General features: G+C 63.7%; 53 protein-coding genes (1 of these 53 cut by a window edge). 27 read left to right on the top strand and 26 right to left on the bottom strand.

Translation table 11 applies throughout. The annotated features are described in order from the left end of the window. A protein-coding gene (locus QM685_RS13745) for a transglycosylase domain-containing protein (RefSeq protein WP_415116730.1) crosses the window boundary here: on the top strand, positions 1-580 show its final stretch. The gene continues 2531 nt to the left of window position 1, outside the view; 580 of the gene's 3111 nt are visible here — the last part of the coding sequence; its start codon lies beyond the left edge, outside the window; the stop codon is at positions 578-580. Between the two features lie 42 nt (positions 581-622). Here QM685_RS13745 and QM685_RS13750 read toward each other — a convergent pair whose 3' ends face one another. From QM685_RS13750 to QM685_RS13770, 5 genes are all read right to left on the bottom strand, one after another. Further along, the gene (locus QM685_RS13750; protein ID WP_415116732.1) at positions 623-1873 is read right to left on the bottom strand and encodes an ROK family transcriptional regulator; all 1251 of its coding nucleotides are present in this window, start codon (positions 1871-1873) and stop codon (positions 623-625) included. A gap of 65 nt (positions 1874-1938) precedes the next feature. Then, positions 1939-2736: an ATP-binding cassette domain-containing protein gene (locus tag QM685_RS13755; protein WP_415116734.1), complete on the bottom strand. Its 798-nt coding sequence runs from the start codon at positions 2734-2736 to the stop codon at positions 1939-1941. Positions 2737-2756: 20 nt separating this feature from the next. Next, positions 2757-3746: an ABC transporter permease gene (locus tag QM685_RS13760; RefSeq protein ID WP_415116736.1), complete on the bottom strand. Its 990-nt coding sequence runs from the start codon at positions 3744-3746 to the stop codon at positions 2757-2759. A gap of 115 nt (positions 3747-3861) precedes the next feature. Beyond that, positions 3862-4866, bottom strand: a complete 1005-nt coding sequence (locus QM685_RS13765; protein WP_415116738.1) for a sugar ABC transporter substrate-binding protein — start codon at positions 4864-4866, stop codon at positions 3862-3864. Positions 4867-5234: 368 nt separating this feature from the next. Continuing rightward, positions 5235-6263: a LacI family DNA-binding transcriptional regulator gene (locus tag QM685_RS13770; RefSeq protein ID WP_415116740.1), complete on the bottom strand. Its 1029-nt coding sequence runs from the start codon at positions 6261-6263 to the stop codon at positions 5235-5237. A 194-nt stretch (positions 6264-6457) separates the two neighbouring features. Between QM685_RS13770 and QM685_RS13775 the strand changes: the two genes are divergently transcribed. From QM685_RS13775 to QM685_RS13795, 5 genes are all read left to right on the top strand, one after another. Next, positions 6458-7624: an ABC transporter ATP-binding protein gene (locus QM685_RS13775; protein WP_415116742.1), complete on the top strand. Its 1167-nt coding sequence runs from the start codon at positions 6458-6460 to the stop codon at positions 7622-7624. A gap of 20 nt (positions 7625-7644) precedes the next feature. Further along, the gene (locus tag QM685_RS13780) at positions 7645-9654 is read left to right on the top strand and encodes a beta-galactosidase (protein ID WP_415116744.1); all 2010 of its coding nucleotides are present in this window, start codon (positions 7645-7647) and stop codon (positions 9652-9654) included. A gap of 54 nt (positions 9655-9708) precedes the next feature. Beyond that, positions 9709-10962, top strand: coding sequence for an ABC transporter substrate-binding protein (locus tag QM685_RS13785; protein ID WP_415116746.1), 1254 nt, complete (start codon positions 9709-9711; stop codon positions 10960-10962). Between the two features lie 72 nt (positions 10963-11034). Then, entirely contained in the window at positions 11035-12006 is a 972-nt protein-coding gene (locus QM685_RS13790; protein ID WP_415116748.1) for a carbohydrate ABC transporter permease, read from the top strand. 10 nt (positions 12007-12016) lie between these two features. Beyond that, the gene (locus QM685_RS13795) at positions 12017-12868 is read left to right on the top strand and encodes a carbohydrate ABC transporter permease (RefSeq protein WP_415116750.1); all 852 of its coding nucleotides are present in this window, start codon (positions 12017-12019) and stop codon (positions 12866-12868) included. Between the two features lie 108 nt (positions 12869-12976). On the opposite strand, the gene QM685_RS13800 is transcribed toward QM685_RS13795, so the two are convergent. Then, on the bottom strand, positions 12977-15175 hold the full coding sequence (locus QM685_RS13800; protein WP_415116752.1) for a hypothetical protein: 2199 nt from the start codon (positions 15173-15175) through the stop codon (positions 12977-12979). On the opposite strand from QM685_RS13800, the gene QM685_RS13805 reads away from it, so the two are divergent. The 7 genes from QM685_RS13805 (at position 15126) to QM685_RS13835 (ending at position 20306) form a co-directional block, all read left to right on the top strand. Then, positions 15126-15260 (top strand): hypothetical protein, encoded by a 135-nt coding sequence (locus tag QM685_RS13805; RefSeq protein WP_415117027.1) that lies wholly within the window; start codon positions 15126-15128, stop codon positions 15258-15260. The genes QM685_RS13800 and QM685_RS13805 overlap by 50 nt on opposite strands. A 683-nt stretch (positions 15261-15943) precedes the next feature. Beyond that, positions 15944-16273: a DUF2322 family protein gene (locus QM685_RS13810; RefSeq protein ID WP_415116754.1), complete on the top strand. Its 330-nt coding sequence runs from the start codon at positions 15944-15946 to the stop codon at positions 16271-16273. Positions 16274-16493: 220 nt separating this feature from the next. Next, positions 16494-16784: a hypothetical protein gene (locus QM685_RS13815; protein ID WP_415116756.1), complete on the top strand. Its 291-nt coding sequence runs from the start codon at positions 16494-16496 to the stop codon at positions 16782-16784. Positions 16785-16849: 65 nt separating this feature from the next. Then, positions 16850-16993 (top strand): hypothetical protein, encoded by a 144-nt coding sequence (locus QM685_RS13820; protein ID WP_415116758.1) that lies wholly within the window; start codon positions 16850-16852, stop codon positions 16991-16993. 84 nt (positions 16994-17077) lie between these two features. Beyond that, on the top strand, positions 17078-17305 hold the full coding sequence (locus QM685_RS13825; protein WP_415116760.1) for a hypothetical protein: 228 nt from the start codon (positions 17078-17080) through the stop codon (positions 17303-17305). Between the two features lie 378 nt (positions 17306-17683). Then, positions 17684-18649 carry a peptidoglycan DD-metalloendopeptidase family protein gene (locus tag QM685_RS13830; RefSeq protein ID WP_415116762.1) on the top strand — a complete coding sequence of 322 codons (966 nt, stop codon included), beginning with the start codon at positions 17684-17686 and terminating at the stop codon, positions 18647-18649. Between the two features lie 790 nt (positions 18650-19439). Then, positions 19440-20306: a sterol desaturase family protein gene (locus QM685_RS13835; RefSeq protein ID WP_415116764.1), complete on the top strand. Its 867-nt coding sequence runs from the start codon at positions 19440-19442 to the stop codon at positions 20304-20306. A gap of 43 nt (positions 20307-20349) precedes the next feature. Here QM685_RS13835 and QM685_RS13840 read toward each other — a convergent pair whose 3' ends face one another. From QM685_RS13840 to QM685_RS13870, 7 genes are all read right to left on the bottom strand, one after another. Beyond that, entirely contained in the window at positions 20350-21516 is a 1167-nt protein-coding gene (locus tag QM685_RS13840; RefSeq protein WP_415116766.1) for an MFS transporter, read from the bottom strand. Beyond that, positions 21513-22307 (bottom strand): DeoR/GlpR family DNA-binding transcription regulator, encoded by a 795-nt coding sequence (locus QM685_RS13845; RefSeq protein WP_415116768.1) that lies wholly within the window; start codon positions 22305-22307, stop codon positions 21513-21515. The genes QM685_RS13840 and QM685_RS13845 overlap by 4 nt, the downstream gene beginning before the upstream one ends. Positions 22308-22396: 89 nt before the next feature. Continuing rightward, entirely contained in the window at positions 22397-23914 is a 1518-nt protein-coding gene (locus tag QM685_RS13850) for a PepSY-associated TM helix domain-containing protein (RefSeq protein WP_415116770.1), read from the bottom strand. A 74-nt stretch (positions 23915-23988) separates the two neighbouring features. Next, positions 23989-26382: a TonB-dependent receptor gene (locus QM685_RS13855; protein WP_415116772.1), complete on the bottom strand. Its 2394-nt coding sequence runs from the start codon at positions 26380-26382 to the stop codon at positions 23989-23991. Between the two features lie 80 nt (positions 26383-26462). Further along, positions 26463-26873, bottom strand: a complete 411-nt coding sequence (locus QM685_RS13860; protein WP_415116774.1) for a DUF2946 domain-containing protein — start codon at positions 26871-26873, stop codon at positions 26463-26465. A 77-nt stretch (positions 26874-26950) separates the two neighbouring features. Continuing rightward, positions 26951-28288 (bottom strand): LysR family transcriptional regulator, encoded by a 1338-nt coding sequence (locus tag QM685_RS13865; RefSeq protein WP_415116776.1) that lies wholly within the window; start codon positions 28286-28288, stop codon positions 26951-26953. Then, the gene (locus tag QM685_RS13870) at positions 28285-28986 is read right to left on the bottom strand and encodes a GntR family transcriptional regulator (RefSeq protein ID WP_415116777.1); all 702 of its coding nucleotides are present in this window, start codon (positions 28984-28986) and stop codon (positions 28285-28287) included. Before QM685_RS13870 ends, QM685_RS13865 begins: the two co-directional genes overlap by 4 nt. A gap of 424 nt (positions 28987-29410) precedes the next feature. On the opposite strand from QM685_RS13870, the gene QM685_RS13875 reads away from it, so the two are divergent. Both QM685_RS13875 and QM685_RS13880 read left to right on the top strand, forming a co-directional pair. After that, complete coding sequence (locus tag QM685_RS13875) at positions 29411-30256, top strand: gallate dioxygenase (protein WP_415116778.1); 846 nt, start codon at positions 29411-29413, stop codon at positions 30254-30256. Then, on the top strand, positions 30253-30612 hold the full coding sequence (locus QM685_RS13880) for a protocatechuate 3,4-dioxygenase (RefSeq protein WP_415116780.1): 360 nt from the start codon (positions 30253-30255) through the stop codon (positions 30610-30612). The genes QM685_RS13875 and QM685_RS13880 overlap by 4 nt, the downstream gene beginning before the upstream one ends. Before the next feature lie 174 nt (positions 30613-30786). Here the strand turns inward: QM685_RS13880 and QM685_RS13885 are convergent, their stop codons facing one another. Then, positions 30787-31218 (bottom strand): BON domain-containing protein, encoded by a 432-nt coding sequence (locus QM685_RS13885; RefSeq protein WP_415116782.1) that lies wholly within the window; start codon positions 31216-31218, stop codon positions 30787-30789. Between the two features lie 23 nt (positions 31219-31241). Then, complete coding sequence (locus QM685_RS13890; RefSeq protein WP_415116784.1) at positions 31242-31442, bottom strand: hypothetical protein; 201 nt, start codon at positions 31440-31442, stop codon at positions 31242-31244. Between the two features lie 99 nt (positions 31443-31541). Here QM685_RS13890 and QM685_RS13895 point away from each other — a divergent pair, with 99 nt between their 5' ends. Further along, the gene (locus QM685_RS13895) at positions 31542-31862 is read left to right on the top strand and encodes a pyrimidine/purine nucleoside phosphorylase (RefSeq protein WP_415116786.1); all 321 of its coding nucleotides are present in this window, start codon (positions 31542-31544) and stop codon (positions 31860-31862) included. A gap of 11 nt (positions 31863-31873) precedes the next feature. On the opposite strand, the gene QM685_RS13900 is transcribed toward QM685_RS13895, so the two are convergent. Then, entirely contained in the window at positions 31874-32581 is a 708-nt protein-coding gene (locus QM685_RS13900) for an ArsR/SmtB family transcription factor (protein WP_415116788.1), read from the bottom strand. A 213-nt stretch (positions 32582-32794) separates the two neighbouring features. Next, on the bottom strand, positions 32795-33442 hold the full coding sequence (locus QM685_RS13905) for a DsbA family oxidoreductase (protein ID WP_415116790.1): 648 nt from the start codon (positions 33440-33442) through the stop codon (positions 32795-32797). Between the two features lie 208 nt (positions 33443-33650). Here QM685_RS13905 and QM685_RS13910 point away from each other — a divergent pair, with 208 nt between their 5' ends. From QM685_RS13910 to QM685_RS13925, 4 genes are all read left to right on the top strand, one after another. Then, entirely contained in the window at positions 33651-34406 is a 756-nt protein-coding gene (locus tag QM685_RS13910) for a 2OG-Fe(II) oxygenase (RefSeq protein WP_415116792.1), read from the top strand. Between the two features lie 102 nt (positions 34407-34508). After that, on the top strand, positions 34509-35411 hold the full coding sequence (locus QM685_RS13915; protein WP_415116794.1) for a LysR family transcriptional regulator: 903 nt from the start codon (positions 34509-34511) through the stop codon (positions 35409-35411). Between the two features lie 153 nt (positions 35412-35564). Continuing rightward, entirely contained in the window at positions 35565-37520 is a 1956-nt protein-coding gene (locus QM685_RS13920; protein WP_415116796.1) for an aconitase family protein, read from the top strand. Between the two features lie 158 nt (positions 37521-37678). Beyond that, a complete protein-coding gene (locus tag QM685_RS13925; protein ID WP_415116798.1) occupies positions 37679-39160 on the top strand; it encodes an MFS transporter in 1482 nt (493 codons plus the stop codon). A 7-nt stretch (positions 39161-39167) separates the two neighbouring features. Here QM685_RS13925 and QM685_RS13930 read toward each other — a convergent pair whose 3' ends face one another. The 3 genes from QM685_RS13930 to QM685_RS13940 form a co-directional block, all read right to left on the bottom strand. Further along, positions 39168-41543: a DNA polymerase II gene (locus QM685_RS13930; RefSeq protein ID WP_415116799.1), complete on the bottom strand. Its 2376-nt coding sequence runs from the start codon at positions 41541-41543 to the stop codon at positions 39168-39170. 176 nt (positions 41544-41719) lie between these two features. After that, positions 41720-42730 carry a DUF2891 domain-containing protein gene (locus tag QM685_RS13935; RefSeq protein ID WP_415116801.1) on the bottom strand — a complete coding sequence of 337 codons (1011 nt, stop codon included), beginning with the start codon at positions 42728-42730 and terminating at the stop codon, positions 41720-41722. Positions 42731-42833: 103 nt separating this feature from the next. After that, the gene (locus tag QM685_RS13940) at positions 42834-43763 is read right to left on the bottom strand and encodes a LysR family transcriptional regulator (protein WP_415116803.1); all 930 of its coding nucleotides are present in this window, start codon (positions 43761-43763) and stop codon (positions 42834-42836) included. 113 nt (positions 43764-43876) lie between these two features. Between QM685_RS13940 and mdlC the strand changes: the two genes are divergently transcribed. The 5 genes from mdlC (at position 43877) to QM685_RS13965 (ending at position 50940) form a co-directional block, all read left to right on the top strand. Then, positions 43877-45523, top strand: coding sequence for a benzoylformate decarboxylase (gene mdlC, locus QM685_RS13945; protein WP_415116805.1), 1647 nt, complete (start codon positions 43877-43879; stop codon positions 45521-45523). 88 nt (positions 45524-45611) lie between these two features. After that, a complete protein-coding gene (locus QM685_RS13950) occupies positions 45612-47063 on the top strand; it encodes an aldehyde dehydrogenase (protein WP_415116807.1) in 1452 nt (483 codons plus the stop codon). 14 nt (positions 47064-47077) lie between these two features. After that, on the top strand, positions 47078-48013 hold the full coding sequence (locus QM685_RS13955) for a ketopantoate reductase family protein (protein ID WP_415116809.1): 936 nt from the start codon (positions 47078-47080) through the stop codon (positions 48011-48013). Between the two features lie 177 nt (positions 48014-48190). Further along, entirely contained in the window at positions 48191-49603 is a 1413-nt protein-coding gene (locus QM685_RS13960) for an MFS transporter (RefSeq protein WP_415116811.1), read from the top strand. A 200-nt stretch (positions 49604-49803) separates the two neighbouring features. Beyond that, the gene (locus QM685_RS13965; RefSeq protein ID WP_415116813.1) at positions 49804-50940 is read left to right on the top strand and encodes a porin; all 1137 of its coding nucleotides are present in this window, start codon (positions 49804-49806) and stop codon (positions 50938-50940) included. A 226-nt stretch (positions 50941-51166) separates the two neighbouring features. Here QM685_RS13965 and QM685_RS13970 read toward each other — a convergent pair whose 3' ends face one another. Together QM685_RS13970 and QM685_RS13975 are read right to left on the bottom strand one after the other, a co-directional pair. After that, positions 51167-51394 (bottom strand): GntR family transcriptional regulator, encoded by a 228-nt coding sequence (locus QM685_RS13970; protein WP_415116815.1) that lies wholly within the window; start codon positions 51392-51394, stop codon positions 51167-51169. Between the two features lie 119 nt (positions 51395-51513). After that, the gene (locus QM685_RS13975) at positions 51514-52245 is read right to left on the bottom strand and encodes a DUF2278 family protein (protein WP_415116817.1); all 732 of its coding nucleotides are present in this window, start codon (positions 52243-52245) and stop codon (positions 51514-51516) included. A gap of 279 nt (positions 52246-52524) precedes the next feature. On the opposite strand from QM685_RS13975, the gene QM685_RS13980 reads away from it, so the two are divergent. Continuing rightward, positions 52525-52812 carry a hypothetical protein gene (locus QM685_RS13980; RefSeq protein WP_415116819.1) on the top strand — a complete coding sequence of 96 codons (288 nt, stop codon included), beginning with the start codon at positions 52525-52527 and terminating at the stop codon, positions 52810-52812. A 138-nt stretch (positions 52813-52950) separates the two neighbouring features. Then, positions 52951-53235, top strand: a complete 285-nt coding sequence (locus QM685_RS13985) for a hypothetical protein (protein WP_415116821.1) — start codon at positions 52951-52953, stop codon at positions 53233-53235. A gap of 61 nt (positions 53236-53296) precedes the next feature. On the opposite strand, the gene QM685_RS13990 is transcribed toward QM685_RS13985, so the two are convergent. The 4 genes from QM685_RS13990 to QM685_RS14005 form a co-directional block, all read right to left on the bottom strand. Continuing rightward, positions 53297-54748 carry an aspartate aminotransferase family protein gene (locus tag QM685_RS13990; RefSeq protein ID WP_415116823.1) on the bottom strand — a complete coding sequence of 484 codons (1452 nt, stop codon included), beginning with the start codon at positions 54746-54748 and terminating at the stop codon, positions 53297-53299. 42 nt (positions 54749-54790) lie between these two features. After that, positions 54791-56125, bottom strand: coding sequence for a glutamine synthetase family protein (locus QM685_RS13995; RefSeq protein ID WP_415116825.1), 1335 nt, complete (start codon positions 56123-56125; stop codon positions 54791-54793). After that, positions 56118-56906: a gamma-glutamyl-gamma-aminobutyrate hydrolase family protein gene (locus QM685_RS14000; protein WP_415116827.1), complete on the bottom strand. Its 789-nt coding sequence runs from the start codon at positions 56904-56906 to the stop codon at positions 56118-56120. The genes QM685_RS13995 and QM685_RS14000 overlap by 8 nt, the downstream gene beginning before the upstream one ends. 285 nt (positions 56907-57191) lie before the next feature. Further along, positions 57192-57359, bottom strand: coding sequence for a hypothetical protein (locus QM685_RS14005; RefSeq protein ID WP_415116829.1), 168 nt, complete (start codon positions 57357-57359; stop codon positions 57192-57194). Positions 57360-57364 lie beyond the last annotated feature (5 nt).

Consider the following 57364-nt stretch of genomic DNA (forward strand, 5'->3'; position numbering starts at 1 on the left):
GGGCGACCGGCCCGCGGCGCTCGCGCAACTGATCGGCGTGATCGGGAACGACGGCAACAAGGTGCCGACCGAAACGCTCACGCAAATCGACTTCGCGAAAGACACGCCGTATGAAACGCATTTCCGGCGCGCCGCGGTTGCGCCACAGCAGCAGGTATCGCCGGAGATCGCCAGCGAGGTCCGGATGCTGTTGCGCGACGTCGTGACGGGCGGCACCGCGCGGCGTCTCGCGCAAGGCATGACGTTTCCGAACGGCGAGACGCTCCAGGTCTACGGCAAGACCGGCACCGGCGACCAGCGGTTGAACGTGTACGCGAAGGGCGCGCGGCTCATCGAGTCGCGCAAGGTGAATCGCAGCGCGACCTTCGTGTTCGCGCTCGGCGACCGTTTCTACGGCACGCTGACCGCGTGGGTACACGAGCCGTATGCGGCGCGTTACGACTTCACGAGTGCGTTGGCGGTGCAATTGCTGAAGTCGATGGCGCCGGCGTTGCAGCCGTTGCTCGATGCGCCCGCCGATAAAACCGCGCCGGTGCAGGCGGAATCGAAGCCGGCTGTGACGAAGGTTGCCGCGCGGTAAACGACGCCGAGACCGGGGCGTGCGACGGAAAGACGCTCGCGCTCACCGTTTCTCATAACCCGCATCGGACGCCGCCGGCTTCAGAAACAGCTCATGCACCGGCGCGAAATGCGCATAGAGCGGCAGAATCGCGCCGCCCATCGCGCGTGCATCGGCGCCGATCGCGCCTTCGAGCAATTGCGGGCGCACCATTCCTTCCCATTCGAAACGATCGAGCACGCGTTCGGTGCGGCGAATGATTTCGCGCAGCAATTGCCGGTCGAGTTCGCCGTCGATCACGACCGCGTCGAGATCGAGCAATGCAGCCGCATTGGTCAGCGCGTTCGCGATCGCCGGGCACGCGCTGTCGAGCCATTGCCCGGTGTATCGCCATAGTTCGGGCGACAGCGCGCGATGATCGTGCGCGGCGGCGGCCGGCGCCCCGGCGTCGCTGAACAGCTTCTCGAGCACGAAGCCCGACGCCGCATGCAGCAATTGCCGCGCGGGCTTGCGCGCGCTGCCCTCGCGCAGCGGAATCGAGCCGACCGCGCCCGCGTTGTCGTGCGGGCCGCCATGCAGACGCCCGTCGATCACGAGACCGCCGCCGATAAACGTGCCGACGAACAGATACAGGAAGTTGTGAATGCCGCGCCCCTGGCCCATCACGAGTTCGGCGGCGCAGGCGGCCGTGGTGTCTTTCGCGAACTCGACGGGCAGGCCCGTCATCGTCGCGATGCGCGCGCGCAGATCGATGTCGTGCCATGCGTCGAGCGCGTCGGGCGGCGCGCCGAGAAAATCGCGCCAGCCGCCGAGCCATAGCGGTGCCGCGACGCCCACGCCGACCACCTTGGCCGCCTTCGCGCCGAGCGTCCGGTGCACGCGCGCGAGCCTGCTTTCGAGCGCGGGAAACAGCGCGCGCGGATCGGGATACGCATACTCGAACACGTCACGGCTCACGACGTGGCCGGCGAAATCCATCGCGAGCACGTCGAGGCTGCGGCGCCCCACCTTGATGCCGATCGTGTACGCGCCGTCCGCGCGCAACGCGATCGGCACCGACGGCTGACCGATCCGGCCGCGCACGCGCGCCTGCTTTTCGAGCAGACCGTCGTCGATCAGGCGGTCGACGATCATCGATACCGTCTGCATCGAAAGACGCGTGAGGCGGCCGACGTCGGCTTTCGGCAGCGGTCCGTGCAGACGGATCGTTTGCAGCACGATGCGCTCGTTGAACTGCCGCATGCCGACCTGATTCGAGCCGACCGTGCGCTTGGCGGGCGAGCGGGCTTTGGCACCGGTGCTGGTGGTATCCATCGTCGTGTGGGCGCTCAGCGGCGCATGGCTCATTGGCTCAGTGGCTCAGTGGCTCGGCGGGCGCGTCACGCGATGGCCTTGACGTCGGCTTCTTTCGCGCCGGTCATGATCGCGACCGCCTCCGACATATGCACGTCCTTCGTATTGACGAGCGCCGCGCGCCGGCCGAGCCGCTGGATATGAATGCGGTCCGCGACCTCGAACACGTGCGGCATGTTGTGGCTGATCAGGATCACCGGCAGACCGCGCTCGCGGACGCGCCGGATCAGCTCGAGCACCATGTTGCCTTCCTTCACGCCGAGCGCGGCAGTCGGTTCGTCGAGAATCACGACGTGCCGCGCAAACGCCGCGCTGCGCGCCACCGCGACGCCCTGGCGCTGGCCGCCGGACAAGGTTTCGACCGCCTGGCGCATCGAACGGATGCCGATCTGCAGGTCCTTCATATGCGAGGTTGCTTCCTCGAGCATGCGGCGCTTGTCGATCATCTTGAAGAGCGACCCGCGCCAGCCCGGCTTCAGCAATTCGCGCGCGAGAAACAGGTTCTCGGCGATGCTCATCGCCGGCGCGACCGCGAGTTCCTGGTACACGGTTTCGATGCCTTGCGCGCGCGCATCGAGCGGACTGCGGAATCTGACCGGCTTGCCGTCGAGCAGAATCTCGCCTTCATCGGGCACCGTCGCGCCCGAGAGCGCCTTGATCAGCGACGATTTGCCCGCGCCGTTGTCGCCGATCACCGCGAGAATTTCGCCAGGCAGCACTTCGAAATCGCAACCGTCGAGCGCGGTCACGTTGCCATAACGTTTGACGAGTCCGCGCGCCTGCAGAACCGGCATCGTGGATGGAGTGGAAGTTGGTGTCGACATGTCAGGGCTCCTGTGAGTGCTCAACGGCTGCGGTGCGAGAGTTTGTCGGCGGCGACCGCGAGAATCACCAGCATGCCGGTGATCAGTACCTGATACACCGACGACACGCCGATCAGCGTCAGGCCATTGCGGAACACGCCGACGATCAGCGCGCCGAGCAGCGTGCCGACGATCGAGCCGCGGCCGCCGAACAGACTCGTACCGCCGAGCACGACCGCGGTGATGCTGTCGAGGTTTTCGGTTTGCCCCGCCTGCGGATCGCCGACGCCGGTGCGCGACACCGACAGCAGCGCGGCAATGCCGTAGATCGCGCCGGCGAGCGTGTACACGGTCAGCAGGATCTTCTGCGACGACAGGCCCATCAGCCGCGCGGCCTCGGCGTTATTGCCGAGCGCATACAGATGCCGGCCCGGCACCGTGTCGCGCAGCACGAACCAGGTGGCCAGATACATCAGCAGCGTGAGCACGGTGCCGTACGTGACCTCGGCGGGCCCGAGCCTGAACGTGTTGCCGAAGAACATGATCGCGTCGGGCAGGTTCGACACGCTTTCCGCGTTCGAATAGATCTGCGTGAGCGCGAATGCGATGTTCAGCGTGCCGAGCGTGACGATGAACGCGGGCAGCTTGATGCGCGTAATCAGCAGGCCGTTCAATACGCCGAACAACGTGCTCGCGCCGATGCCGCACAGAATCGCGAGAATCGGCGGCACGCCGAGCGCGACCGCGAACTTGGTCATGATGATCGAGCCGAACGCCATCACCATGCCGCACGACAGATCGATGCCGCCCGTCAGCACGATCAGCGTCTGGCCGATCGCGATGACCGCGACGACCATCGTCTGCTGCAGGATCAGCGACAGATTCTGGAATGACAGAAAACGGCTGCTCTGCGAGATGAAGAATGCGCAGGCCAATACCAGCGCGATGAGCGGTCCGGCTTCGGCAAGCGACGGCAGGTGCTCGGTGAAAGACGAACGCGGGCGGCCGGCGGGCGCGGAAGGAGTCGACATGATGGCAGTCCTCGATACATGAGCGTGACCATCAGGGTGAGCGCGAAGGTCACGAGAAGGTCACGCGGCAGATCCGGTGGCGGCCCGGCAATGCGGGCCGCGCTTGCAGTGTGCGTTACTTGTTGCCCCAGCAGTTGTCGAGGCCGAACTTCGTGTCCTTGCTGTCGATGCCGGACATCGGCTTGTCGGTAATCAGCGTGACGCCGGTGTCCTGATAGCCGGACACTTTCTTGCCGGTCTTCGCGTAGTTGACGCCGGCGTTGACGCCGAGCGCGGCCATCTTCAGCGGATACTGCTGCGAGGTCGCGGCGATCGCGCCGGCCTTCACATTGCGCACGCCTTCGCAGCCGCCGTCGATCGACACGATCATCACGCTCTTGTCCTTGCCCGCCGCCTTGAGCGCGCGATACGCACCCGCCGCGGCCGGTTCGTTGATGGTGTACACGACGTTGATGTCCGGCGCTTTCTGCAGGCAGTTTTCCATCGCCGTCTGGCCCTTCGCCTGATCGCCGCGCGTGTCCTGGCTGCAAACGATCGACGGGTCGCCTTCCTTCACGCCGAAGCCCTGGAGAAAGCCGTTGTGGCGCAGCACGCCGACCGACACGCCGGGCGCGAGATCGAGCGTCGCGATCTTCGCGGGCTTGCCGTTCAACGCGGCCTTCGCGTATTGACCGATCAGCACGCCGGCCTTGAAGTTGTCGGTGGCGAAGAGGGCGTCGGTGGCGTCCTGCGGCTCGGTCGGCGTGTCGAGCGCGACGACCATCACGCCGGCCGCGCGCGCCTTTTTGATGCTCGGCACGATCGCCTTGGTGTCGCTCGGCGTGATCAGAATCGCTTTCGCGCCGGCCGTCATCATGTTTTCGATCGCGGTGACCTGGCTTGCGTTGTCGCCGTCGAACTTGCCGGCGGCGGTCATCAGCTTCGCGCCGTCTTTCGAGGCCTCGGCTTCGGCGCCCTGGCGCATCTTCACGAAGAACGGGTTCGTGTCGGTTTTCGTGATGAGGCCGACGACAGGCTGATCAGCCGCCTGAGTCGCGCTCGCGCACCATGCCGCGGATGCCGCGACGCACATCGACACGATTTTCCTGGCGACGGGATGCCTGCGGGAATTCAGATTCATGGGACGCTCCTCCTGTTATGGGCAATGACGTGATGAACTGCATGGCAACGGCATGCGCGGACACATGCGAACAAACCTGCTGGTTGGACTGAATCGCGCCACCTAAATCACTTTGGTTGATTTAGTACAGCAGGCGCGCCGGTAATCGTCAAGGAAGCGCGAGGAGCGGAAATTGACGCACACGAACTCGCACGCGGACGGCGAGGCTTGCCACACAAGGCTCGTGCGCTCTGATGCGGTGCAAGGCGATGAAGCCGGACTTCGGGAAAGTCCTGACTCGATTGAAATTGTTTTGAAAGGATAACGAGGCGTTATCGGCGTTGCGTCGGTCTACGCAATGTGCGCGATCAGCGTTTGTTCCGTGAGTTTTATCGCCGCGGAGCGGCGGTCGATGCCCGCACGACCAGGCGGGGCTCGGACGAAATCCGCATAGGCACCTCGCGCGTGCCACGCCCTCCCTGCCCATACGATGATTCGATCAGCTCGCGCAACAGTTCCACCGCGAGTCCGGCGACCTCCACCGTCGGCACGGCCACCGTCGTCAGCGCGGGACGCGACTCGCGCGCGAGCTGAATGTCGGTGATGCCGATCACCGACAGATCGTCCGGCACGCGCAGGCCGAGGTCCGCGGCCGCATGCATGGCACCGAGCGCGGGCAAGTCGTTGGTCGCGAAAATCGCGGTGAGTTGCGGATCGGTTTCGAGCAGCGCGCGCGCCGCGCGGTAGCCGCCGTGAATCGTATCGACCGCATGCCTTACGCGATTCTTCGTTACGCCGCCCGCGCGCAACGCGTCGACGAAACCTGCGTAGCGCGCCGCATGAATGCCCGACGCCTTGCTGCCGACGATCGCACCCATGCGCCGATGCCCAAGCTCGAGCAGGTGCGCGCCAGCCAGTTCGCCGGCGAGACGGAAATCGACCGCGACGCAGGGCAGCCCCGGCGGTTCGTTGGGCCGCTCCCACATGCACAGGACGACCGGTGTGCCGCGCGCTTCGGTCGCGTGTAGGTCGACGAAATCGAGGTTCGCGTTCGTCACCAGCACGCCCTCCGAAAGCGTGCCGGCGATCTGGTCGAGATACGCGCGGCCGGTCAGCGGATCCTCGTTGGTATTGCAGATGATCACGAAATGGCCGCTCGTGCGCGCCGTGCGTTCGACCGCGAGCGCGAACTCCGGATAGAACGGATTGGCGATGCTCGACACCATCAGCGCGAGCGTCGGCGCGCGGCCTTCGGCGAGTGCGCGCGCGGCGAGGTGCGGGCGGTAGCCGAGCGCTTCGACCGCGTCGAGCACGCGCTGCCGCGTGGCCGCGCCGACGCGGCCGCGATTGCGCAGCACGTTGGACACCGTGGCCGGCGTGACGCCGGCATGACGCGCGACTTCGCTGAGTGTGGTCATAATATTGTCAGTATTTGGGATGGCTGCCCGGCATTTGCATCACGGCGCGAGGCGCGGCAACATCTGTCGTCGAACAGGCAGATAGAACGATATCGGAGACAGCCCCAGCGATCGCATGCGATCGATTTTTTCGGGCTCGCTGATTAAGCGCTTAATCTCCGACTTCGGGCTGATTAAATCACGGAGTCGATGCAATGGCGAGCATTTCGTTACGAGGCGTGCAGAAAGCGTATGGCGACGGTGTGCCGGTGATCCGCAACGTCGATCTGGACATCGCGGAGAACGAGTTCTGCGTGTTTCTCGGGCCGTCGGGCTGCGGCAAGTCCACGCTGCTGCGCATGATCGCCGGGCTCGAGGACGTGACGGACGGCGACCTGTCGATCGGCGGGCGCATCGTCAACGACGTGCCCGCCGCGCAGCGCGGCGTGGCGATGGTGTTTCAGAGTTATGCGCTGTTTCCGCACATGACGGTGTTCGAGAACATGGCGTTCGGGCTGAAGCTTGCGAAGACGCCGAAAGACGAAATCGGGCACAAGGTGCGTGAAGCCGCGCGCATCCTGCAACTCGAGGCGCTGCTCGATCGTCGGCCGAAGGCCTTGTCGGGCGGGCAGCGGCAGCGTGTCGCGATCGGCCGCGCAATCGTGCGCGAACCCGGCGTGTTTCTGTTCGACGAACCGCTCTCCAATCTCGATGCGACGTTGCGCGGGCAAACGCGCGTCGAAATCGCGCGTTTGCACAAGCAGTTCGCGAAGGCCAGCGTGGTCTACGTGACGCACGATCAGATCGAAGCGATGACGCTCGCCGACAAGATCGTGCTGCTGCATTCGGGCAAGGACACCGAGAACTACGGAAGCATCGCGCAGATCGGTGCGCCGCTCGAGTTGTATCACCGTCCGAAGAGCCGCTTCGTGGCCGGCTTCATCGGCTCGCCGCGAATGAATTTTCTGCCGGGCCAGGTGGCGTCGATCGACGCACGGGGCGTAGGGGTGACGCTCGATCACACCGGCGAAAACATTCGTGTGCCGGTGAGCGGCGCGGGACTGCAAATGGCGCAGCCCGTCACGCTCGGCGTGCGGCCCGAACATCTCGAGTTCATCGACGCGCCCGCGGTTGCATCCGCGATGCCATCGGCGGATGGCGTGCTCACGCGCAGCGTATCGCTCGTCGAACAACTCGGCGAACACAGCTACGTTCACCTCGATCAACCGGGCGGCGCGGTGCTGATTGCCAAGGCGCCGGGCGAGACGCGCCTCGCGCCCGGCGAGAACGCGAGTTTGTGCGTGCCGCGCACCGCCTGCCATCTGTTTACCGAAGACGGCTTCGCGGCCGCGTCGCTCGAATCCGTCGAACACTACGCCTGAAAAACATTGGGGATATAGGGATGCGTCTAGGAGTCTGTTATTACCCGGAGCACTGGCCGGAATCGATGTGGGAAGACGACGCGCGCCGGATGAAAGCGCTCGGCATCGAGCAGGTGCGGATCGCCGAATTCGCGTGGAGCCGCATGGAGCCGATGCCCGGCGAATACGACTGGGGCTGGCTCGATCGCGCGATCGACGTGCTCGGCGCGGCCGGCTTGCAGGTCGTGATGTGCACGCCGACCGCGACGCCGCCGAAGTGGCTGATCGACCGGCATCCGGACATCCTGCCGGTCGGCGCCGATGGCCGCCCGCGCGCGTTCGGCTCGCGGCGTCATTACGATTTTTCGTCGCCCGCGTATTTCGAAGCGTCGCGGCGTATCTGCACGGCGGTGGCCGAGCGGTACGGCAAGCATCCGGCGGTCGCTTACTGGCAGACCGATAACGAATTCGGTTGCCATCACACGGTGGTCAGCTATTCACCGGCGGCGGTCATGCGCTTTCGCGAATGGCTGAAGGCCCGCTATCGCACGATCGAGGCGTTGAACGAAGCATGGGGTACGGTGTTCTGGAGCATGGAGTACCGCGGTTTCGACGAAATCGACGCGCCCGTCGCGACCGTGACCGAGGCGCATCCGTCGCATCGCCTCGACTACCGGCGTTTCGCGTCCGATGAAGTCGCGCGCTACAACCGCATGCAGGTCGAGATCATTCGCGCGCATTCGCCGGGCCGGCCGGTCGCGCACAACTTCATGCAACTCTTCACCGAGTTCGATCACTACAAGGTGGCGGCCGATCTCGATGTCGCGACATGGGACAGCTATCCGCTCGGCGCGCTCGAAGAGCAATGGTTCGCGCCGGACGTGAAGGCGCGCTGGCTGCGCAGCGGTCATCCGGATTTCGCGTCGTTCAATCACGATGTTTATCGCGGCATGTCGAAGCTGCCGTTCTGGGTGATGGAGCAGCAGCCGGGACCGGTGAACTGGGCGCAATGGAATCCGGCGCCTCTGCCTGGCATGGTGCGGTTGTGGAGTTGGGAAGCGTTCGCACATGGCGCGGGCTGCGTGTCGTATTTCCGCTGGCGTCAGGCGCCGTTCGCGCAGGAACAGATGCATGCCGGCCTCAATACGCCGGATAACCGGCTCGACATCGGTGGCAATGAGGCGTCGCAAGTGGCCGCCGAAATTCGCACGGTGCTTGCCGCGCACGCCGACGCCGATGCGACGATCCGCTCGAAAGTCGCGCTCGTCTACGACTACGAGGCGAAATGGCTGTTCGAGATTCATCCGCAGGGCGCGGACTTTCACTATCCGCGTTTCGCGTTCGAGTACTACTCGGCGTTGCGCGCGCTCGGGCTCGATGTCGATATCGTGCCGGTTGATGCATCGTTCGATGGCTACAGCCTGATCGTCGTGCCGCCGCTGCCGGTCGTGCCCGACGCTCTTGGCGAGCGTCTCGCGCGCTCGGGCGCCCAGGTGGTGCTCGGCCCGCGCACCGGCTCGAAGACACGCGACCTGCGGATTCCGGCGAATCTGCCGCCCGGCGCGTTGACGTCCGTGCTGCCGCTGCGCGTATGGCGTGTCGAATCGATGCGGCCGAACGTAACGGAGTCGGTCGTTCTCGAAGAGACGGGCGCGGCTGGCGGCGTCGCGCGCCATTGGCGCGATTTCATCGACAGCGATGCGTCGTCTTCGCTCGATGTGCGCGCGCGTTTCGCGGACGGTCATCCCGCCTATGTGCGAAGCGGCACGTTCCACTATTTCGCGAGCCTGTTCGACGATGCGCTGACAGTGCGGCTGTTCGCGCGAATCGCGCGGGAAGCCGGCATCGCAACCGCGCAATTGGGCGACAGCGTGCGCATCAGCCGGCGCGGCGCGTTGACCTACGTGTTCAACTACGGCGCCGAAGCCCATACGCTCGACAACGTACCCGACGACGCATTTGTCATCGGTTCGCGCACGGTCGCGCCGCAAGGTGTGGCGATCTACCGGTCGCGACAGCAGGGATCCGGCCACGATCATTCCACGCAGTAGTTCTACACAGAAGCGACAACGACGTAAAACCATGGAATAAAGGAGACAGTCAGAATGAAACTGAAGCCACGCAAGATTCTGCTGGCGCTCGCGCTGGCCGCGGTCGCCGCTGGGACGTCCGTCGTGAGCACGGCACAGGCGAGCACGCTCGCGCTCAATATCGCGTACAAGGGGGCGAGCCAGCGCGCGGTCTGGCAGCAGGTGGTCGACGAGTTCAGGAAAGCGCATCCCGGCGTCGACGTAAAGGTGTCGTTCATCGACGAGGAAGCCTACAAGGTTCAATTGCCGGGCTGGCTTTCGACGGTCGCGCCCGATATCGTCAACTGGCACGACGGCGAGCGCATGGCCTATTACGCGCGGCGTGGTCTCTTCGAGGATCTGAGCGGCGACTGGCAGAAGAACGGCTGGAACGCCATGTATGCGTCGACGAAGGAAGCGTCGTCGTATAAGGGCAAGCAGTACGCGGCGCCGACCGTGTATTACTCGTGGGGAATGTTCTATCGCAAGGACCTGTTCGAGAAGGCCGGTATCAAAGGCGAGCCGAAAACGTGGGATGAATTTCTCGACGCCGCGAAGAAGCTGAAAGCCGCCGGCATCACGCCGATTGCGGTGGCGGGGCGCGATGCATGGACGCTCGCCGGCTGGTTCGATTATCTCGATCTGCGTCTGAACGGCAACGCGTTCCATCAGAAGCTGATGGCCGGCGAGATTCCGTACACCGATCCACGCGTGAAGAAGGTTTATACGACGTGGAAGCAATTGATCGACGACGGCTATTTCATCAATAACTCGCTGTCCTACGACCTCGATGCGGTGCAGCCGTTCCTGTTCCAGGGCAAGGCCGCCATGATGCTGATGGGCACGTTCATTGCCGCCGGTTTCCCGGACAACGTAAAACCGCAAATGGGCTATTTCCAGTTCCCGATCATCGACCCGAAGGTGCCGACCGCCGAGGATGGCCCGGTCGAATCGCTGCATATTCCTTCGAAGGCGAAGAACAAGGCCGATGCGCACACGTTCCTTGCTTTCGTCGAGACGCCTGAAATCGGCGCGCAACTGGCGAAAGGACTCGGCTCGTTGTCGGCGAACAGCAAATCGCCCGAGCCTGAAGATCCGATTTCGAAGATCGGCTTCCAGATCCTGTCGAACACGAAGGGCGGTATTGCGCAGTTCTACGATCGCGATATGACCAAGGAGATGGCCGACGAAGGGATGAAGGGGATGCAGCAGTTCGTCTCCGATCCGTCGAAGCTCGACGACATACTCGCGCAGCTCGAGCAGACGCGTCAGCGCATCTACAAGAAGTAAGCGGCGGCGGCCGCGAGGCCGCTGTCCGTTGCCGCTCGTTGCATAGGATTGGATCGGATCGGGAGATTGATCGTGTCGCATTCCGTGAGCCGTCATAGCGTCGACGGTCCTGTTGAACCCGGTGGGCCGGGCATGCCCGCGCCCGGCGGCGCGGTGCGCTCGCCGGCCACGCCGCGCCGGCGTGGCCCAACGCCGACCGCTCGCCGGCAACGGCGCGCCGCGTTCCTGTTTCTCGCGCCGGCCTGCATCATGGTGGCCGTGTACGTGGTGTGGCCGATCCTCTCGACGATCCGCCTGAGCTTTTTCAACTGGGACGGCATGACCGAGCCGACGTTTATCGGTCTCGCGAATTACATCGAGCTGTTTCATACGCCGACTTTCTACACGGCGTTGAAGAACAACCTGATCTGGCTCGTGCTGTTCCTGCTCGCTCCGCCGATGGGGCTTGCCGTCGCGTTGTATCTGAATCAGGCGGTGGCGGGGATTCGCATCGTCAAATCGCTGTTTTTCGCGCCGTTCGTGTTGTCGGGCGTCGTGGTCGGTCTGATCTTCTCGTGGTTCTACGATCCGACCTTCGGCCTGCTCGCGATGATTCTCGGTCATGGCGTGCCGGTGCTCGGCGATCCGCACTATGCGACGTTCGGCATCGTATTCGCGGCGCTGTGGCCGCAAACGGCATATTGCATGATTCTTTACCTGACCGGCTTGACCACGTTGAACGCCGAGCAGATCGAGGCCGCGCGCATGGAAGGCGCGCACGGCTGGTCGATGCTGTGGCACGTGATCCTGCCGCAACTGCGGCCCACCACGTTCATGGCGATCGTAGTCACGATCATCGGCGCGCTGCGCAGCTTCGATCTGATTTCGGTGATGACGGGCGGCGGTCCGTTCGAAAGCTCGACCGTGCTCGCGTATTTCATGTACGACCAGGCGATCAAGTACTACCGCATCGGGTATTCGGCCGCGATAGCGGTGGTGCTGTTCGGCATCATGCTCGTGTACATCGTCTATCACTTGCGGCGGATGCTGCGCGCCGAGCAATAAGGAGCCGCTGATGTTTCCGATTTCCATCGACAAATGGAAGCCCGCCACGCGCCGCGTGTACAAACTGACGTTGCCGATTGCGCTCCTGATCTGGCTGCTGCCGATGATCGCGGTGCTCGTCACGTCGGTGCGTTCGACCGAAGAACTGAGCGAGGGCAACTATTGGGGATGGCCGAAGCACTTCGCGATGTTCGATAACTATCGCGAGGCGCTGACCACGTCGCCGATGCTGCATTACTTCTGGAATAGCGTGCTGATCACGCTGCCTTCGGTGGTGGGCTCGATCGCACTCGCCGCAATGGCCGGCTTTGCATTGGCGATCTATCGCTTTCGCGGCAATTCGACGTTGTTCGCGACGTTCGTCGCGGGCAATTTCGTGCCGATCCAGGTGTTGATGATTCCGGTGCGCGATCTGTCGCTGCAGTTGGGTCTGTTCAATACGGTCAGCGCGCTGATTCTGTTTCATGTGTCGTTTCAGACCGGTTTTTGCGCGCTGTTTCTGCGCAACTTCATCAAGCAGTTGCCGTTCGAGCTGGTCGAGGCGGCACGCATCGAAGGGGCGAACGAGTGGACCGTGTTCTTCAGGATCGTGCTGCCGCTGATTCGCCCCGCGCTCGCCGCGTTGGCGATTCTCGTGTTTACGTTTGTGTGGAACGACTATTTCTGGGCGCTGTGTCTGACGCAAGGCGACGATGCCGCGCCGATTACCGTTGGCGTTGCCGCGTTGAAGGGGCAGTGGACGACCGCGTGGAATCTCGTTTCGGCGGGATCGATTCTGGCGGCGCTGCCGTCGGTCATGATGTTCTTTGCGATGCAGAAGCATTTCGTCGCGGGTTTGACGTTCGGGGCAACGAAAGGGTAAATGCGTTTGCTTTTTGCGCGTTGCGATGCCGCGTAGAGAAGTCGCGACTCCGCAAATGAAAGCGGCCTTCCCGCGAACGGGAAGGCCGTGCATTGCTGTTTGCTGCTATCAGGCCGGGTCAGCGTACTTCAGCGTCCACGTGAGCGTGCGGCTGGCGCCGCCGGTCAACGCGAACGGCTGCGTCGTACACGCGAAACTGGAATGTAGTTGTCCAATCGGCGTGGTCGACAACGGGTTGGTCGCGCCGTTCACCGTGTCGAATTGCGACAGTGCGCAACTGTCGAAACCCGTGGTGGCATAGTTCGTCGCCGGGCTGTTCGTGTAGTTGACCGAGAAGCCGTCGCTATTGGCCGTCGTGTTCTGGAAGTCCGCGAACGACGTGTAGTCCGTTTCGACCGACAGGTTGCCGGTCAGCGTGCCCGAGCTCAGCGTATCGGTACGCGTCATCGTGCCGTTGCTGAAAGTCATGACCGTATGCACCTGCAGATCGAGATCCGTCGTGTATGCGGCGTTTTTCGTTGCTTGCCTGAACTTTGCCGTGTCGAACGTGACGACGACCTGACCGTTGTTTTCCGTCACGTTCAGATTCTTGTAGTACGTGACCGGAATATAGGTCTTGCCGTTATACGTGACTTGCGGGATCAGCAGTGCGTAGGCGAGGTCCGTTGTGCCATACACCAGATTGTCCGAGGACGGCGTCGGATAGTACGGCGTGAACGAGTTGTAGTCCGGCGCCTGGCTCAGGTTCAGGTTGATCACGCGTTTGCCGTCGCGCACCGTGATGAGCCCCGCGCTATACGGATGCGCGGTGTCGGTCGGCTGATTGTACCAGGTCAGCGTGTAATGCGGCTTCGTATCGAGGTAGGCCTGCATGTCGGCATCGGACAGCGGCGCCTTGCCGTTGAAACCGAGTTTGTCCCACCACGCGTTGACGTACATGTACTGGTGCAGCAGGCTGAAGTTCTCGCCCATTACGCGCGGCTTGCCGCGATACGCGTCGGTGCCGCGGCCCTTGACCCACATGTTCACGGACGGCGTCGGCAGCGTCGGGTCGTACCAGAAGTTGCTGTAGCGCAAAGCCGACTTGTAGATGTATGTATAGGCGACCTTCATTTCCTGATCGGTCAATATGCCTGCGTTGGCTGCCGCGGTCAGCACTTCCATGAATGCCGAGTCGCCGTATGGGCCGATCGAGCGGCCATAGTTGAAGCCCTGGCCGTTGGTATTGAGCTGCGGAAGAATCAGGTTGACCGAATTGCGCAGATACGATTTCAGTTCCGGCGTCAGGTTCGCCTGATTGCCCATTTCCAGCGTGCGCTCGGTTACTTCGCCGATCAATAGCGTGCTGTAACGGTCGTAGCGCGCCTGGTCGTAGTAGGTCGTGTGGGTATTCGATGCTTCGTCGGAGAAGCCGCCCGACGAGTCGTTGCGGATGTGTTTGGTCAACGTGTACAGCAGCGCGTCGCGTGCGTTCATCGTGGCGACGCTCGGGTCGGTGGTCGACGAGAACGTCGGGTTGCTCCAGCCGAGCTTCTGCCGCAGCCCCGCGATGCCGTACGACACCGCGTAGTAGTTCTGCGCGGTATTGAGCGAGGCCACGTCGATCGGCGTGCCGGCCGCCGGACAGGTGTCGGTCTTGCCGCTCGCATCCGCGCCGAACATGTCGCAGAAGGTCAGGCGTGCTTTCAGCGTATTCAGCATCGAGTCGCTGAACACTTCGTTCAGCATGCCGTGCGCCTGGAAGTTATTGAGCGCGACGAGATAGTAGTACTCGCCCCAGGACGTATTCGCGTATGTGTAGTTGGCGCCGCTCATCTGCGTCATCATCGCGGTCGTGATTTTCTGATACGTCGCCAGATAATCCGCATAGGCCGGATCACCTTTCGTTTTCATATCGATCAGGATCCACGACAGGCCGAGCGCGAGCTTGCCGGGCAGGAATTTGTCGCCAGTGTTCGTATCGAGCACGTGGACGGGGCTGCCGTCGCCGAGATCCATGACGACCTGGGTGAAATCGGGCGATTTTCTGATCAGATCGAACAGCGCTCGCATTTGCCCCATCATCGTGATCGGAATGCCCGCCTCGGGCGGCACGCTGGTGTCGGCCGCGCCGTACACGACCCCATGCAGCGAAATGGCGCCGTTTTTGGACGGATCGGGCGTGGGAGTCGGCGACGTCGTGGGCGGGGTGCCAGGAGAGGTCGGCGCAGAGGATGGATTGTCATTTCCGCCGCCGCAGGCGCTGAACAGGAGGGCCATGGCAGCGCTCAGGGCAAATGCAAGCGTAGTTTTCTTCGGTGAAAGCATTTCGTCTCCGGATTCTGATTTAATGGGTGTCGGATTTATATTTTTGATTTATGGCGATTTATCCATTTATCTCCTTTTAAGTTGATTAAAACCGCTTCAAGTTTAAGTGTGCAGCTTAATAACATCAGTCGTCTGATAACTTGAGTGGTAAATAAAGCATAGCCGTGTACCAGAAGGGCAAACGCCTCTACGGCACGGTGCTTCCTGCTGCCCTTCAAGACTGGCGGGCTTCTGCCATATCCGTAATCACTGCAATGCAGCATGACGACTACGACAACCGGCGATTTGCGTTACGGAAATTTTTCTTAAGTCGTAGGAGATCATATCTCAAAGACGATTGCAAGCACCTTGAAATGCTGCCAATGGGAGTGGTCCGAACGATGATTCCGGCTGGTGCCGCTACTCCATGTCCTTTTGGAAGGGATTTTTAGACTGCGTCGCGGCGTGATTATCGCGAGCGATTTATTGCCAGAAGATTAGTTAGCCAGACGAAGTATCGTGCGCGTCACGATGCTGACGCATCCTTTCGTGCGGACGCCGCTCAGCTTCGAAAAAGATTACATGTGGCGCATTTTCGCAAGTTTCGAAAAAAAGAAGTTAAACGTTTTCCCTATCGAACTAGCTGTCCGTAAGCCCGAAAAATTGCCGAGGATTCCCTGGCATCGGCAGCGTGCTTCGGTCCGTTTTGCTGGTCGATTTACGAGCGTTCAGCCCATCGGATAAGATACGTGCCGCCATGCATTTTCCAGAACAGAAGGAGTAGTTTCGATGATCCAACCGAGCAACGTTTTCAAGGAAAATCTCGCCCGGATGCCCGCGATCGACGGCATCGCGCGTATCGATCTGATCGACGGCAGCGGCGCCGTGGTCGCCAGTATCGAGAACAAGCCGGGCAAGCAGGGCTCGCTCGCGGTGTACAACTATCTGCGCGGGACCTTCGGCACGCTCGACGCGAAGGCGGCCGAACACGGCCTCGCGCTGTTCGCCGAACATACGGCCGACGCGCGCAACCGTCCGGGTGGGCATCCGAACGTCGACCATCTGCTCGCGATCGCGGCGGGCGGCGAGGCGTTGCGTATCGAGGTGGCGGCCGCTTAAGCGCCTTACATCGTGCTGCGGGTTATCGTTTTCCTGCGGCGCAACACGGATCTTGAAGCACCAGCGAGCGGATCCGTCACTCGCAACGGCCTGATTACCAGTAGAAACCCTGATCTTTCGAAGAGGCCGGATTGACTTGCCAATCGGCTTCTATTCGGCGAATTGAAAAGCAGGGCGCCGGCGCACACTGGCTTTGTGCCAATCGCGCCAGGAGCCTCAGATGTCTTCCCGCCACGCCAAGACCCGCCGGTTCGACGCCTGCCAGCCGGAAATTTCCACGCCGGATTGGGACAGCCTGTCACCCGACCCTGACGCGGACGCGATGCGAGAACTGCGGCACGCGTCCGAGGCCGTGTTGTGTCTCGCGACACAGGCCCACGCGGCCGTCGCACGCAGCGACGGGGCCAGCGCGGAAGCGGTGCGCCAATCGCTCGAAAGACAGTTGATGCTCACCAGAGGCCTGATCGACGAGCTTCTGTTCGGCGCGCCCGGCCAGTCCGTGCTGCATTGACGGCCGGCACACCCCCGACACCCCCAGGTATTGACCCCGCGGTCCCGACGTTCCGGAAACTTGAAATGAGCACTTTGACGGTAGTTCTTTGCATCTGGGCGATGCTCGCGTTGTGCGCGATCCTTTTTATCCGCGGTGCGAGCCCGCGTGTCGAGCATGTGGAGAACCAGCCGCGCAGCCGCCCGTCGCGCTATTCGATTGCGGAGTAATGGCGGGTGACCAACGGGGTAACATGAAGTGCGCCGGCGCCGATGCCGGATTGCACTGCCGATGTTTCCACCGGAGGTTCTCGCATGGACACTCATTCGATTCTCGGCATCATGCATGCCGAAGAGGCCTTGCTCGTTTCCATCGTGCGATCGTTGCCCGAGGACATCAGGCGCAAGATCGCCAATGATTTTCACGAGCAGGCGCAACTCGCGGAAACGTCGCATCTGAATCCGACGTCGAATCGCGAAGCAGGCGATGCGTTCAAGACACATATCCGCCGTCTGTCGAACATGCTTGCGTCGCTCTCCTGACTCGACAGCGCGTCGCGCGAAAAGCGCGGAGAGTTGCACTTCGCCCGTCATCGAGATCAGCCGCTTGCTGACGCATTTCCTGTAAGGCCGCGACAACGACGTTGTCCGCGCCCGCTTGCACTCCCGTCTATTGGGGGCAGCTTAAGACTGACTTAAGAAAGCGTCCATAGGCTTGCCCATCAATCTTCCGCGGCGTCTCACGCAATAACTGGAGACGCCGATTCAATGAACCTACCCGATCGTGCGCGCCATACGCGCACGCGACGGTCGACCGCCTGTCATGAGTCAATGCCTCTATCTGTAGCCCGCATTCTGCCGGGGCGTGCCGGCAAAATCATTGTTGTGTGTGCAATGAGTTCGGTGTGCGCGGCGTACCTGATGACTCACCACCGCGCGATGCACGACGACGATCCGGACGTGTCGCTGGTGAGCAAGGATTCCACGAAAGTTGCCGGCAATGCGCCGGCGGCAGCACCGGGCGCCGCGTCGATCCCCGCTGCCGCATCTGCCACACCCGCCGCATCGGCGCCGCAAGCCGCGCAACCCGCTGCATTCACCGTCAGGAAAGCGCCCATCGACCGCAGTTTCGCGGCGGCCGCGCAAAGCATGGGTGTCGATGCGGGCACGACCGCGATTCTGGCGCGTGCATTCCGCAACGAACTCAACCTCGCGCGCGATCTGCGGCCCGGCGACCAGGTCAGCGCGGTGTTCGACAACAGTAATGGAAACAACCGGAGCGATAACGAAGACGTCATGCGTAAACCGCTTGCGGTTCGCATCGCCCGCGGAGCCACGACGCACGACGTGTTTCTGTACAAGGATCTTCATGGCCAGCCGTTCTACTACTCGAAAGACGGCGCCAGCACGAAGCCCGCATTCGAGCGCTATCCGCTGAATTTCACGCGCGTGTCGTCGGGTTTCTCGCCGCACCGCTTCGATCCCGTGCTGCACCGTTGGCAAAGTCATGACGGCGTCGATCTCGCGGCGCCCACCGGCACGCCGGTGCATGCGACCGCACGAGGTGTGATCCGCTTCATCGGCCATCAGACAGGCTACGGAAAGGTGGTGGTCATTCAGAACCCCGCACCGTATTCGACGACGTTCGCGCATCTATCGCGCTTCGCGAAGGGGCTGCGGCGCGGCAGTCATGTGACGCGCAATCAGGTGATCGGTTATGTCGGCGAGACGGGCTGGGCGACCGGGCCACATCTGCATTACGAAGTCCACGTCGACAACGTGCCGCAGGATCCGCTGACAGTCGGGTTGCCGCACAAAAAGCCGCTGCGCGCCGCTGAATTGCAGCAGTTCAAGGCGCGCGTCGCGCAATTGACGGCGCTGCTGTAAAGCCGATCGCTTGTGTTGCCGTCTCAACTTTGCAACACGACGGGCGGCGCACGGCAAGCGCTACTTCTCCTCGCATCGCGCCGGCAATTCCGACCGGCGCGTTCGTCAAACCATTGCGCGTCAATGTTCATACGGGTTTTCCCGCTCGCCTCGAATGGACGCGTGCGGGCGAACGCGAAGCATCGTCCCGCCACGGCGACGTCTCAATTCCGATTCATTGTGTGCAATCCAGCGCGCGCCACCCGGCTTGCGGAGGCGCGCATCATTGCCTGGCAAGGCTTTGACGCCTGATGGCATAGCCATTGCAATAAGAGAGCTACAAGAACGATACAGTGCAGCCGGAATCAGGCATCCACGTAGTGAATAAAAGCCGACGGCAGCAAACGTCTTCGTGATTCGCGTTCGGGGAGGTTGACGCGTTTTGCGAAGTGCGGCGGGGCCAACTCGAAACGGATGTCGATAAACAACGACGACGCGAGTGGCCGGTACGGAAGTATCGGCCACTCGCGATCGTGACGGCGTGAAGCGATGACCTCGCCACTTTTTTCCGCTCGCACGGAGCGGACCACGATTCGTCGTAAGTTCCTGGTAAGCACGAACACGCGCGGCCGGTTGACTCGAAGCGGCTGCAAAGCAGGCTTGCGCGCCCGCCTGCGGGCTGAGAAGATCACACTAACGTTCCTGTCGTTCGCGAGTACGCGGCATATCTCGTGTTTGCCGTGGTTCGAGTCGCTCAAGTTACTTGAGCCACTTATGCCGCCATTCCGAATCCTCTGCAGCGGGGAATTTCATGTTTGCGTCGAGCCCGTTTCCTGAACTGCTGCACCACGCGAGGCTGTGGTTGCAAGCCTATGCGCTCGTGCTGCTGATGATGGGACTCGGCGCATTGGCGGAGCGTCGCTGGCCGGCCACGTTGCTGCAATCGCGCGCGGGCCAGCGTTTGAACATGGCCTATGCGGCTTTGTATCTGGTGTTCGTGGAGGCCGCGAAGCCGCTTACCGCGGCAGCGAGCGTCGCGATCGTGAACGCGTTCGGCGGCGGCATGGTGGTGCTGGTGTCGCGAGGCTGGGGCGCGCTCGCATCGTTCGTGATCGTGCTGCTCACCATCGATCTGCTCGAATACGCGTTTCATCGCTTGCAGCACACGTGGCCCGTGCTGTGGAAACTGCATTCGCTGCACCATAGCGCGGTGGATTTCAACGTGACGGTGACGTTGCGGCATCACTGGCTCGAAGTGCTGATCAAGGGATGCCTGCTTTATCCGATCGTCGGCGTGCTGTTCAGGGTCGAACCGTGGATCGTCGGCGCGACCTCGATCGTATTCATGATCGGCAATTACATCGCGCATCTGAATCTGCGCGTGGACCTCGGCCGCTACGTCACGTGGGTCAATAATCCGCAGTATCACCGGCTGCATCACTCGATTCGCGCCGAACATCTGAATCACAACTTCGCGCAATTGCTGCCGATGTGGGACCACGTGTTCGGCACGCGCTGGATACCCGCGAAACATGAGTGGCCGGTCACCGGTCTCGACGACGGGACGCAGCCGCATTCGCTCCTCGGTGCGCTGAGCTGGCCGCTGGGTCAGCACGCGGAGCATGATGGGCTACCCGTTCGCAAGCCGGTGGCGGTGCTGGACAAGGAGGCGAAGTAGGCCTGCCGCGCGCGCTTATCGCGCGCATGCAATCAGGCCGGGATCAAGCGAGCCGCGCATTGCGCACCGCCTTGCCGCCCAACAGCGAAACGATCAGCGTCGCCATCACGAGTACGCACAACGCCGTGCGCAAGCCCAGCAATCCGGCGCCGAAGCCGATCAACGGCGGCCCGACCAGAAAGCCCGCATAACCCGCGGTGGCGGCCATCGAAACGCCGATCGCGGGCGTCGTGGTCGAGCGTCCCGCCGCGCTGAAAATCACCGGAACGATATTCGCGAGACCGACGCCGATCATCGCGAAGCCGACGCACGCGGTCAGCACCGTCGGCAGGCTCAGCACGAGCGCGAGTCCGGCCAGCGCGATCAGCCCGCCGAGTGCGACGACCCTGCTCGAACCGAAGCGGCGCACCGACGCATCGCCGGCAATCCGGCACGCCGCCATCGACAACGCAAACGCGGAATAGCCGATCGCGGCGATGCTTGCTTCCTGATTCAACGTCGAGCGCAGATACACGGCGCTCCAGTCGGCGACCGCGCCTTCCACGAGCATGCAGAGGAACGCGAGCATCGCCAGTTTCATCACGCTGCTGTCGGGCCACGCGAAGCCGCTCGACACCGCAGCCGCGCGCGGGCCGATATCGCGCAACGCGAGCGTGGCCGCACAAACAATCAGCATCGCGATGAACAGGTCGGGCACGAGCAGGCCGCCGATCACGCCGACACCGCCTTTTTGCAGCAGTGCGCCCGTCGCGGCGCCGAGCAGCCCGCCCGCGCTCCACGCGGCATGAAACGACGACATGATCGGCGCGCGCCATTGCGTTTCGATCGCGCTGGCGTGGCCGTTCATCGATACATCGAGCGCGCCGTTCGATGCGCCGAGCGCGAGCAGTACGATGCACAGCGTGACCATGCCGGGCGCGAGCGCCGGCAACGGCAATGCGATCGCGAAGGCCGCGCCGAGCAGCGCGGTCGCGCGACCGCTGCCGAGGCGTGGCGCCAGTTGCCCCGCGAGCGGCATGGCGACGATCGCGCCGAGCGCGAAGCAGAACAGCGCAATGCCGAGCGATGCATCGCTGAGCGACAGGCTTTCCTTGATGCGCGGTACCTCGACCGCCCACGCGCCGATGCCGAAACCGTTGGCGAGAAACACGCCGATCGTCGCGATGCGTTCCTTGACCAGCTTGCTGTGCGGGATATCGAGCGAAGTCATCGGCGCGCCACCTTCACGTTGTCGCAGACGGCCTCGAGGCTCGCGAGCCTCAAGGCCGGCACGTCGGCCTCGACGAACAGATGATCGACCGCCGAAGCGGGCGCTACCGCGAACGGTGCGGCCGTCATCAGCTTTTCCGACGTCAGCGCGATGGCGATCTGGCCGCTTGCCTTGACCATCGCGCGTTTGAGCTCGGCATCCTCGGCATCGAACGCGGCCACGCCTTCCTCGGGATCGAGCGCGCACGCGCCGAGAAAACACAGGTCGGCGCGGATCTGCTGGATTTGCAGCAGCGCGGTCGCGCCGAGCGAGCCCGCCGCGCCGCTCGCGATGCGTCCGCCGACGAGTATCACCTCGAAGCCCGGCCGGTTCAGCACGCGCATGCAGGCTTCGGGCGAATTCGTGACGACGGTCAACTGCATGTTGTCGGGCAGCGCCGCCGCGATCGCGACGTTCGTGGAGCCGGCGTCGAGCAGCACGATCTGCTTCGGGCGGACGATCGACGCGGCCGCCGCCGCAAGGCGCGCCTTGCGATCGACGGCTTCGTGCATGCGGATGGCGGCGGGTTTGCCGGCCGGCGACATCAGCAGTGCGCCGCCGTACACGCGCTTGCAGTGGCCCTGGTCGGCGAGGTCGCGCAGATGACGGCGCACCGTGTGCGCCGAGGTCAGCAATTCGGCGGCGAGCTCGGCCGCCAGCACCCGGCCGTGCGTGCGCAGCCGCTCCAGAATGAGCGCTTCGCGTTGCTCGGGCAGCAGCCCGTTTATCGCTTCCTGTCGCGTTCGCTGCATCGCTTTTCCTCGCTTGCCGATCTAAAACGATCATAAACGAGCAAAATGTATCGTAAACAATCAGCGGGCGCAAGCGGCGTAAGCAGGCCCTAAACCGCGCGGTTCAGACTTCGCGCGGTGCGGCCGAAAACCAGCCAGTCGAGCAGCCATACCGCGACGAGCGTCGCGCCCATCAGCGGGAAGACGACACCGAGCAGAACGAGGCCGGCTTTCCAGCCGCGCATCGGCGGCGCCGCACGTTCGCGCGCTGGCGCACCGAGCGAGCGTTGTGGCCGCCGCTTCCACCACATCACGCAACCGGTCACGGCGAGCGCGGCGAGGCCGAGCGAAATGGCCGCGCACAGGATCTGGTTCGCGACGCCGAAGTAGCGACCCATATGCAGTGACGTGCCGTATGAAACGGCTTTCGCGATCGCGCCGTAATCGCCGTAGCGGATGTCTTTCAATATCGCGCCACTGTATTGGTCGATATACAGCGTGCGTTCGTCTTGCGGATTCGCCGGGAAATACGAAACGGTGTAGACGCCCGTTGCCGAGTTCGGCAGCACGATGCTGTAGCCGTCCGTGATACCGAGCGAGGCCGCGAGCGCGACGATATGACCGGGCGACAACGGCTGCATTGCACCGGGCGCCGTGCTGGTGGAAGCGGGCACGCGCGTGTCGCCGGCCGCCCATGGTTTGAGCGGCAACGGCAGGTCGTCCATCACCATGCCGGGCATCGAGTCCATGTCGGCATGGCTCCCGTGCGTCGCATTCGTTGCAGGTGCATCCGATGCGATGGCATGGTCCGCGCGCGCTCCCGGCAGCGCGGAGCGCAACGCCAGGCCGCCCCACGTGCCGGGCGGCGCGCCGAGATGCGTGGCGGTGGCGAACGCCTTGAACTGCTTGCCCCAGGAGCCGGTCCACGGCAGGCCGGTCAGCACGAACGCGAGCGCGCCGAGCGCGAGCCAGATGCCGAGCGCCGCGTGGATGCTCTTCCACAGCGGACGTCCACGCAGCGTGAAGCGCGGCAGCAGCGCGGCGCGCGCGCCGGTTTTGCCGCGCGGCCACCAGAGTGCGATACCGGTGCCGATCATCACGAGCGTCCAGCATGCGACCAGCTCCATCAGCAATTCGCCGGGCTTGCCGAGCAGCAGCTTGCGATGAAGCATGCGGTCCACCTGCATGAAGCGGCGCTCGACGCTTAGCGTGCCCAATACGTCGCCGTTGTACGGATTCAGATAGACGCTCTGTTGCGTGCCGTCCGCGAGACGAAAGACGAATTCCGCGCTGCGTTGCGGATCGCGCGTGACGACCACGGTCAGCGCGGCGGAGCCGGCCGGCATCGCCGCGCGGGCTTTGGCCAGCAACGTATTGTCGGGCAGCCTCGGGACGGCCTGCGGTTCGACGATCAGGCGATGCCGATATAGCAGCGGCTCGATTTGCGGCTGGAAGCAGTACAGCGTGCCGGTGATCGCGAGCACGAGCAGAAAGGGCATCACGAAGAGCCCCGCGTAAAAATGCCAGCGCCACAGCGTTCGATAGCCTGGGTGCGCCGAGCCGGAGTGTGTGCCGGCGGTTGTATTGCTTTCCGCGCGAATGCGCTCTTCGGCGTGAGTCGTGGACATGAAATCCTCGTCGGGCAAGATTGGATCGATTGCTTGGGATGCGGGAAGCGGCGCGTATTGCGCCCGGGTGTCGCTCAAATGCGAAGCTTCGCTTCCACGTAGAAAGTGCGGCCCGGATACGGGTGATAAACGAAGTAGCGCGCGTCGAACAGGTTGTCGACGCCCACGCCGATTTCACTGAGCTTCGTCGGCTTGAACGTGAACTTCGCATCGGCCACCGTGTAGGTACTGGTGCCGCCGAATACGTTCGGATTCGTGTCGGTATTGGTGAGCGTGTTGTACTGGCGTCCCGAGTAGCGCGCGGCGAGCGTCAGCGCCGAGCGGGCGTCGAAGTGCCAGGTCGCGGCCAGATCCGCGCGCCATAGCGGAATACGGTAAAAGTACTTGCCGACAGTGGCCGGGTTCTGCGCATTTTCGATGATCTTCGATTGCGTATAAGCGACGCTCGCAAGCAGATCGAGACCGCGCACCAGCACGTCTTCACCGGAATAACTCGTTTCGACGCCACGCGAGCGGACCTTGCCGATGTTCTGGAAATTCGTCACGTTCGGAATCACGGTCGTGTCGGTCTGACTGAAGATCGTGTTTTTGACGTCGTCCTGAAACAGCGAGAAGCGGAATACGCCGTTCCAGTGCGCCCATTCGGCGCTGAGTTCTTTCGAAAGATCGTCTTCGGGCTGGAGATTCGGATTGTTGTTGACGAGCGCGGAACCGTTGATTTGCCCCTGGAACAGTTCGCTCACCGTCGGAAAGCGATAGGCGCGGCCAATGGAGGCACGCAAGGTCAGATCGTCGCTGACGTCGAACGACAGCGACGCTTTCGGCGAGAAGTGGCCCTGGCTTGCATCGCTGTACGGAATGGTCTTGCCGGGCAGCGATTGCGCGCCGTCATAGGCTTGCCAGTCTTCATAACGCACGCCGTAGACGAACTTCCAGCGCGGCAGAAAACGCCATGCGTCCTGCGCATAGAGCGCTTGCGTTTGCGTCTTGCCGGTGAATGCATTGGCAAACGACGTCGCGTCGCCGTCGCGCCAGTTCAACGTGTTGTAGCTCTGGTTGTCGAGAAAGTAGTTGTCGTAGTGATAGCCGAAGCTCAGCGCGTGATTGCCGAGCCCGGCCTGATTGACAGCCGGCGTATACGTGCCGCGCAGATCCAGCGTTTTCCAGCCGGTGCCGTCGCCGAACAGCACGGTGCCGGGCCCGTTGCCCGGACCGCCGGCATTCGCGGTGCGCGCCACGCTGTTGCCGATGTCGTAATACGACGCGATCGCTTCGCCATTCCAGCCGCTGGCATTGCGCGTTTTCAGCGACAGGGCGTAGAGCCAGTTTTCGCTGTGACCGAGGCTCGGCGCAAACGCGGCCGCGGGAATCGCGTAGTGGTAGCCGTCGATCGACACATTGCCGCTGTACACCGGATTGCCGTTTGCGTCGCGCAGGAAAGTCGACGTCTGGCTGTCGTATGTCTGATGCCAGTAGCCGAGCGTGAAGCCGCCTTGCAACGTCGGCGTGAAGTCGTACTGCATCTTCAGCTTGAACTGGTCCTGTACCGTGTGCTCGATGCCTTCGCCGTTCACGCCGAGTACGGCCGTCGGCGTATTGGTCTGGTTGTTGTAGAAGTACGCGCCGGTGACCGGCGTATCGCCGGGCTTCGCGGGCGTGCCCGATTGCGCGAGCGTCGCGAATTGCAATGGCTGGCTCGTGTTCTCGAGATGATTGACGCCGAGCAGATATGAGAACTTGCCAATGCGGTCGCCAATCGACGCGCTCGCTTCGCTGCCGTTGAAATTCCGGTTCACGCCGAACAGACTGAAGTGCTGCGTGAATGCCTTCACATCCGCATCGGCCTCGAACCGTTTCGGCATGCGCGTGCTGATGAGCACCGTCGCGCCGAGCGAATTGCCCGGATAGAGCGCGGAAAACGGCCCGTAGATCACGTCGACCTGCTGGATTTCGTCGGGAAATACCATCGACCAGCGCGGCGGAAACGAATAGCTGTTGCCGAGCAGATTGCTCAGCATCAAGCCGTCCGCATAGACGAGGCCGCGCGCGCTTTGCGTGTTGCTCGTGCCGCGTACCGCAATGATCGAATTCAGATCGCCGATAAAGCGCTTGCGTACCGCGAGATTCGGCATGTACTTCAGCACGTCTTCGGTGTTGACGACGTTCCAGTTCGAAAACTGGTCGCGCGTGACGGTTTCGACGGAGTCGGGCAGATTCGGATCGACGGCGCGCGGCGCGGCGCTTGCCGTTGCGTTGACGCTGACCGTGGGCAGCGTCGCGTCGGCGTTCGCGCTGTCCGCCTGCGCGGGCGTCGCGACGAAGGCCGGCACGAGTGCGGGGACGAGGGTCGGGACGAGCGCGTGCCAGCGGGCGGCACGACATGTGATGTGATAAGCCGCGCGACGAACCGGCAAAGCAGCGCCACGGCGGCCGCGAAGGGGCAGCCTTCGCAGGGCGAAGTTGAACATGAGCGTTTCCTCGATGCATTGAACAGACGACCGCGCGTCGTCGACGGAGGCGACGAAGGCGCGATCAGAACCGGCAGCGATCAGGAAACGACAGGCGGGGCTCGGGGACGTCCCGACGGGAACGCGCCAAGCGGTGTGAAGCGGGTGGACAGCGTGGGCGGCGCGGTGCCGGCAAGCAGCAGCGCGGTCGGAGGTTCGATGGCGGCGACGGTCGGCATCGCGACGTGATGCTCGAGCAGATGACAGTAGCCGCAGGCGCCGAATGCATCGTCGTGGCTCAGATGCACGGGCGCGGGGTTGGTCTGGGCGACGACGCCCGAGTTGCCCGCACCGCTCGCGCCCGAAGGATGCAGCACCGAACACAGTGCGGCGATCGGCTCGTTCGCGCGGTTCGACGCGAGCAGTTGACTCACGAGCGGCGCGAACACGACAAGCCACATGGCGACGAGGCCAAGCCATGCGGTCATGCGGTTGCGGGCGCGTGGAGTCATGATGATCGGAGGATGAACGCGGCGATTCTAGCACTGCCGCGCGATCTTTTTCCTGCTCGGACGTGGGTGAGGCCGTGTTACGTGATCGCGCCCGTGCCGCCCGGCGCTCTGGCGGTGCCGATGCTGACCGTGCGCGTCACGTCGACCACCGACAGGCGAATCGCATCGATCAACGCGCGCGCGGCCGGGGACGGCGTGCCCGCCGCGCGCAAGGTCAGGCCGATGTCGCGCCGGGTGTTATGCAGCGGCACGTCGAGCACCACCAGTTGCCCGGATTGAATCTCATGGTGCAACTGCTGCGCGGATAACGCCGCGGCCATGTCGGTGCCGAGCAGCAGTCCGCGAATCACCGCGAGGTCGGCGGTTTCGACTGTCGGCAGCGGCGGCTTGACTTTCATCCGCCTGAATTGCGTCTCGAACAGCGCGCGCGCCGGCGCGTTGCTGCGCGGCAGGATCCACTGCGCGTCGCGCAGTCCCATGATCGTCAGGTTGCGGGCCTGCGCAAGCGGATGATCGCGCCGCACTAGCACCACCATGTCTTCCGACATCAACCGCTCGTTTTTCAGGCCGCTCGTCGCGTCGTTGTCGCGCAGCGCGCCGAGAATAAAGTCGATGTCGCCCGCGCGCAGACCGGCCACCAGCGTCTCGTACGAGCTTTCATCGGTAACGACGCGCACGCCGGGATTTTCCGATGTCATGCGCGCGATCGCCCTGGGCAGGATCAGCGTGCGTCCGAGCGGCAGTGCGCCGACCGTCACGGAGCCCTGAATCTTGCCGTGCAACGCGGCGATATCGTCGGGCACGTGGCGCAGTTCGTTCAGCGCGCGGCGCACGTGCAGCAGAAACGTTTCGCCTTCGGTCGTGAGCAGAATGCCGCGTGGGCTGCGATGAAAAAGACTCAGGCCCGAACCGCTTTCGAGTACGCGAATCGCGGTACTGACCGCGGGCTGACTGATGCCGAACGTCTTCGCGGCACTCGGCATGTGCCGATGCCGTGCGAGCGCCGCGAACAGTTGCAGCCGCCGTGTGTTGAGCAGATAGGCGGGCAGCGCGCCTTCCGCGGCGGGTCGGCGGCGCGTCTGCCGCGCGGTGCACCATTGCGCGAGTTCTTCGAGTTCGGCAAAGATGCGCTCGCAACGATGCAGCACCGCGCGGCCGACCGGCGTCGGCAGCATGCCCGACGGACCCCGGTCGAACAGCGGTTCGCCGAGCGCCGATTCGAGTTCCTGCACGGAGCGTGTCACCGCCGACTGTGCGCGAAACAACGCAGCCGCCGCGCGCGTTGCGCTACCCATGTCGGCGACGAGTCTGAACGCGCGTAACTGCGCGAGATTGAGCAGGTCCTTGCTGCTTCCCGGCAGCGGTGCTTTGGCCGGCGTCAGGTTGTTCCCGACGATCGTCGTGTCGTTCTTCATGCCGCGCCCGCAATCAGATGTAACGCCGGCAATGACAGGTTCAGGCTTTCCTTCGAAATATGCGTGTGTTCCCTCATCAACGCATCCACGCGCGCGCCTTCGCCTTTTTTCAGCGCGTCGACGATTGCATGGTGCTGGCGATGCGCGTACATCAGCATCATGAACTGGCGCTCTCGCGCGGATTCGTCGAAAGCGATCGTGAACGGCGACACGAACGGGACCTTGCCGTTCAGACTCAGCGCGGCGGCTACCGCCTTGTTTTGCGCCGCGTCGACGATCAGCGCATGGAGGCGGCCGTTCATCCGCGCATAGCGCAGGTCGTCCCCCTGCTTCAGTTGTCCCTGATCGAAGATGTCGTCGCCTTCGCGCAGACAGTCGTCGAGCGCCGCGGCGAGCGCGGCGTTCACGCCGCTTTCCGCGACCGAGCGCGCGGCGAGCCCTTCGAGCACGCCGCGTACGTCAATGGCGTCGAGCACGTCGCGCACGCCGAAGCGGCGCACGACGTAACCGCGCGACCCCGAACGATCGAGCAGGCCTTCCGAGGACAGCACGCTCAGCGCATAACGCAGCGGCGTGCGCGAGATGCCGAGCCATTGCGCGAGCTGCGCTTCGACGAGGCGTTGACCGGGCGAGAGTTCACCCGAGAGAATCTTCTCGCGTAACGTCTGGACAATCGCTTGCTGGGTCGTCTCGTTCATCGTCGTCTAACTCGTCGGAAGCACCGAAGTATAGCCACGCGCGCAACGCTGCACCAAGCGTTAAAAAGTGCGTTGCGAGTTGTTTTACGGGCCATCTGTTTTATTTATCGATTGCTGAAACAGGACAGCACGGCGCGAAGTACGCCGCATGGGCTTGGGATACCGACGACGCCATGCGTAGCGTGGCTTGCGGCGACACACGTCTGCTGGACTACGGCCAATTTACGCTGGTTTTGGCCGATTACCCTGCCTGATATAGGGTTTGCACGTACTTCCGGTATGACGGCACAATTCCTATCTTTGTATCCCAACGCGGTTGGGTCGGCTACCGGCGCGAAGACACAGACCTATCCGATTGACGAGCGATCGACGTGTGATCGATACACGATTGACTCGCGGCACGAAGTGACGGAAGAGAACGAATATGGCAAGGATCATTGGCGGTATCGGCACATCGCACGTACCCACTATCGGCCTGGCGTACGACAAGGGCAAGCAGAACGAACCCGCGTGGGCGCCGCTTTTCAAAGGCTATGAGCCGGTGGCTCAATGGCTCGCGGATCGCAAACCCGACGTGATGGTGATGTTCTACAACGATCACGCCAACAGCTTCTTCTTCGATTGCTATCCGACGTTCGCGCTGGGCGTGTCGGCGAATCACGAGTTCGCCGATGAGGGCGCGGGCAAGCGTCCGCTGCCGGACATCGCCGGACATCCTGATCTCGCGATTCATATCGCCGAGCAACTGGTCGCCGACGAGTTCGACATGACGATCTTCCAGGACCGCCCGCTCGATCACGGCTGCAATTCGCCGCTCTCGCTGATGCTGCCGCATCAGGGCGGTTGGCCGCTGGCGCTCGTGCCGCTCGAGGTCAACGTGCTGCAATATCCGCTGCCCACCGCGAATCGCTGCTACCGGCTCGGCCAGGCGCTGCGCCGCGCGATCGAATCGTTCGACCAGGATCTGAAGGTCGTGGTGGTCGGGACGGGTGGGCTGTCTCATCAGGTGCATGGCGAGCGCAGCGGCTTTAACAACACCGAATGGGACATGGAGTTCCTCGATCTGATCGTCCGTGACCCGAGGCGCCTGGCCGCGATGAAGCACGTCGACTACGTGCGCCTCGGCGGCGCGGAAAGCGTCGAAACGATCATGTGGCTGGCGATGCGCGGTGCGCTCGGAGAAAAGATTCGTGAACTGCATCGCAACTACTATCTCGCGACCAGCACGGCGATGGCGGTGACGATCTACGAAGACGAGGTGGCGCAATGAATCCGCAACTGGTTGGCATCGAGGAACTGACGGGCACCTATCCGTTCGATATTCGCCAGAGCATAAAGGCGATGCGGCTGAACCGCTTTTTCTGGCAGATGCGCGAAGCGCCGGCGCGCGCGCTGTGGCTCGAAAACCGCACGGCCGCTTACGATGCCGCGAAGCTCACGCAGGAAGAACGCACGCTGGTCGACAACACGGACTGGATCGGTCTGGTTCGCTACGGCGTGTGCTTCTTCGTACTCGAGAAGTTCGCGCGTGTCGTGAAGATCACGAACCTCGGCATGTACGCGAGCATGCGCGGCGAAACGCTCGAAGCGTTTCTGAAGACGCGCAAGGTGCCCGAGGCCGTTTAAATAGAAGAAGATCCCGGTATTCGATTGCGACGGCCACCGCCGCGGTGGATCTGGCGCATGTTCATCAGGCAGTCGATCTATCTGGACCGGCCCGGCGAATTCGCGCCGGGCCGGGTACTTTGCACATCTTTCTGCAATGGCGGCAATACGGCCTACGTTTAGTCGCGCATTGCCTTATCGCCCGCCGGCTCGTCTCGTTCTCACCGTCAGCCGGTTCGACACGGACCGGACTCCCCGTACCGATCTCGCCGCATTTCCGGCACGATGCACTTGCGCGCGTTGGGGTACCCAACCGGTCAACGTCACCACGCCATGGCGCGCCTGTACATGAATTCCTGAAGCATGCAGCCCCGGTGTACGCGTGAGCGTGCGGCGCACGTCACGTATCAGTTCGCTGTCCGGCCGGTTGCGGGCAGCCGACGATGCGACCGGCTGGCCCTGCGTGGACGTATCACCCGGCATAGCGCTGCTGGGTTGCGCATCGGCGTATGGCGTCGTGCAAATCGCAACGATTGCTACCGCGATCGCGATGATTGTTCTGCTCGCGCTGTGTACTTTCACTCTTTCTCCTGAGTGGGTTGCGCTACTTTCTTCGAACGCCGGCATTAGCGCGTCACGCAACAAAGACGCTAACTGCCTTCCGTCAGCAGCGCATCCGCGGTAACGACGGTGCAGTATTCCGCGCGCAGATTCGCCAGCGACATTGCATGAACCTCTTCTGCGCTGCGGGGCGTGCCGTTCCAGTCGATTCGCGCGAAAGTGAAGCAGCCGTCGGCAACAAGACCGCATGATAGCCACAGCGCACCGACAAGGAATTTTCTGTCGCGCACGCAGCCCGCGATTTCGTGCCCGATAGCCATGTATGATGACGGGCTCGCGCCTGCCCGGCGCCGACGCATCCATTCACGATGATCCAGAGGAAGACCGCCATGACGGCTGCAACGCAATTCGACCAGGTTTCCGTTGTCAAACGAGCCAACGTCTACTTCGACGGCAAGTGCGTGTCGCACACCGTCCTTTTCGCCGACGGCACGCGCAAGACGCTCGGCGTGATCCTGCCCGGCACGCTTAACTTCGGCACCGACGCAGCGGAACTCATGGAAGTGCAGGCAGGCAAGTGTCGCATTCGCCTCGACGGCAGCGACGAATGGAAAACCTACGGCGCGGGCGAATCGTTTTCGGTGCCGGGCAAGAGCCGCTTCGATATCGACGTGATTGAAACGCTCGATTACGTTTGCAGTTATCTGTAACGCAGGTCCAGTTACGCGTCGTCGGTCAAACTCATCGTGACCCCCAGGGTCTCGTACAACTGCGCCCATCCGCGCGGCGTAACCTGCATCGCGCGCGACGAAGGCGAGCGTAGCAACCAGCCGTTATCGCACAGCGTCGACATGAACTTCGCACCCAGCGGGCCGGCAAGATGGTGCTGCCGCTCTGTCCAGTCGAGGCACTGTCGGGCGATTCCGTGCTTGCCCGGCCGCAGCGTCGCGACGTCGATGCCGAGATCGCCGAACCACTGCATGCCGGCTCGTGTCACCTCGAAGCGCTTGTCGTTTCCGGCGGCGAGAAAGCCGCGCTCCATCAGTTGCTGCGTGATCGCGACGCCGACCTGACCGGCCAGATGGTCGTAACAGCATCGCGCGAGGCGCAGTTTCCGCGCATCGCGGCCATACGGTTTGCGGCGCACGGGCGTTCGCGCGGCAACCGTCGCCAGGTTCTCGAGCAGCGCCGCCACCTGCGCATCCGCGAGCCGGTAGTAGCGGTGACGTCCTTCCTTTTCGACAGAGAGAAGGCCGCCGTCCAGCAACTTCGCGAGGTGGCTGCTCGCGGTCTGGGCCGTCACGCCGGCCGCGTAGGCCAGCTCGCCGGCGGGCAACGCGCGGCCATCCGCGAGGGCCATCAGCATTGCCGCGCGGGCTGCGTCGGCGATCAGGAACGCCGTGGTGGCGACTCCCGGTTGAACGTCCATGTCCGTCTCCTGAGCATCCTGTTCACAGCGTAGCCGAATCCGGCGGCCGCATACTTCGATGCGTGTCGAAGCATTTCGGATGGCCGATCCTGCATGCCGGGTCGATGCTAGCCGGAATTCAACGGCAAATCGTCACGGTTTTCGTTGAAAGAGCATGCGAAACGGACCCGGTTTGCGATGGCACGACCCAGGCGATAGAAAGACCGTCGCCTGTTACGCGGGCCCCTTCGCGACGATCTCCTCGATCGCCTGCACGAATTGCTCGACCGGCTGGCCGCCCGTCACCAGGTATCGATGGTTGAAGATAATGGACGGCACCGAATGAATACCCATTTGCTGATTGTTCTTCTCCGCCTCGCGAACCTCGTTGGTATACGCGCCGCTCGTCAGCACTTCGCGCGCTTCCTCGGCGTCGAGCCCGACGGATTGCGCCGCTTCGACCAGCACGTCATGGTTGCCCGGGTTCTTGCCGTCGGCATGATAGGCGCGCAGCAGCGCGAGCTTGAGCGGCAACTGTTTGCCCTTGATACCGGCCCAGTGCAGCAGGCGATGCGCATCGAACGTGTTATAGGTGCGCGTGCGCGGACCGAAATTGAAGCCGACGCTCGCGCCGCGTTCGCGGATCATCGCCTGCGTTTCGGCGATCTGCGCCGGTGTGCGGCCGTATTTCTTGCCGAGATATTCGACGATGTCTTCGCCGTCCGGTCCCATCTCCGGATTCAATTCGAACGGATGGACGACGATTCGCGCGTCGACGGTATCGTGAAGGCGTTCGAGCGCAAGCTGAAGCGACGAAAGACCGATCGCGCACCACGGGCAGGCGATGTCGGAGACGAAATCGATCGTGAGCTGTTGTTTCATGACTGTCCTTACGGGGGTAGCGGGCTGTTGCGCCGACTGGATGCCGCTGCAACGAGTATCGACAGCGTAGCGTGAATCGTCCGCGCGTGCAGCGCGCCGAATTTGACAGCAAGACCCGGAGTGTTCCGGTGCGGCCGCGCTCGTACACTCACGCTATCGAACCACTTTCACTGCACGGCCGGCGAACCCGGCCGCCAGCCAACCGACGATGAACTCACCCGAAACGGCGCTTCCCGAGATCGCTCGCGCGCAGATACAAACGATCGACCGGCGCGTCGATGCGCTCGACTGGCGTCAGGTCGAACACGATCTCGATCAGTACGGCTGTGCGGCCGTGCCGCAACTGATCGGCCCGCGCGAGTGCGACGTGCTTGCGGCGCTTTATCCGCGCAACGATCTGTATCGCAGCCGCATCGTGATGACGCGCCACGGCTTTGGCCGCGGCGAATACAAGTACTTCGCCTATCCGCTGCCGCCGATCATCGGCGAATTGCGCGGCGCAATCTATCCGCGTCTCGTGCCGGTCGCGAACCGCTGGAACCGCGCAATGGGCATCGACGTGCGTTATCCGGAGAAACACGCGGATTTCATTCGACGCTGCCATGACGCGGGCCAGGTTCGCCCGACGCCGCTGATCCTGCAATACGGCGAGGGCGATTACAACTGCCTGCATCAGGACCTGTACGGCGAGCACGTGTTTCCGATCCAGGTCGCGATACTGCTGTCGGAGCCGGGGCGCGATTTCACGGGCGGCGAGTTCGTGATGACCGAGCAGCGTCCGCGCATGCAGTCGCGCGCCGAAGTCGTGCCGCTCGCGAAGGGGGATGCGGTCGTATTTACCGTGAACAGCCGGCCGGTGCAGGGCACGCGGGGGCCGTATCGCGTGAATCTGCGGCACGGCGTGAGCCGCTTGCGCTCCGGGCATCGGCATACGGTCGGTATCATCTTTCACGACGCGCTGTAGTGGCGCGCCGTAAAGGCCATGGCGCGACACCGCACTCCATGAGAGGATAAAGACCGCGCTTCCAGCCATTCCCCGCGATCCGCGAAATACGCGCCACGTCCGATGGAAAACCTGCTCAAGAAACTCGACCTCACCTCACTGCGCCTGTTCGTCGCCGTCTGTCAGGAGCGCAATATCGCGCGGGCGGCGGAGCGCGAGTTCATCGCGTCGTCGGCGGTGAGCCGGCGCATCGCCGAGATCGAGGCGATGATCGGTCTGCCGGTCATTCAACGCCAATCGCGCGGCATTACCGTGACGCCGGTCGGCGAAACCGTGCTGCGTTACGCGCTCGCGATCATCGGCAACATCGAGCAGATGAGCGCGGAGCTGTCGCGCTTCTCGTCGGGCGCGAAAGGGCGCGTGCGGGTGGTCGCGAATCTGTCGTCGATCGTGCAGTTTCTTCCCGAAGACGTGGCCGCGTTCGGCCGCGCGTTTCCGGACGTGTCGATCGAACTCGAAGAAGAAAATAGCGCGGACGTACTGCGCATCGTCGACGAACACGGCGCGGACTTCGGCATCTGCAATCCGGTCGCCGGCAGCGAGGCCTTCGAGCAGGTGCCGTACCGGCAGGACCGGCTCGCGGTGCTCGTGCCGGGTGGTCATCGGCTCGCGGGCGCGACGCGCGTCGCATTCGACGATCTGCTTGACGACAGCTTTGTCGGGCTGCGCAGCGAAAGCGCGCTGACACGTCTGCTCACGCAACAGGCGGCGAGCGCGGGGCGGCCGCTCGACGTGCGGATTCGCGTGAGCAGTCTCGACGCGCTGTGCCGGATGGTGCATGCGGGGCTCGGCATCGCGATCGTGCCCGAGCAGGTCGGGCTGCTGTATGTGAATACGCTCGACGTGCGCTTGCTGTCGCTCGGCGACGCATGGGCCGGACGTCACCTCATCATGATCTTCAACGCGCGCGAGCAGTTGAGCGCGAGCGCGGCGGCACTCGTCGCGTTTCTCGGCAACCAGCCGTGAAACGACCCGCTTAAAAGCGCGTAAAAAGCCGCAACCGGTATCCACGCCGCGGCGCAACATCGAGCATTCGCGAAACGAGACGGCAGCATTGCCCGACCGGCACTTCGGCATTGGCCGTGCGCGCCGTATAGTGAGCGCAAGGAGAATGCATCGATGAACGATACGATTCGTCTGGACGGCCGCGTGCTGTACCTGTCGCAGGACCCGGCGGTGATCGACGCGCAACTGGCCGGCGAAAATTTCACGCGCGCGACGGCGGGGCCGCTGCGCGACAACGTATCGACGGACGAGATCACGCCGGTGACCGTGATGCTCACGTATGACGAGCGCCTCAGCCAGTACCCGTACGTCGGCTTCAAGGCGGGAGAGCGTCTGCCGATCGGCCGTAATGCGGTGAAGGACGGTGGCTTCCGGGTGACGGTGGCGGGCAGGCGCTACGGCAAGGGGTCGTCGCGCGAATCGAGTCCGCTCGCGGAGCTGTCGGCGGGCATCCGGCTGATCGTCGCCGAGAGCTTCGAGCGGATCTACCAGCAGAATTGCGACAACATCGGCATTCTGACCACCACGGATTTTTCCGTGCTCGATCGTCTGCTCGCGGGCGAGGCGGTGCCGATCGACGAATTCCTCAAAGGCCGCGACGCGCTCACGCAGCAGATCATCCGCAGCGGCGGCCTGCTTGCGTACAGCAAATTCGCGGACTGGCCCGCGCCGCGCGAGCGCGATAGCGCGGCCGCAACCGATGCCGCGGATGCCGAACCGAAAACGCTGGTCGAGAAGATCATCGAGCGCCATCTGCATCCGGGCACCGCGAGCGCACAGCGCGGCGACGGCGTGTTCATCGCCGCCGACTGGCGCTTCAGCCACGACTATTTCACCGGCATGTGCGCGCATCTGATGCATCGCGCGTTCGGCAAGCCCGCGCCGCTCTTTGCGCCGGACCACATCATCGCGTTCCAGGATCATCTGGTGCTCGCGCCGCAAAGCATTCCGCACGTGCGTGACGGTCTGCTGCCGGGCGTCGCGAATCTGACGGAAGGCCATACGTCGTTCTCGCGCGACTATCCGGTGCGCTCGCACGGCGCGCTCGACGGCCTGCCGGGTTCCGAGGGCATCTGTCATGCGCTGATGGCCGAGCAATATGCGTTGCCGGGCCAGGTCGCATGCGGCACCGATTCGCACACGCCGCATTCGGGCGCGCTCGGCTGCCTCGCGTTCGGTGCGGGTGCAACGGAAATCGCCAATAGCTGGGTGACGGGCTACGTGCGCTGCAAGGTGCCGCAGACGCTGCGCATCGAGATCGACGGCCGCCTGCGCGACGGCGTGACCGCGAAGGACGTCGTCCTCCATCTGCTGAGTCTCGACGCGATCCGCTCCGGCGGCGCGATCGGCCTCGTGTTCGAATATGGCGGCGCGGCGGTGCGCGCGATGTCGATCGACGAACGCGCGACGCTGACCAACATGGTCGCGGAACTCGGCGGCTTTACCGGCATCGTCGAGCCGGACGAACGCACGGTCGCGTTTCTGAAGGCGCGGCGCGGGATCGATTTCGTACTTGAAAGCTGGATGAAAAGCGACGCGGGCGCGACCTATCGCGACACGATCCGCATCGACGCGAGCGGGATCGAACCGATGCTCGCGCGTCCGGGCGACCCCGGCAACGGCATGCCGGCGCCGCAACTCGACGAGGACGTCGCGATCGACATCGCGTACGGCGGCTCGTGTACCGCGGGCAAGCGCGAAGACTTCGATTTCTATCACGAGGTGTTGAGCTGGGGCGTCGAGCATGGCGTGCACGTGCCGGAGGGGACGCGTCTTTATCTGCAGTTCGGCACGATGGCGGTGCGCGCGTATTGCGAGGAACAGGGCTATTTGCCGGTGTTCGAACGCGCGGGCGTGACGCTCGTGATGCCGGGCTGCGGCTCGTGCGCGAACTGCGGGCCTGGGCAGTCGGCCGAGGCGAACGACGTGACGATCAGCGCGATCAACCGCAATTTCCCGGGCCGTTCGGGGCCGGGCGACGTGTGGCTCGCGAGTCCGTACACGGTCGCGGCGAGTGCATTGGCGGGAAAAATCACGACCTTCGAACAATTGAAGCGCGAGCGCGGCTAGAATGCAGGCCGGACTCCGGCCTGCAGCATCGTCGCGCGCGCGACGCGCGACAATACGCAAGGCCGGCATCGAACTGGCCGCGGAGAGTGGCGTGCTGTGTCGTAAAGGCGGCCGTCCAGCTAAAGCACTAACTCCGGTCGACAAAGGAGACAGACAACATGGCATCCCCCGACCAGGCGGGGTCCGTCGCGCGCAGCGGCGGCAACACGGCGCATTCCACCGGAGCGGCTGATAGCGCGGCCACGCACGCAGCCGGCACAACCACGCCGCTCGACGCCGGCACTATTTCGGCACGTCTCGACCGGCTACCCGCCACGCGTTCCATCTGGAAGCTCGTCGTGCTACTGAGCCTCGGCTTCTTCTTCGAACTTTACGATCTGCTTTATTCCGGCTATATCGCGCCGGGTCTCGTCAAGAGCGGCATGCTGACCGCGACGACGCACGGCCTGTTCGGCTCGACCGGCGTCGCGAGCTTCATCGCCGCGCTGTTCAGCGGCCTGTTTATCGGCACGATCGCGTGTGGTTTTCTCGCGGATCGCTTCGGGCGCCGCGCGGTGTTCACGTATTCGCTGCTCTGGTACACCGCGGCCAACGTCGTGATGGCGTTTCAGGAAACCGCGACGGGCCTCAATTTCTGGCGCTTCGTCGCGGGCGTCGGCATCGGCGTCGAGCTGGTGACGATCGGCACGTATATTTCCGAGCTCGTGCCGAAGCAGATTCGCGGCCGCGCATTCGCCTGCGAGCAGGCGGTCGGCTTCACGGCGGTGCCGGTCGTCGCGTTTCTGTCTTGGCTGCTGGTGCCGCGCACGCCGTTCGGTCTCGACGGCTGGCGCTGGGTCGTGCTGATCGGCGCGCACGGCGCGCTGTTCGTCTGGTGGATTCGCCGTGAATTGCCGGAAAGTCCGCGCTGGCTCGCGCAGCAAGGGCGTCTTGCCGAAGCCGATCGCGTGATGAGCGCGCTCGAAGCGAAAGTACGCAGTGAATCCGGCCGCGAGTTGCCGCCGCCCGCGCCGCCGGTGCCGGTCGCGCCGCGCGGCAGCTTCCGCGACATGTGGGTGCCGCCGTACCGCAGCCGCACGCTGATGATGACGATCTTCAACATCTTCCAGACCGTCGGCTTTTACGGTTTCGCGAACTGGGTGCCGACGCTGCTGATCAGGCAGGGCGTCACGATCACGACAAGCCTGATGTATTCGAGCGTGATCGCGCTCGCCGCGCCGCTGGGGCCGGTGATCGGCCTCTTTATCGGCGACCGCTTCGAGCGCAAGACCGTGATCGTCGTGATGGCCGGCGTGAATATCGTGTGCGGGTTGTGGTTCAGCCAGGCGTCGGGCGCGGTGCTGCTGGTGAGCCTCGGCGTGTGCCTGACGCTCGCTGGCAACATCATTTCGTACAGCTTTCACGCGTACCAAACCGAACTGTTTCCGACCAGCATCCGGGCTCGCGCGGTCGGCTTCGTTTACTCGTGGAGCCGTTTTTCAGCGATTTTCACGGCCTTTCTGATCGCGGCGGTATTGCGCTACTTCGGCACGACGGGCGTGTTCGTGTTTATCGCGGGCGCGATGCTGATCGTGATGCTGGCGATCGGTTTGATGGGGCCGCGCACAAACGGGCTCGAACTCGAGAAGATTTCGGAGTAGCGCGCGCTCAGAACAACTGCCTTTGCCCCGACATCAGCGTCGTGAAGTCGTCGCGCAGCAAAGGCAGAATCGCGTCGGCCACCGGCTGCAATTGCCGTGTCAGATAGTGTTCGTAGTCGATCGCCGAGCGCAGCGTTTCGAGCGGCTCGGGGCCGGCCACCGTCATCACGTAACTGATCCAGCCGCCGTTCTGATATTGCAGCGGGCGTCCCTGCTGGCGGTTGAATTCGTCGGCGACGCGTGCCGCGCGCACGTGCGGCGGCACGTTGCGTTCGTAGGCGCCAAGCGGTCGGCGCAACTGCTTGCGATACACGAGCTGCTCGTCGAGCCGGCCCGCGAGCGTATCGCGCACATAGTCGCGCACGTAGTCCTGATACGGCTGTTGCCTGAAAATGCGCGCGTATAGACCCTGCTGGAACTGCTGCGCGAGCGGCGTCCAGTCCGTGCGCACGGTTTCGAGCCCTTTGTAGACGACATCCTCGCTGCCGTCCGGCAGCACGATGAGACCCGCATAGCGTTTCTTGCTGCCTTCCTCGGTGCCGCGAACCGTCGGCATGAAAAAGCGCCGATAGTGCCTCTCGAATTGCAGTTCGAGCGCGCTATCGAGTCCGAAGCGCGCCCGCAGTCTGTCGCGCCACGCCGCGTTGATATGCTCGACCAGCGCGAGGCCGATGCGCGCCGCGTCGGCCTCGCTATGCGCGTGCTTCAGCCACACGAAGGTCGAATCGGTGTCGCCGTAGATCACTTCGTAGCCTTGCGCCTGAATCAGCTCACGCGTCGTGTGCATGATTTCATGGCCGCGCATCGTGATCGACGACGCGAGACGCGGGTCGAAGAAGCGGCAGCCGGTCGAGCCGAGCACGCCGTAGAACGCATTCATGATGATCTTCAACGCCTGCGACAGCGGCTTGTTCTGCTCGCGCCTGGCCGCTTCGCGTCCCTGCCAGACCTGCGCGACGATCGACGGCAAGCAGTGGCGCGTGCGCGAGAAGCGCGCGCCGAGAAAGCCCGGTACCGAGTGCTCGTCGTCGGGATGCAGCATACCTTCGACGAGACCCAGCGGATCGATCAGGAACGTCCGGATGATCGACGGATAAAGGCTCTTGTAGTCGAGCACGAGCACCGAATCGTAGAGACCCGGCCGCGAGTCCATCACGAAGCCGCCGGGGCTCGCGGCACCGGCCACGTCGCCGAGATTCGGCGCGACATAGCCTTGCCGATGCATGCGCGGCATGTACAGATGCGTGAATGCCGCGACCGAGCCGCCGCTGCGATCGGCGGGCAGGCCGGTCACGGTCGCGCGTTCGAGCAGGAACGGCAGCAGCTCCGTCTTCGCGAAGATGCGCGTGACGAGCTCGCAATCCTTCAGGTTGTAGCGCGCGAGCTCCGGCTTGTCTTCGTCGAAGCGGCGCTGGATTTCGTCCATGCGCTGATACGGATTGTCGATCGCCTTGCCTTCGCCCAGCACCGAACGCGACACGTATTCGAGGCTGAACGACGGGAAGCTCCACGTCGCCGAGCGCAGCGCCTCGATGCCGTCGATGATCAAGCGGCCCGCCGCGCCCGCGAAGAAGTGATTGCGCGTGACACCATGCTCGCGCCACTCCATCACCGCACCGCCGCGGCCGATGCGCAGCGGCACGCGATACTGCTCCGAATGCTGTTGCAGTACTTTCAGATCGAACTGCACGAGATTCCAGCCGATGATCGCATCGGGATCGTGCCGCTCCATCCACCCGATCAGTTTTTCGAGCAGTTGCGCGCGGCTTTCGCAGTACTCGAGCCTGAAGTCGAGATCGCCCGCTTCGGCATTCGGCGGCCCGAGCATATAGACCTGCCGTTCGCCGCAGCCTTCGAGCGCGATCGAATAAAGCTCGGCATGCGCGCTCGTTTCGATGTCGAGCGAAACGAGCTTCAACGGCGGACGATAACCGTTGGCGGGTTTCAGCTCACCGTTCGCCAATAGACCTGGAGAACCGTTCTGTTGCGGCTCTCCGCTGAACCATACCGGCGCGGTGATGAAACGCTCCATCATGTAGCGCTCGGGAGGCTGGATATCGGCTTCGTAGACGTCGACGCCGCCTTCTTTCAGGCGTTTTTCGAGGCCCTTCAGTTGACGGTATTGCGCGCAGTAAAGCCCCATGACCGTCCGATGCCGGAAATCGCGTAGTTCGAGCGGACGCAGATCGGGTTGCGTTTCGCGGCGCAGGATCGTTTCGGCGCGCTCGCGATGGTCGGCGGGAATGAAGGCGACGCAAGGCTGAGGGCGCAGGCGGATGTGGCGCGGCCCGCTGTCCGTGGCCAGCCAGAACTCGACTTCCGTGCCGGCGGGGGTGTCCCGCCAGTGTCGGGTCAAAATGAAACCCTGCTCAAACTCAGTCAAACTTGCACCTTTTATCGGGCGTAATCGCCTTGCGCGATTTTACCGCCGCGGGCGGTAACGGGGCACGTGCGGGATTCCGCAGTTCGACGAGGAAATGGAGAAGGGCGGCGTGCCTCGAATGAAAAAGGCGCTTCGTATTGAAGCGCCCGAAAACACAGCCCGCCGGACAAGCCCGCTCAGGCTTCGAGCGCGAGCGTCGCGAACGTGGCGAGCCAGTGCTCACCCATGTAATCGCCGGCCACGTGCGGCAGCGCGCTTTGCAGATGACGCTCGGCGGCTTCGAACAGCACCGTGCGGCGCACGTCGCCGGCGGGCAGCGCACGCGCGAGCGAGCGCTGGCACCATGCGCGGCTCAGATTCAGGCCATCGAGATGCGCGATCTTGCCGTCGCTGCGATCGGTCACGGTGACGGGCTCGAACAGCGTCGCGGGCTTTTTCGCGCCGAGATCCGGCAGGAACCGGCCGAACCAGTCGGCGAATTGCGCGGACGGCAGCACGCGGCGCATCAACTCCGCTTCCATCAGCGACGGCGACAGGAATTCGTCGCCGGCCGGCTCCCATGCCTGGCACGCGACGTCGTCCAGAAACCAGCGCTCCGCGGTACTGACGATCAGCGCTTCCAGCGATTCGCGCGATGTCTGGCGCGCGAAATCGAGCGTCAGCGCAAGCGCGAATGCCATGTTGAAGTGTGTGCCGACGCGCAGCGGATAGGTCGCCTTCGGCAAAAATTCCTCGAAGCGTTCGACGAACGTATCCGTGAGCGGCGCGAACGTTTTGTTCCAGACCGCGGCTTCCGAAATCTTCAGCGACGCCAGTTGCGCGCTGAGCGCGAGCAGCCACGCCCAGCCGTACGGCCGCTCGAAACCGCGATTGTGCGGCAGCTCCAGATAGGCGAGTTCGCCGGCGACGTTCGCGCCGGTGAAGTGTTCGTCGACCACCGCGACGACGCGCGCGGCCTCGGGCAGATCGGGAAAGCGCTCGAGCAGATGCAGGACCAGCCAGTAGCCGTGCACGCAGGAATGCCAGTCGTAGCTGCCGTAAAAGATCGGATGCAATGCGCGCGGGCCCTGCACGTCCTGCGGCCCGGCGAGCGAGTGCGTGAGCTTGTTCGGATATTCGCGCGTGAGATGGGCGAGCGCGAGATTGGCGAATTTCGACGCGAATTCTCGGGTCAGTTGGGCGGTCATCGGCGGCTCCTCGGAAGCGGAATGCGAACAGGTACGACAGTATGGTGTCGACGATCGGCAATAGTAAAGCGGCGGGGCGATTGCGCGACGACGTCACCCCGCGTCACCTCGCATCATCTCCTGATCCATCCCCCTGAGCGGTCAACTGCCTCAACTGTTCGAGCAGCTTCACCGCGGGACTCGGCAAGATGCCTTGCCGCCGCCGGAATGCCGTCAGCGTACGCCGCCCGACCACGCCCGGCACGCCGAGCGTATCGAACACGCCGGCCTTGCTCTCGGTCACGTACATCGTCGACGCCATCCAGCTTAGAAAGCCCGAACGCGCGACGAGGCTCTTCAACGCCGTAATCGAGCGCGTTTCGACGACGATGTTCGGCAGCCCCAGCCCGCGCTCGGCGAACACGCTCTGCATGTGCTCGAACGGCCCGGTGCCGCGCGGCGGAATCGCCCAGCGTTCATTGAGCGTATCGGCGAGCGTGAGCTCGGGCTTGCCGCGCAACGGATGATCGAGCGCGGCGACGATGTAGCTCGAATCTTCCCAGCGGCAATCGGCAATCGCGGTGATTTCGTCGGTATCGGGGATGGCCATGCTGAGCGCGAGATCGATCTCGCGTTTGACGAGTGCATCGGCGAGCCGGTCCCACACGCCCTCGATGATCTGCACGCGCAGATTCGGCCACTTGCCGAGCACACCGCTCACCGCGAGCGGCAACACGAGGCTTGCGATGCTGCCCACCGCGCCCACGCGGATCGTGCCGCGCGCGAGGCCGCGCATCGCGTCGATTTCCTCGCGCGCCTGTTCGGATTCGCGCTGCAGCAGAATGGCATGCGGCAGCAGCGCCTCGCCGACCGCGGTCAGATGCATGCCGCGCGAGTGCCGCTCGAACAGCGGCGCGCCGACCTGTTCCTCGAGACGCCGGATGGTCCGGCTCAGCGCCGGCTGGGTGATGTGCAGCGCTTCCGCGGCGCGGCCGAGGCTGCCGCTTTCGACGATCGTCGCGAACGCCTGCAATTGCTGAAGGTTATAAGTCATGCCGAAAGGTAATGCCTTTTTGCAAATTAGGCAATTTCTGGTTAGTGGGACTGCCGCGATAATGGCCGTCAGATCTTTCGCGCTTACCGCTCACAGGACACAGGAGACTTCACATGACAGACGAACGCAGCGCCGAGGGCACTCGAGGTCAAGGCGCCCGGCAATGGACCGTCCGCGACGCGGTCATCGACTTCGCGCGCCGCGTCGGCATGACGTCGGTCTTCGCGAACCCCGGCTCGACCGAGTTGCCGATGTTCCGCGATTTCCCCGCCGATTTCCGCTACGTGCTGGGTCTGCAGGAAGCGGTCGTGGTCGGAATGGCCGACGGTTACGCGCAGACCACCGGCAACGCGGCGCTCGTCAACCTGCACTCGGCGGCGGGCGTCGGCAACGCGATGGGCAACATCTTCACGGCGTTTCGCAACCGCACGCCGCTCGTCGTCACCGCGGGTCAGCAGGCCCGCTCGATTCTGCCGTTCGATCCGTTTCTCGCCGCGACCCAGGCCACCGAGCTACCGAAGCCCTATGTGAAATGGAGCATCGAGCCGGCGCGCGCGCAGGACGTGCCGCTCGCGATCGCTCGCGCCTACGCGATCGCGATGCAGGAGCCGCGCGGCCCGGTGTTCGTGTCGATTCCCGCCGACGACTGGGAGCAGCCGGCCGAGCGCGTGGCCGAGCGCGAGGTCGCGCACGTCATGCGTCCCGATCCCGCGATGCTCGAGCGCATCGGCGCGGTGCTCGACGCGTGCGCGCGGCCCGCGTTCGTGGTCGGCAGCGCGGTCGATCGCGCGGGCGCGGCCACGGATGTCGTGCAGCTTGCGGAGCGTCATCGCGCGCGCGTCTACGTCGCGCCGATGACTGCGCGTTGCAGCTTCCCCGAAAATCATCGTCTGTTCGCGGGTTTTCTGCCGGCGATGCGCGAGCGCATCGTCGAATTGCTCGCCGGGCATGACGCGATCTTCGTGATCGGCGCGCCCGCGTTCACGTATCACGTCGAAGGCAACGGCCCGCATGTGCCGCCGGGCGCGCAACTGTGTCAGTTGATCGACGATCCGGGCGTCGCCGCATGGACGCCGCAGGGCATCGCGGCGGCCGGCAACGTGCGGCTCGGCGTGCGGGAACTGCTCGCGCGCGCCGCGCCGCAAGCACGCGAATTGCCGGCGCCGCGCGCGCTGCCGCCGCGTGCGCTGCCGCCGGCGCAGGGCGAGCGCATGTCGGTCGCGTTCGCATTGCAGACGCTCGCCGAAGTGCGCGATCCCGATGGCATCGTCGTCGAGGAGGCGCCGAGCGCGCGGCCGGTGATGCAGACCTATCTGCCGATCACGCGCGCCGGCGCGTTTCTGACGATGGACAGCGGCGGCCTCGGCTATGCAATGCCCGCGGCAGTCGGCGTCGCACTCGCGCGGCCGGGCGAGCGCGTGATCGCGCTGATCGGCGACGGCTCGAGCATGTACTCGATCCAGGCGATCTGGAGCGCGGTGCAACTGCGGCTGCCGATCACCTTCGTGATTCTGAACAATGCGCGCTACGCCGCGCTGCAGGATTTCGCGCCGGTCTTCGGCTTTGCGCCGCATGAGACGGTGCAGGGCACGGACCTGACGGGGCTCGATTTCGTGACGCTCGCGGCGGGCATGGGCTGCCCCGGCGAGCGTGTGAGCGACGCGGCTCAACTCGCCGATACGCTGAGCAAGGCGCTGTCGGGCAAGCCGGCGGGTAGCGTTCCGGGTGGCCCGACGCTCGTCGAAGTGATCATCGCGTAGCGGCACATTTTCCATTCAAGATGAAACTGTATGGGACCGGAGTAAGTACTAAAGCACCAACTCCTCCGGTCGACAAAGGAGACAGACGATGAAAAGCGTATCGATGCTGATTGGCGGCGAACAGGTACAGGCGCGTAACGGGGCGACCTTCGAGCGCCGCAATCCCCTCGACGGCGAAGTCGCGACGCGCGCGCCGGCCGCGACGGTCGAAGATGCCGTGGCCGCCGTCGATGCCGCCGCCGCGGCGTTTCCGGCGTGGTCGGCGCTCGGCCCGAGCGAGCGCCGCGCGCTGCTGACGAAGGCCGCGCACGCACTCGAGGCGAAGGCCGATGCATTTGCCGCCGCGATGGCCGCCGAGACCGGCGCATCGGGTATCTGGGCCGGCTTCAACGTGCATCTCGCGGCGGCGGGTTTGATCGAAGCGGCCGCGCTTACCACGCAAGTGGCCGGCGAACTGATTCCGTCGGACGTGCCCGGCAGCCTCGCGATGGGCGTGCGCCAGCCCGCGGGCGTCGTGCTCGGTATTGCGCCGTGGAACGCGCCGGTGATTCTCGCGGTCCGCGCGATCGCGCTGCCGCTCGCGTGCGGCAACACGGTCGTGCTGAAGGGCTCGGAGATCTGTCCGGCCACGCACGGCCTCATCATCGAGGCGATGCAGGAGGCGGGGCTGCCGCGCGGTACGGTGAACTTCGTGACGAACGCGCCCGCCGACGCCGCGCGCATCGTCGACACGCTGATCGAACATCCGGCCGTGCGTCGCGTGAACTTCACGGGCTCGACGCGCGTGGGCCGCCTCATCGCCGAAACCTGCGCGCGCAATCTGAAGCCCGCCGTGCTCGAACTCGGCGGCAAGGCACCGCTCGTCGTGCTCGACGACGCCGACGTCGGTGCCGCCGTCAACGCGGCCGTGTTCGGCGCATTCGCGAATTCCGGGCAGATCTGCATGTCGACCGAGCGCATCATCGTCGACGAAAGCATCGCCGATGCGTTCGTCGATCAACTCGCCACGCGGGCGCGCGCATTGCCGCTCGGCGATCCGCGTAACGGCCCGGTCGTGCTCGGTTCGGTGGTCGACATGAGCACCGTCGAGCGCTGCAACGCGCTGATCGACGACGCGCTCGCGAAAGGCGCCACGCTCGTGTGCGGCGGCAGGAGCGAGACCACGCTGATGCCCGCGACGCTGCTCGATCGCGTGACGCCCGACATGCGTATCTATCACGACGAATCGTTCGGCCCAGTCAAACCGATCGTGCGCGTGCGCGGCGAAGAGGCCGCGATTGCGTGTGCGAACGACAACGAGTACGGCCTGTCCGCCGCGGTGTTCAGCCGCGACACGGCGCGCGCGTTGAACGTCGCGAAGCGCATCGAATCGGGCATCTGCCACGTGAATGGACCGACCGTGCACGACGAAGCGCAGATGCCGTTCGGCGGCGTGAAGGCGAGCGGTTTCGGCCACTTTGGCGGCAAGGCGGGAATCGCCGAATTCACCGATCTGCGCTGGGTCACGCTGCAAACGACGCCGCGCCACTATCCATTCTGAACCGGAGCGCCACGATGCCTGAGGCTTTGGACATTGCGATTCTCGGCGCGGGTGCAATGGGCTCGCTGTTCGGTGGGCTGCTCGCCGAAGCGGGCCATCGCGTCACGCTCGTCGATATCGACGACGCGCATCTCGATGCGATTCGCAGCGCGGGCTTGCGCCTGACTACCGATGCGGGCTCGCGCGTCGTCGGCAATCTGCGCGTGTGCCGTCCCGAACAGGCTGAGTCCGCGCCGGAACTGCTGATCGTCTTCACGAAGACCATGCACACCGAAGCGGCGCTCACGTCGGCGCGGGCGCTGCTCGGCCCGCATACGGCGGTGCTGTCGTTGCAGAACGGGCTCGGCAACGTCGAGCGGATCGCGCGCTACGTTGCGCGCGAACGCGTGATGGCCGGCATGACGACATGGCCCGCCGACAAGCCTGGGCCCGCGCAGGTGAGCTCGCACGGCTCGGGCGAAATCCGCCTGATGAACGCGGACGGCGAAACGCATACGCACGTGCGGCGCGCGGTCGATGCATTGAATTCGGCCGGCCTGAATTGCGTGGCCGATCCCAACGTGTGGTCCGCGATCTGGGATAAGGTCGCGTTCAATGCCGCGCTCAACAGTTTGTGCGCGCTCACGCAATGCACGGTGGGCGAGCTGTCGAACGTGCCGGACGGCGAGGCGCTGACGCTGAAGATCGTCGCCGAAGTCGCGGCGGTCGCGCGCGCCAACGAGATGGCATTCGACGAGACGCACGTCGCCGACAACGTGCGGCATGCGCTCGCGCATCACCATGCGCATCGGCCGTCGATGCTGCAGGACGTGCTCGCGGGCCGCAAGACCGAGATCGAGGCGATCAACGGCGCGGTCGTCGCGGCGGCGCAGGCGGCGGCCGTTGCCGCGCCGTGCACCGAGTGCCTGCTGCAACTCGTGCGGCTCGTCGACGCGCGCGGCTCGCATTGACGCTTCAAAGTGACGCTGCGCAGCGAAGCCGCGAAGTGAAGCGGCGTCCGAAGTCATGCCGAAACGTCATGGCTTTTGCGCGAATCGGAAATGCCAATCGCATGCCGCGCTGGCCATACTGACGACAACAAAAAAATCGATAAACGCGCACGCAGCGCAAACAATGGAGACAAGCTGATGAATTACGTTCCTCCCGCTTCGGCCGCGGCATCGACCGCGCGCGACGAAGCGGCTCTCGCCGGCATCGCGCGCGGCGGCAGTGCGGTCGATATCGGTCACGCGCTCGACGACGGTCCCTATACGCTGCTGCAGAAGATCGCGGTGGTGCTCGCGGCGCTGTCGATCGTCGTCGACGGATTCGACAGTCAACTGATCGGCTTCGCGATCCCGATGCTGATCAAGGAGTGGGGCATCACGCGCAACGCGTTTGCGCCGGTGGTCGCCGCGGGGCTGATCGGCATGGGCATCGGCAGTGCGTTCGCGGGCCTGTTCGCCGATCGCTTCGGCCGGCGCTGGGCCGTGATCGGCAGCGTGTTCGTGTTCGGCATGGCGACCTGCGCGATCAGCCTCGCGCCGAACGTCGCGGCCATCGCGGCGCTGCGCTTTATCGCGGGACTCGGCATCGGCGGCGCGCTGCCGACGTCGACCACGCTGACCGCCGAATTCACGCCGGCACGCTTTCGTACGTTCGCGGTGACGGCGACGATTCTGTGCGTGCCGCTCGGTGGCATGGTCGCGGGCCTGTTTGCCGGCCAGCTGTTGCCGGTGTATGGCTGGCGCGGCCTGTTCGTCGCGGGCGGCGTGCTGCCGCTCGTGCTCGCGATCGTCCTGCTCGTCGCGCTGCCGGAGTCGCCGCGCTTTCTCGCGCGCCGTCCGCGACGCTGGCCGGAGCTCGTGAAGCTGCTGCGACGCATGGCGCGCGACGTGTCGCCCGATGCGAGCTTCACCGATGTGCGCGAGCAGAGCGCGGAGAAGCACGTCGGCTTCACGGCGCTGTTCCGTGACGGCCGCTCGCGCGACACCGTCGCGATCTGGGGCGCGTTCTTCATGTGCCTGCTCGCCGTGTATGCGGCATTCAGCTGGCTGCCGTCGATGCTGACGAGCGAAGGCCTGAGCGTTTCGCTGGCGGGCTACGGCCTGAGCGCGTACAACCTCGGCGGCGTGATCGGCGCGGTGCTGTGCGCGCTCGCAATCGGGCGCTATGGTTCGCGCTGGCCGCTGCTGCTGTGCTGCGCGGGCGGTGTTGCGAGCGCGTGGATGCTGCTCGGCGTCAGCGCGACGCAACACACGGCGCTGATGATCGTCGGCCTCGGCCTGCACGGCCTCTTCGTCAACGCGGTGCAATCGACGATGTACGCGCTTTGCGCCTACGTCTATCCGACCAGCGTGCGTGCGACGGGCACCGCGTCGGCGCTCGCATTCGGACGCATCGGCGCGATTCTGAGCGCGTTCGCGGGCGCGGCGGTGATTACGGCGGGCGGTGCATTCGGCTATCTGCTGATGCTCGGCATCGCGATGGCCGTCGTGCTGGTCGCGCTAGCGGTGGTGCGTCGCCATATTCCGCGCGCAGGCGCCGCGCGGGCGCGCTGATCGACGGTCCCTCGCGGTGAGTGTTCTTATCGCGAGGGACCGGTCCGCATGATCTGATTTTCTCCGTGCTGCTACCCATTCCTTGCATGGCGCGAGTGGGTGGCGCACGCGCATTCAATACGTCTTGCGAATTAAAACAATGGGTGTGCATGGTGATGCGCACGCTAAACAGGCCTACAAAACAGGAAGCCATGGAGACTATGAAACTTCGGATTGCAACAGGACTCGTGCTGTCCAGCATCAGCACGATGGTGTGCGCGCAGAGCAGCGTGACGCTTTACGGCATCGTTGATACGGGGATCGAATACGTGTCGAACGCGAACGCGGCGGGCGACAGCGTCGTGCGCATGCCGGGCATCACCGGGGAGTTTCCGTCGCGCTGGGGCGTGCGCGGAACCGAAGGATTGGGCGGCGGCGTGTCGGCGATCTTCACGCTCGAAAGCGGCTTCAACATGCGCAACGGCTCGCTGAACCAGGGCGGCCGCCTGTTCGGCCGCCAGGCGTGGGTCGGCCTGAACACGCCCTATGGCGCGCTGACGTTCGGCCGCCAGTACACGATGACGTTCTGGGCGCTTTCGGATGCCGATCTGTTCGGCCCCGACATCTATGGCGGCACCGCTTCGTTCGACCAATACCTGCCGAGTTCGCGCAGCGACAACACGATCGTGTACAAGGGCAGCTATGGAGGTTTCACGCTGGGCGCGACGTGGTCGTTCGGCCGCGATTCGACGGGTACCGGCAACTCGCCGGGACAGGGGACGTGCGCGGGCCCGGTGGCTGGAAATGGGCCCGCCTGCCGCGAGTGGTCGGCGATGCTGCGCTACGATCGCAACGGTTACGGCGTCGCCGCGGCCTACGATCAACAGCACGGCGGACCGGGCGCCATGGCGAATATGTATGACGGCACGCCCTCGTTCGATTTCACGAACCCGAGCGACACGGACGTGCGCATGCAACTGAACGGCTATGGCCACATTGGCAATCTGCGGCTTGGCGGCGGCTGGCTCGGCCGACGCGTCGACACGGTTTCGCCGGCGACGCCGAACGTGCATTCCGATCAGTTTTATCTGACGGCATCGTATCCGGTGACACCGGCGTTCATCGTCGACAGCGGCGTGTATCACATCGTCAACAGCCGCAACGATACGCGCGGCACGATTGCCGCACTACGCACGACGTATCTGCTGTCCAAGCGAACAGCGGTGTATCTGCAGGGCGCGTATCTGTGGAATAGCGAAAAGGCAGCCTATACCGTCAGTCAGGGTGGTGGCGGCACGACGCCGGCGCCAGGGGCCGGCCAGCTTGGCCTGATGGCAGGATTGCGGCATAGCTTCTGATTTGCGTTGCGCTCCGGCGCAACTGAATGACCGGGATGCATCCCGAGGTCGACAGGTTCATTCGGGCTATTGAGACCTGGCCTTCTTATCACTATCTTCCAACCACGCTCGATCGAGCGTGGTTGGACTCTCATAGTCATTTCTATGCGTTTCATCGCTCGACCGATGGCGTAATTCCGTTGTTCGTCGGATCAATGGCAACGGCGTCGTTGTAATCGTTTCCTGATTATCTATATACCGGACCTGACACCCGCTGTAGCGCCTCGCGCACAGGGGTGCGTCCCATGTCCATTTCGGCGGCAAGCTGGCTTTCGGAGATCATCGAACCCGGCGGCAGCTTGCGCGTGATGATCATTTCCTCGATCTGCACGAACGCGACGTCGGCCAGCAACTGGTCGGGCGGACTGGCGGCTTCGCGTCGGGCGGCATTTCTGGTGGAGCTGTTTTTCTTCATGTGGACGAACAGGACGATGAACTCACGGATTATGCCCCGGTGAGCCGGAAAGTGGCGTACTGTCGTCAGCATACACGTTGGCGGGGCTAGTCCCGCACGGGTTGGAAGCAGCCTCGCGCTCAACTTCCCCGGATGAAATCCGGCAACGCACGCGCGTTCGAAGTCGGATTCCCTCTTGCGTCGGTAGGAAGACGCTGCGTCTGAAACGCGGTGAACATCGCGGCGAATCCATCGGCGCGCTGCACGATGACCGCGCCGTCCTGGAACGCGCCGTTTTCGTCGTAGTGCCTGCCGGGCGGATTGCCCTGATTCATATGGGTCTCGTGAAGACCATCCTTTTTCGGCAGGAATAGAAAGCCGAATCCGTACACCACGATGCCCGCCGCGGTGGGCGTCCAGAAGTCGCGGTTATGCAATTGACCACTGCCGTTGTCGAAGGGGAGACTCTGGGATGGCTGGCTTTCGTCGATGGTCAGTATTCCGTCGACGACGTCGTTGACGTCGGCACGCTTGCCGTTTTCGTCTTCATACGGAATCGGCCGCATCCGGTGAATGTCGAGCAGGCTGCTGTCCTGCCAGTAATCGAGCCGCGGAAAGCCACTCGTGTAGAGGCCGAGGTCGAGTGCCTGGAGTTTCGCGGTCAGCGGATCGGTGAAATTCAGATCGGCATAGAAGTACACGTCGTCGCTGCCGTTTTGTCCCGGTTCTGTCGATGCCGAATTCACGACGATGTTGAACGGTACGTTGTCCGCCGCGCTCACCGTGATGACATAGTGCGGGCTTCCTATGTACGAGTCCTTAAAAGGTGCCGCGCGTAGAAGTTTTCCCTTGAACATGCAGTATGCGTTCATGACTGGATAGCCTTATTGAAGTTGACCGGCGGAATGCCACACTGCATGCGCGGCGTGACATTCCAATGTCGGCCTGGTCTGCAAAGCGTACCCAAGCATAAGACGGCGGTAGCCGATAAACAAGCGCGTCCCCCGTCACGCGTTTGCAATGTTCTTGCAGGCTGGACGAGAGCCTGGTGAACGAATGCGACGGCTATCGGATCACATCAGTACTGGGCACGCGCGATGCGTGTCGTCCAGCAACGCCGGGAAGGAACCGAAACCGGCAAGGAGCCGAACATGCGTGTCCAGACGATAGAAATAGCGGACTTCCTCGTGAGCTCGACGGTCATCAGGGATTCGGAGGGCGGTTTCCAGTGGATCGTGCTCGTGACGGAGAGAACCGGCGAGCGCCGCACGGTTCTGGAAAGGAGAGGGACGTGCGGACACGTGTCGTGGGGCGATGCGCTCGACATTGCGGCTGATGCGGCGCGCGGCATCGCGATGGGGTTAGACGTGCCACGTGACGAGGACCGGCGGAAACAGCAGCGAAAGAAAAAATCGGCCGCCTCTCGGGCAAATCATTGATATGCGCGTAACGGTCGGACTACTTGTACTCGTAACCGAGGAAGGCGGAAACTTGTAATAGGGGCGGGTATCTGCTTTGCCCCCGTTTGTCGCGTGGCCTGCTGAGCCGTCGTATCCATGCAGGAGGAGGGTGCGGAAATGCGTTATTTCACAGGGGAAAACCCGCGCGTTATCGATGCGCGCAACAGCGGAGCGTATGCGGGTTGCCGCGAAAACAGTGCTGGCGGCGGCAACCACGGCGTTGGCCACTATGTGATGAGGTGGCTTGCGGCCGGGTTGCGGCGCACGGCCGTGATTTCATTCGCCGTTGTCGTTACCGCCGCTTGCGCGATACCGGATCGACGTGACGACACGCAGTCTGCCAGACAACGGACCACCTGCAATGTGGCCGGACAATTTTGCAATACGTTTTTCGGGCCTTAGCGAAATGTGGATGGCGCGCCGTACGCCGGCGGTCACTCGTCACGCCGCTCTCGACACCGAGTTACAACCTGCCAAGCTCTCGCGCGGTCGCGTCGATCGCCGCCTTGGCCTTCGACACGATCTCATCGATCTCTGGCCGGCTGATCACGAGCGGCGGTGACAGCAGCATCCGGTCGCCGGTCGCGCGCATGATCAGATTGCCGCGGAAGCAGAAATCGCGGCACAGGGTGCCGACGTCGCCACCATTCGCGAAGCGCTTGCGCGCCCGCGGTTCTTCGGCGAGTTGCAGGCCGGCGACGAGACCCGCCCCACTGATTTCACCGACGATCGGATGATCGGCGAACGTATCGCGCAGCTTCTTCTGAAAGTACGGACCGGTATCCGTTTTGACGCGCTCGACAATCTTCTCGTCGCGCAGCAGCTTCAGATTGGCGATTGCGACGGCCGCCGCCACCGGATGCCCGGAGTAGGTGAGGCCATGATTGAAGTCGCCGTTTTCGATCAGCGCGCGGGCGATGCGATCGTGCAGCCCAACCGCTCCCATCGGCACATAACCGCTCGTCAGTCCCTTCGCGAGCGTGATCAGATCCGGCTCGAAGCCGAAATGCTGATGCGCGAACCATTCGCCGGTCCGGCCGAAGCCGCCGATCACTTCATCCGCGACGAGCAGAACATCGTATTTGCGGCAGATGCGCTGAATCTCGGGCCAATAGCTTGCGCCCGGGAAAATCACGCCGCCCGCTCCCTGGAAAGGCTCACCGATAAACGCGGCGACGTTGTCCGCGCCGAGTTCGAGGATCTTCGCTTCGAGTTGTCGCGCGCGAGCCAGCGCGAATTCTTCCGGCGTCTGATCGCCGGCGGCTTCGCCGAAGAAATACGGTTGATCGATATGCACGATGTTCTCGACTTTCGACGGCATCTGCTCGTGCATATAAGCCATGCCGCCGAGCGTGCCGCCCGCGATCGTCGAACCGTGGTAAGCGTTCTTGCGCGCAATGACGAACTTCTTCCCGGGCTTGCGTTGCGTCGCCCAGTACCGGTGGACGATACGCAGCACCGTGTCGTTGCCTTCCGAGCCGCTATTGCAGTAGAAGAAATGATTGAACGGCTCGGGCGTCAGTTCCGCGAGTAATGCCGATAATTCGATCACCGGCGGATGCGTGGTCTTGAAGAACGTGTTGTAGTACGGCAATTCCCGCATCTGCCGAAACGCGGCGTCGGCCAGTTCCTTGCGGCCGTAACCGACGTTCACGCACCAGAGCCCCGCCATCCCGTCGATGATCCTGTTGCCGTCCGAGTCCCACAGGTAGACGCCCTGTGCCTTGACGATCACGCGGCTGCCGCTGCGATTGAGCGAACCCATATCCGAAAACGGGTGGATGTGATGCGCGGCATCGAGCGCGCGGTATTCGGCGGTGCTGCGCGATACGCGTTGCCATGCCTGCGCGCTCGTGGTTTCACCGGTGGTTTTTTGCGGCGTGCGCACGCACGGGGTTTCTTCGTTGTAGCTCATACTGCCTCCGTTTATTTTGAGGTTCTCACCAGCCGACAGCACTCAGACGTGCAGCAGCAAATGCCGGCGTTCCCACGAACTGATCACACGGAAGAACGCCTCATACTCGGTCTCTTTCAACGCGAGATAGGCTTTGACGAACTTCTCGCCGAGTACTTCGGCAAGCGGTTCGCAAGCGTTCATCAACGTGAGGCCGTCTTCGAGATTGCGCGGCAATTGATAGGGCAGCGCATAACCATCGCTGGCTAGCGGCGCGGTCGCGGCGAGCCGCTGTGTGATGCCCAGATAACCCGCGGCCAGCGTCGCGGCTATCGCCAGATACGGATTGCAATCCACACCCGGAATGCGGTTCTCCACGCGGCGCGCGGCCGGCCCCGAGTGCGGAACCCGGAAGCCCACCGTGCGATTGTCGTAACCCCATGCGACGTTGATCGGCGCGGCCATGAAGCGCGAGAGCCGCCGGTACGAATTGATATACGGCGCGAAGATCGGCATCAGCGCGGGCGTGTACTTCTGCAAGCCGGCGATATAGCTCGTGAACAGCGAGGTCGGCTCGCCATCGGCGGCGGTGAACAGGTTGCGGCCGGTTTCCGCATCGACGAGGCTCTGGTGCATATGCATCGCCGAGCCGGGCTCGCCTTCCATCGGTTTCGCCATGAACGTCGCGTACATTTTGTGGCGCAGCGCCGCCTCGCGCACCGTGCGTTTGAACAGAAACACACTGTCCGCGAGTTTCAGCGGATCGCCATGCATGAAGTTGATCTCCATCTGCGCGGCGCCGACTTCGTGAATCAGCGTGTCGACTTCGAGTTCCTGCACGTCGCAGTACTCGTAGATGTCCTCGAAGAGCGGATCGAATTCGTTGACCGCCTCGATCGAATATGCCTGGCGGCCGGTTTCCGCGCGGCCCGTGCGGCCGATCGGCGGTTGCAGCGGCAGGTCGGGGTCGCGGTTCATGTCGACCAGATAGAACTCGAGTTCCGGCGCGATGATCGGCTTCCAGCCGCGCGCCTTGTAGAGATCGAGCACGCGGCGCAGCACGCAGCGCGGCGAGATTTCGACCGGCGTGCCGTCGAAATGAACGCAATCGTGAATCACCTGCGCGGTCGGATCGACCGCCCACGGGATCATCCGGATCGTGCTCGCGTCGGGCACGCACACCATGTCGGGATCGGTCACGCCGGTGAACGAACCGCTTTCCGGATAGTCGCCGGTGACGGTCTGGATCATCACTGCCTGCGGCAGACGCATCGATTCGCCGGATTCGAACTTGCTGCGCGGAATGATCTTGCCGCGCGCGATGCCGGCCATGTCCGGAATGATTGCTTCGATTTCGGTGACGTGGTGCTTTTTCAGAAATTCGTCGATGTCATGCATGATTGTTCTCTCTGTTCTGATGCGCGAATGGTTCACGCATGCGCCGGCGGCACGCATCGCCGAATGCACGGAATATCGCGCTCGATAACGCGTCTTCGGCATGCTGCCATTCCGGGTGCCATTGCACACCGAGCGCGAACGCACGTGCGTCGCTTACGCTGATTGCTTCGATCAAACCGTCCGGCGCGACGGCTTCGACCGAGAGCCGTGCGCCTGGCCGTTCGATGCCCTGGCCATGCAGCGAATTCACGCGTGCTTCGGTTGCGCCGCCCGCGATGCGCTGCAACAGACCGCCTGTGGTCAGCGCGATCGCGTGCGATGCGGCGTATTGCGTGTCTAACGGGTCCGTGTCGTTTTCGCGGTGGTCGTTCAATCCCGCCACCGCATGGACGCGCTGATGCAGGCTGCCGCCGAACGCCACGTTCATTTCCTGCAAGCCGCGGCAGATCGCCAGCACGGGTATGTCCGCTTCGATCGCCGCGCGCAGCAGCGGCAATGCAGTCGCATCGCGTGCGGGGTCGTGCAAAGTACCCGGCGCACTGGGCGCACCGCCATAACGTTGCGGCTCGACGTTCGAATGGCTGCCGGTGAACAGCAGGCCGTCGACGGTAGCCAGCACGTCATCGACGCACTGACGTTCGCCGAATGCCGGCAGCAACATCGCAAGAGCCCGCGCGCCGTCGACGATCGCGGCGATGTATTTTTCGCCGACCGCATGCACCGGATGAAGACCGATCATTGTTCTATCGGCGCTGATTCCCACGAGTGGTTTGTCTCGCATAACGGATAGAGATGTAGCGAATAGACGTGTTGAGTCCACGCCGGACATTGAATGAACGGCGTTGAATACGGCGCGAGTTGTCAAAGGCAGACGGCTGGCGAAATCAGCGCAAAAACGCGCCGCGCGTATCAGGCGAAAAGGCGGTTCGATTCAATGCGCCGGCCGGCTCATGCCGCGCAAAACGCATAGGCACTGGCCGGCATCGCGCAGGCGCAAGCAAACAGCTCGCAAAGCATGCGCGCGCCGGGCAAACGGACGAATCGAACGGCGAAAAGAAGAGAGGCGCTACGGCAGCAGCGAAGCGGCGTCGTCTTTGCGCACTGCGATGAATGTGCGGGAGATAGCGTTGCGACGCCGAACAGAACGGCGCGACGGGGCTGTGAAGACGGACAGAAAGCGGCGGAACGCAAGGCTGCCGTTGTTGCCGTCGGCGATGGCGCGGTCAGCGCGCATACGAC

Source organism: Paraburkholderia sp. (assembly GCF_047605525.1).
Lineage (GTDB): Bacteria > Pseudomonadota > Gammaproteobacteria > Burkholderiales > Burkholderiaceae > Paraburkholderia.

Coding starts and splice junctions, on each gene's coding strand:
- QM685_RS13965 (WP_415116813.1), top strand. CDS start 49,804: ATGAAACTTCGGATTGCAACAGGACTCGTGCTGTCCAGCATCAGCACG.
- QM685_RS13910 (WP_415116792.1), top strand. CDS start 33,651: ATGAACTCACCCGAAACGGCGCTTCCCGAGATCGCTCGCGCGCAGATA.
- QM685_RS13990 (WP_415116823.1), bottom strand. CDS start 54,748: ATGAGCTACAACGAAGAAACCCCGTGCGTGCGCACGCCGCAAAAAACC.
- QM685_RS13960 (WP_415116811.1), top strand. CDS start 48,191: ATGAATTACGTTCCTCCCGCTTCGGCCGCGGCATCGACCGCGCGCGAC.
- QM685_RS13975 (WP_415116817.1), bottom strand. CDS start 52,245: ATGAACGCATACTGCATGTTCAAGGGAAAACTTCTACGCGCGGCACCT.
- QM685_RS13920 (WP_415116796.1), top strand. CDS start 35,565: ATGAACGATACGATTCGTCTGGACGGCCGCGTGCTGTACCTGTCGCAG.
- QM685_RS13810 (WP_415116754.1), top strand. CDS start 15,944: ATGATCCAACCGAGCAACGTTTTCAAGGAAAATCTCGCCCGGATGCCC.
- QM685_RS13885 (WP_415116782.1), bottom strand. CDS start 31,218: ATGCCGGCGTTCGAAGAAAGTAGCGCAACCCACTCAGGAGAAAGAGTG.
- QM685_RS13795 (WP_415116750.1), top strand. CDS start 12,017: ATGTTTCCGATTTCCATCGACAAATGGAAGCCCGCCACGCGCCGCGTG.
- QM685_RS13770 (WP_415116740.1), bottom strand. CDS start 6,263: ATGACCACACTCAGCGAAGTCGCGCGTCATGCCGGCGTCACGCCGGCC.
- QM685_RS13815 (WP_415116756.1), top strand. CDS start 16,494: ATGTCTTCCCGCCACGCCAAGACCCGCCGGTTCGACGCCTGCCAGCCG.
- QM685_RS13995 (WP_415116825.1), bottom strand. CDS start 56,125: ATGCATGACATCGACGAATTTCTGAAAAAGCACCACGTCACCGAAATC.
- QM685_RS13935 (WP_415116801.1), bottom strand. CDS start 42,730: ATGACCGCCCAACTGACCCGAGAATTCGCGTCGAAATTCGCCAATCTC.
- QM685_RS13845 (WP_415116768.1), bottom strand. CDS start 22,307: ATGCAGCGAACGCGACAGGAAGCGATAAACGGGCTGCTGCCCGAGCAA.
- QM685_RS13870 (WP_415116777.1), bottom strand. CDS start 28,986: ATGAACGAGACGACCCAGCAAGCGATTGTCCAGACGTTACGCGAGAAG.
- QM685_RS13755 (WP_415116734.1), bottom strand. CDS start 2,736: ATGTCGACACCAACTTCCACTCCATCCACGATGCCGGTTCTGCAGGCG.
- QM685_RS13830 (WP_415116762.1), top strand. CDS start 17,684: ATGACTCACCACCGCGCGATGCACGACGACGATCCGGACGTGTCGCTG.
- QM685_RS13985 (WP_415116821.1), top strand. CDS start 52,951: ATGCGTTATTTCACAGGGGAAAACCCGCGCGTTATCGATGCGCGCAAC.
- QM685_RS13970 (WP_415116815.1), bottom strand. CDS start 51,394: ATGAAGAAAAACAGCTCCACCAGAAATGCCGCCCGACGCGAAGCCGCC.
- QM685_RS13860 (WP_415116774.1), bottom strand. CDS start 26,873: ATGACTCCACGCGCCCGCAACCGCATGACCGCATGGCTTGGCCTCGTC.
- QM685_RS13785 (WP_415116746.1), top strand. CDS start 9,709: ATGAAACTGAAGCCACGCAAGATTCTGCTGGCGCTCGCGCTGGCCGCG.
- mdlC (WP_415116805.1), top strand. CDS start 43,877: ATGACAGACGAACGCAGCGCCGAGGGCACTCGAGGTCAAGGCGCCCGG.
- QM685_RS13905 (WP_415116790.1), bottom strand. CDS start 33,442: ATGAAACAACAGCTCACGATCGATTTCGTCTCCGACATCGCCTGCCCG.
- QM685_RS13765 (WP_415116738.1), bottom strand. CDS start 4,866: ATGAATCTGAATTCCCGCAGGCATCCCGTCGCCAGGAAAATCGTGTCG.
- QM685_RS13880 (WP_415116780.1), top strand. CDS start 30,253: ATGAATCCGCAACTGGTTGGCATCGAGGAACTGACGGGCACCTATCCG.
- QM685_RS13895 (WP_415116786.1), top strand. CDS start 31,542: ATGACGGCTGCAACGCAATTCGACCAGGTTTCCGTTGTCAAACGAGCC.
- QM685_RS13840 (WP_415116766.1), bottom strand. CDS start 21,516: ATGACTTCGCTCGATATCCCGCACAGCAAGCTGGTCAAGGAACGCATC.
- QM685_RS14005 (WP_415116829.1), bottom strand. CDS start 57,359: ATGCGCGCTGACCGCGCCATCGCCGACGGCAACAACGGCAGCCTTGCG.
- QM685_RS13780 (WP_415116744.1), top strand. CDS start 7,645: ATGCGTCTAGGAGTCTGTTATTACCCGGAGCACTGGCCGGAATCGATG.
- QM685_RS13855 (WP_415116772.1), bottom strand. CDS start 26,382: ATGTTCAACTTCGCCCTGCGAAGGCTGCCCCTTCGCGGCCGCCGTGGC.
- QM685_RS13980 (WP_415116819.1), top strand. CDS start 52,525: ATGCGTGTCCAGACGATAGAAATAGCGGACTTCCTCGTGAGCTCGACG.
- QM685_RS13850 (WP_415116770.1), bottom strand. CDS start 23,914: ATGTCCACGACTCACGCCGAAGAGCGCATTCGCGCGGAAAGCAATACA.
- QM685_RS13760 (WP_415116736.1), bottom strand. CDS start 3,746: ATGTCGACTCCTTCCGCGCCCGCCGGCCGCCCGCGTTCGTCTTTCACC.
- QM685_RS13915 (WP_415116794.1), top strand. CDS start 34,509: ATGGAAAACCTGCTCAAGAAACTCGACCTCACCTCACTGCGCCTGTTC.
- QM685_RS13750 (WP_415116732.1), bottom strand. CDS start 1,873: ATGGATACCACCAGCACCGGTGCCAAAGCCCGCTCGCCCGCCAAGCGC.
- QM685_RS13825 (WP_415116760.1), top strand. CDS start 17,078: ATGGACACTCATTCGATTCTCGGCATCATGCATGCCGAAGAGGCCTTG.
- QM685_RS13775 (WP_415116742.1), top strand. CDS start 6,458: ATGGCGAGCATTTCGTTACGAGGCGTGCAGAAAGCGTATGGCGACGGT.
- QM685_RS13925 (WP_415116798.1), top strand. CDS start 37,679: ATGGCATCCCCCGACCAGGCGGGGTCCGTCGCGCGCAGCGGCGGCAAC.
- QM685_RS13955 (WP_415116809.1), top strand. CDS start 47,078: ATGCCTGAGGCTTTGGACATTGCGATTCTCGGCGCGGGTGCAATGGGC.
- QM685_RS13865 (WP_415116776.1), bottom strand. CDS start 28,288: ATGAAGAACGACACGACGATCGTCGGGAACAACCTGACGCCGGCCAAA.
- QM685_RS13820 (WP_415116758.1), top strand. CDS start 16,850: ATGAGCACTTTGACGGTAGTTCTTTGCATCTGGGCGATGCTCGCGTTG.
- QM685_RS13900 (WP_415116788.1), bottom strand. CDS start 32,581: ATGGACGTTCAACCGGGAGTCGCCACCACGGCGTTCCTGATCGCCGAC.
- QM685_RS13940 (WP_415116803.1), bottom strand. CDS start 43,763: ATGACTTATAACCTTCAGCAATTGCAGGCGTTCGCGACGATCGTCGAA.
- QM685_RS13950 (WP_415116807.1), top strand. CDS start 45,612: ATGAAAAGCGTATCGATGCTGATTGGCGGCGAACAGGTACAGGCGCGT.
- QM685_RS13835 (WP_415116764.1), top strand. CDS start 19,440: ATGTTTGCGTCGAGCCCGTTTCCTGAACTGCTGCACCACGCGAGGCTG.
- QM685_RS13800 (WP_415116752.1), bottom strand. CDS start 15,175: ATGCTTTCACCGAAGAAAACTACGCTTGCATTTGCCCTGAGCGCTGCC.
- QM685_RS14000 (WP_415116827.1), bottom strand. CDS start 56,906: ATGCGAGACAAACCACTCGTGGGAATCAGCGCCGATAGAACAATGATC.
- QM685_RS13805 (WP_415117027.1), top strand. CDS start 15,126: ATGGCAGCGCTCAGGGCAAATGCAAGCGTAGTTTTCTTCGGTGAAAGC.
- QM685_RS13875 (WP_415116778.1), top strand. CDS start 29,411: ATGGCAAGGATCATTGGCGGTATCGGCACATCGCACGTACCCACTATC.